We start from the raw sequence: 56,268 nt of genomic DNA, 5'->3' as shown, positions 1-56,268 counted from the left end.
GATGCGGGCAGCGAAGCTGTTCGCGGACGGGCTGAAGGGCAGCGGACTCCTGAGCTCCACCACCCGTGTCCAGGCTGAACTGTTCGGATCGCTCGGCGCCACCGGCCGCGGCCACGGCTCCGACAAGGCCGTGGTGCTCGGGCTCCAGGGCCTGGAACCGGAAACCGTGGACACGTCCACCGCCGACGACCAGGTGGCAGCCGCCGCACTGGACGCCGAACTCCGGATCAGCGGGGACCACCGGGTGGACTTCAACTGGGACGAGGACGTGGTGCTGCACCGCCGCAAGTCCCTGCCGGCCCACCCGAACGGCATGACCTTCCGGGCCCTGGACCACTCCGGGGCTGTCCTCAGCGAACGGAGCTTCTATTCGATCGGCGGCGGCTTCGTCGTAGACGGCGACGCCGGCCCCGACGCCCAGGTGGTGGCCGACGACACCCCGCTGCCGTACCCCTTCACCACGGCCGACGAACTCCTGGAGATCTGCCGCCGCGAAGGCATGTCCATCTCCGACGTGATGCTCGCCAACGAGCTTGTGTGGCGCAGCGAAGCGGAAGTCCGCGAGGAACTGCTGAAGCTGTGGGCCGTCATGCGCGAATGCGTGGACAACGGCTGCGCCGCGGAAGGCATCCTGCCGGGCGGGCTGAAGGTGAAGCGGCGGGCGCCGTCGCTCTTCCGCACGCTGACCGCGGACACCGGCGTGACCGACCCCCTGCGGGCCATGGAGTGGGTGAACCTGTTCGCGCTGGCCGTCAACGAGGAAAATGCGGCCGGCGGCCGCATCGTCACCGCCCCCACTAACGGCGCGGCCGGCATCGTGCCGGCGGTCCTGCACTACTACGCGAAGTTTGTTCCGGGAGCCGACGACGACGGTGTGGTGCGCTTCCTGCTGGCGGCAGCCGCCGTCGGGATTCTCTTCAAAATCAACGCCTCCATCTCCGGCGCGGAAGTGGGCTGCCAGGGCGAGGTCGGCTCGGCCTGCTCCATGGCGGCCGCCGGGCTGTGCGAGGTGCTGGGCGGCACCCCCGAACAGGTGGAAAACGCGGCCGAAGTGGGGATCGAACACAACCTCGGGCTCACTTGCGATCCTGTGGGCGGCCTGGTGCAGATCCCGTGCATCGAGCGGAACGCCATCGCCAGCGTGAAGGCCATCAACGCCGCGCGGCTGGCGCTGCACGGCGACGGCAGCCACAAGGTGTCGCTGGACAAAGCCATCAAAACCATGCGCGAGACAGGAGCTGACATGAAAACCAAATACAAGGAGACGTCCCGCGGGGGCCTCGCCGTGAATGTGATCGAGTGCTGAGCCATGACTGCCACTAAGCCTGAAACTGTCCCTGCCGTGCCCGCGACCACCGTGGAGCACGTCCTCACGCTCGACTGCCGGGAGTCTCCGGGCATCGTCCACGCCGTCTCCGGCTTCCTGCTGGAGCACGGCTGCGACATCATCGACAACCAGCAGTTCGGCGAACGCTCCGAAGGGCACTTCTTCATGCGGGTGCACTTTGCGTCCGACGGCGATGCCTCCACCGCGGACACCCTGCGTGCCGCTTTTGCCCCGGTGGCCGAACGCTTCGGGATGCGCTGGCGGCTCGAGCCGCACGGCTCCAAGCGCCGCGTGCTGATCATGGTCTCCAAGTTCGGGCACTGCCTCAACGACCTGCTGTTCCGTGCCCGGATCGGCGAACTCCCCATCGACGTGGTGGCCGTGGTCTCCAACCACACCGACCACCAGACGCTCGTGGAATGGCACGGCATCCCGTTCTTCCACGTGCCCGTCACGGCGGACACCAAGCCTGGGGCGGAGGCGCGGCTGCTGGAACTCGTGGACGAGCTCGACGTGGAGCTCGTGGTCCTGGCGCGCTACATGCAGGTCCTCAGCGACGGCCTCACCCGGAAGCTGGAGGGGCGGGCCATCAACATCCACCACTCGTTCCTGCCGAGCTTCAAGGGTGCCAAGCCGTACCACCAGGCCTACGCCCGCGGCGTGAAGACCGTGGGCGCCACCGCGCACTACGTCAACGCCGAGCTCGACGAGGGGCCGATCATTTCGCAGCAGGTGGTGGACGTGGACCACACCTACGGTCCCGAGGACCTGGTGGCCGCCGGCCGCGACACCGAGTGCAAGGCTCTCAGTAACGCCGTCCGCTGGCACTGCGAGGGCCGGGTGATCCTTCACGGGAACAGGACAGTGGTGCTGCGGTAACCCCGTGGTTCCGCCGGTTCCGCCGGTTCCGCCGCTTCCGCCGCTTCAATCAGGACGCTCCCTCACTTCCTGCCGCTTGAACCGGAACCCTCCCTCACTTCCTGCCGCTTGAACCGGAACGCTTCCTCACTTGGTGAGGGAGCATTCCGGTTTTTCGTGCGAGAAGTGAGGAAGCGTTCCGGTTTTTTCTGCGGGAAGTGAGGGACCGTCCCAACTTTCCTGACACCGCTATAAGGCGGCAAGGCGTGTTGCCAGATGCAGGGCCGCGAGCCTGCCCGTTCCCCGTGGATCCCCGCCGCACAGTTCGAAGATCCGCTGCAACCGGTGATGCATCGACTGCCGCTCCACATGCAGTTCCCTGGCGGCCTGCGCAGTGTTGCAGCCGGAGTCGAGCCAGACTGCCAGGGTCACGAGCAGTTGGGAGTTCCGCCGCTCGTCGTGCTCCAGCACGGGGCCCAGTTGCTGGCGCACATAATCCTGCCGCGCCGCCTGGTCCAGGTGCTGCGCCGCGAGCCGCTCCACGGCGAGTTCCTCGACGTCGACCACCAGCCCTGCCATGTCCGACGTCGGCCGTTCCGCCGCACGCAGTGAACCCCCGGCTGCGAGGTCCAAAGCGCATTTGGCCTCCGTCAGTGACCAGGGTGCCTTCCCGATCCCTGCCGCGAGCGGGCCCACCGCCGTCATGGTTCCGGGCTCGACGGGCAGTTCGCGCAACGCAGCCAGGAGGTCGGCGCGGGCGGAGACTTCCCGGTCTGCGGGAAGGGCGGCCAGGGCGAGGAGCTCAGAGTTGTCCACGTAGCTGGCGCTCTGCTGGGCCGACTTCTTCAGGATCTTGTCCATGGCGGCCCGCAACTGCTGCGAGGTCGATGTCCGGACCACTACCGCCACGACCGTTGCCGCGGTCGGGATCCCGGCCGCAGGCGCGAGCTGCTGAAGACGCCAGGGCTGGCTGCCGGAGCTGACTGCCCGCAGCAGGGCCGTGCCTGCCACCTCCTTCAGCCCGGGCGGCATCCGCTGCAGCAGCGCCAGCGACAGGATGTCAACACACCGGCCCCCCGCAACGCGCGCCAGGTTCACGTCGCTATGCGCAGGGACGGTGATGGCCAGTCGCGCCGAGGGTACGCCCCGGACGGGCACGTCAATATTGATCAGCGTGCCGTCGGTTTCCGGACTGAGTTCTGGCGTTTCCCCGTGCGGTCCGTCGGCGCCGGCCCCGTCTGCAGGCATAAAGGTTTCAGCGGCGGGCACCGCGCTGCCCAGCGTCACGCCGGAGACGGTGGAGAGCTCAAGGGCCGCTTCAATGATGCCGGCCAGGACGGCAAGAATCCGGTCCAGGCTGCTTCCATGGGCCAGTTCCACCGCCATGGCGTGGCTGGCCTCGTCCGCGCGGCGCAGGTGTGCCACCGATTCGCTGACCAGCATCGAGTTGATGGCCTGCATGATGCCCACGAACGGCACCACTTTGCGGAATTCGATGAGGGGCAGGCCCGCTTCTTCCGCGGCCCGGATCATGGACGACGGAAGCGAGGGCAGCGTCTGCCCGCTTTCCACAGCGAGGGCGCCGACGCCACGGCCGGCCAGCTGGCGCACGTAGTCCACGCGGCGCGCGTCCGACGCCGCAACCAGGGCATCGCCGCCGGTAAGAAGGAGTTCGCCGCCGCTGAGCAAGGGCGCAATGTCCAGAACCTCGCTCGAATGGACCCACCGCAGCTGCGTCCCTGCGGCTGCGGCCTCGCCTGCGCGGATCACGGGATCGGCGGCGGTGAGGGTGGGGTGTTTCAGCACCTCGCTAAGCAAAATTGGCATGACGCTCCGTAATGCAGAGAAGAGTTTTGATGTACACATCGTATCTTGTTGGGTGTGGTCTGGCGCACATAACCTGAAAGTGTTCCATTCCACCACGGAGGCCCACATGCACAACAATCCCACTGCAGTCCCGGCCGGACCGGGGCCAGTAGCCGACAAAGACGTCGAAGCCTGGTTGCAGCCCATCCCCGAATCACAGCGGACCCGAAAGGTCTCAGGCCAGTTCTGGATCTGGGCCGGAGCGAACCTGGCGCCCATCAACTGGGTTCTCGGAGCCCTCGGCATCCACCTCGGACTCGGCTTCGCGGACACCGTCACCGTGCTGGTTTTGGGGAACCTCATCGGAATGCTGCTGTTTGGATGCTTCGTCCTGCTCGGCCAGAAAACCGGGGCTACGGGCATGGTCCTGGCCCGCGCGGCATTCGGACGGCGCGGCAACTATCTGCCGGCCGCCATCCAGGCATTGCTCGTCATCGGCTGGTGCGCCGTCAACACCTGGATCATCCTGGATCTGGTGATGGCGCTCTTCGGAACCCTCGGATGGGTGGATCCGACCGCCCACAACTACGGCGCGAAGATCGGCGTCGCCACCGCCATCATGGCCGCACAGGTGGCCATCGCCTGGTTCGGCTACAAGGCCATTGCAGCCTTTGAGAAGTGGACCGTGCCGCCCACCATCATCATCCTCGCGGTGATGTCCGCCGTCGCTTGGTTCGGCATGAAGATCAACTGGTCCTACGCCGGACCTGCGGGCAACATCCTGGAAGGCTCGGAGCGGATCGCCGCGATGAGCGCCGTCATGACGGCCATCGGCATCGGCTGGGGCATCACCTGGTTCACCTACGCCGCCGACTACTCCCGCTTCGTCAGCACCGAGGTCCCGAAGCGGAAAGTCTACCTGGCGTCGGTCCTGGGCCAGTTCATTCCCGTCGTCTGGCTGGGAATCCTGGGCGCCAGCCTCGCCACCAACAGCGGCGAAATCGACCCCGGAAAACTCATCGTCCAGAACTTCGGCGTGCTGGCACTGCCGGTGCTGCTGATGGTCCTGCACGGCCCCATTGCCACCAACATCCTGAACATCTACACCTTCTCGGTCGCCACGCAGGCCCTCGACATTTCCATCAGCCGGCACAAGCTGAACCTGTTCGTCGGCGTATTCTCGCTCGCCGCCGTCGTCTTCTTCATCTTCCAGGAGGACTTCGCCGCAGTCCTCGACGCCTGGCTGATCGGCCTCGTGGCCTGGGTGGCAGCCTGGGGCGGCGTCATGCTGGTGCACTACTTCTGGATCGAGAAGCGCTGGCCCGGTGACGCCTCGCGGCTGTTCGACGCCGTGGGCACCAAACGGCTCCCCAGCGTCAACTGGGCCGGCATCGTGTCCCTCCTGATCGGCATTTTCGCCACCTGGCTGTTCATGTACGGGCTCGTGCCCGCCATGCAGGGCCCCATCGCCGTGGCCCTGGGCGGCTGGGACCTGTCCTGGCTCGCCGGCGGCCTCAGCAGCGCCGCGAGCTACGCCGTTCTTGGCCCCCGGATGCACCGCAAATTTCTGGCCGGCGCCGGATTGGAGCCGGCAGCTGCCCCGGTGACAGCGGACCGTCCGACAACACCCGCAGTCTCCCTCTAGAAAGGAACCCGGCCCATGGAATTCCCCGCATTCCCGGACTCCGCCCACCCCATCACCTGGCCCGAAGGCTACCGGGCAGCCGCATCCTTCACCTTCGATGTCGACGCCGAATCCTGCACCATCGCCCACGACCCCACCAGCACGCGCCGCATGTCCCTCATGACCCACCAGTCCTACGGGCCCAAGGTCGCGGTGCCGCGGTTGCTGCAGATCCTGCAGCGCCAGGACATCCAGGCCACCTTCTTCATCCCCGGATTCACCGCGGAAAGCTACCCCGACGTCGTGCGCCGGATCGTGGACGCCGGCCATGAAATCGCCCACCACGGCTACCTCCACGAACCGATGCAGGGGATCGATGCCGCCACCGAGGCGCGATACATCGACCGGGGGCTGGAAGCGCTGGCCAAGGTCGCGGGCGTGCGGCCGGTCGGCTACCGCGCCCCCTGGTGGGAGCTGAACTGGCACTCGCCCGCTTTGCTGGCTGACCGCGGCTTCCTCTACGACTCGAGCCTGCTCGACGGCGATGCGCCCTATCGCTTCAGCGTCGCCGAAGGTGACTCGAGGGATCTCGTCGAGATCCCGGTCGACTGGGCACTGGACGACTGGGAGCAGTACGCCTTCTATCCCGGGGTCACCGGCAGCGGCGTCATCGAAAGCCCCGCCAAGGTGCTGGAGATGTGGACGCTCGAAGCCGAAGCGCACCATGCGGCCGGGAGCTGCTTCGTGCTGACCAACCACCCGTTCATCTCCGGCCGGCCCTCGAAGGCCGTGGCCCTGGAACAGCTGATCAGCCGGGTCAAGAATATGGACGGCATGTGGGTCACAACCCTTGCGAAGATCGCCGAGCACACGCGGGACACCGTCACGGAGGTCCACAGCCACGCCCGCATTGAGGTTCCCGGTTTCCCCGACGCCGGCGCCCGTTTCACCCCGGCGCAAGTCCGTCAGCCGCAGCTGCCCGCCGACCCGCTGCAGTCGACGACGACGGTCCCCTAACGCCCGACGCTCCCTCACTTTCCACCGCTTAACGCCCGACGCTCCCTCACTTTATACCGCTTAAGGCGGGACGCTCCCTCACTTGATGAAGTGAGGGAGCGTCCCGCCTTGAGTTGCGGAAGGTGAGGGAGCGTCGGGTTTAAACCTGCGGAAGGTGAGGGAGGGTCCCGGCTTAGACGCCGAGGGCATCCTTCAGCGCCTGGACGTGGCCCTGGGCCTTGACCTGGTACTGGGCGAGCTTGACCTTGCCTTCGGGGTCCAGGACAACGGTGGAGCGGACGATGCCCTCGCGGACCTCGCCGTCGACGAGCTTTTCGCCCCAGGCGCCGTAGGACAGGGCCACGGAGTGGTCCTCGTCGGCGAGCAGGGGGAAGGTCAGCGCGAAGTCGCCGGTGAAGTTCGCCAGCTTCTCCGGGGCGTCGGGGGAGACGCCGAGGACTTCATAGCCGGAGCCCTGCAGGGTGGCCAGGTTGTCACGGAAGTCGCAGGCTTCGGTGGTGCAGCCGGGGGTGGCCGCCTCGGGGTAGAAGTAGACGATGACGTTCTTGCCGCGGTAGTCGGCCAGCTTGGTCTGCTTGCCTTCGGCGTCCGGCAAGGTGAAGTCAGGCGCCTGGGTTCCGGGCTGGAGCTTCGTGGTCAGGTAGGTGCTCATGGCTTTTCCTTCGGATGGATCGTGCAGTACAAAGCTGCGTAGTACAAAGCTGTGCAATACATAGCTGTGCGGTACAAAGCTGGTCGGACAACAATGCTGAAGTGGATAACAGCTCCGCTAGATGCTGTATTCCGCCGGTCCGCGCACGGTTGCGGCCGGGCCGGGAACGAACCGGTAGCCGCCTCCGCGGACGGTGGCGATCGCGTGGCGGCCGCCCCGCAGCTTCCGCCGCACCCGCCCGACATATACGTCGATCGAGCGGGGCGCAGCGCCGGGATTATCGAACCGCTCCAGGAAATGCTGCAGTTCCTCACGGCTGATCGTTCGGGAACAATTCTCCACGAGGTAGCGCAGGAGCGTGAATTCGACGCCGGTTAGTGACACAGCTTTACCGTCCAGCAGCACCTCGCCCTTGGCGAGGTCCACGGCGACCCGGCTGACGGCGCCGCGTGACGGCGGAAGATGGGAGGCGCCGTCGTCGTCCATGTGCGGGGAGTCCTCCGGAGAGGACGACGACGGCGCGGGAGTGCCGCCGTCGGGCCCGGCCGGTGCCCCCTCCCCAGGGGGCATCCCGGCGGGGGAGCCCCCGACGTCGGACGTTGCAGCCCCGGCGGCGGGCCAGTGGACTTCCGCCTGCGGAGCAATTTTCAAGGCGCGCGCCAGCACGAGTTCGGCGGCGCGCGCCAGCACGGCCTGATCTATTTCCTGCCCTGCCCCGACGGTCACCCAAACGGCCAGGCCCCGCGCCTTAAGGGCCGCGGCTGGAGCGGCCGGCCTACGAGCGGCCGGCGCACACCGTCCCCGCGGAGCGGGCGTGTGGGCATGAACAGCCATGGCAGGATGCCTCAGACGCCGCCGCGGCGGATCAGTTTGCCGCCGGGAGTCCGTCCGTCCACCACGCTGCCGCGCAGGAAGGTCTTCCGGACCACGCCGGAGAGTGCCTTGCCGTCGTACGGGGTGATCGGGTTCTTGTGCTTGAGCTTGGAGACGTCCACCACGAAGGCCTCGTCCGGCGCGAAGACGGAGAAGTCGGCGTCGTACCCAAGGGCGAGCTGGCCCTTGTTGGAAAGACGTGCCAGGGCGGCCGGCTTCTCGGCCATCCAGGACACCACCTGCTCCAGCGGGATGCCGCGGTGCCGGGCCTCGGTCCAGATCAGCGACAGCCCCAGCTGCAGCGAGGAAACGCCGCCCCAGGCCACGGCGAAGTCGCCGTTTTCCAGGTCCTTCAGGTCAAGCGTCGACGGGGAGTGGTCGGAGACGATGCAGTCGATGGTGCCGTCCTGCAGGCCCTTCCAGAGCAGCTCGCGGTTGGACGCCTCGCGGATGGGCGGGCAGCACTTGTACGCGGTGGCGCCGTTGGGGATTTCCTCGGCCATCAGCGTGAGGTAGTGCGGGCACGTCTCCACGGTGAGGTGGACGCCGTCGCGCTTGGCCGAGGCGATCATCGGCAGCGCGTCGGAGGAGGACAGGTGCAGGATGTGGGCGCGGGCGCCGGTCCAGCGGGCCCGCTCGATGACCTCGGCGATGGCCTTGTTTTCGGCGCCGCGGGGGCGGGAGGCCAGGAACGTGGAGTACTGGTCGCCGCCCGGGTGCGGGGCGTGGTCGATCGCGTGGGAGTCCTCGGCGTGGACGATCATGAGCGAGTCGAAGGACTTGAGCTCGGCCATGTCCTCCTCCATCTCGTCCGCGTCCAGGTGCGGGAACTCGTCCACGCCGGAGTGGAGCAGGAAGCACTTGAAGCCGAACACGCCCTCGTCGTGCAGCGGGCGCAGGTCGGCCTTGTTGCCGGGGATGGCGCCGCCCCAGAATCCGACGTCAACGAACGCCTGGTCCTCGGCCACTTCACGCTTGAGCTTGAGGCCGTCCACGTTGGTGGTGGGCGGGATGGAGTTCAGCGGCATGTCGATGATGGTGGTGACGCCGCCGGCCGCCGCGGCGCGGGTGGCGGACGCGAAGCCCTCCCACTCGGTGCGGCCGGGCTCGTTGACGTGGACGTGGGTGTCCACCAGGCCGGGAATGAGGGTCTCGTCGTCGCCGAGTTCGATCACTTCGGCGCCGGAGAGTCCGTTGCCGAGCGGCTCGATCGCGACGATCTTGCCGCCGCGCACACCCACTTCACGCGCGGCGATGCCGGCAGTGGTGAGGATGCGCTGGCCCCGGATGACCAGGTCAAATTGTTCTTCAGACATTCAGGGGCTCCTTTGTGCTGGCGTGGGCGGCGGGCGTCGGGTCCGCCAGCTCACGGCAAATCTGCTTTCCCAATTCTTCAAGCAGAGGTCCTGCCTCGGCTATACATACTTCTACCTTGGACTCCAGCGAGGTCAGGGGGTAGACCTGCCGGAAGCCGGATTCCCGCTGCTGCAGCGGGGTGAGGGTGGTGCGGCCGCAGACGGCCACCACCGGGACGCCGGCCGCGGCGGCGGCGCGGGCCACGCCCACGGGCGTCTTTCCCAGCAGGCTCTGCTCGTCCAGGCTGCCTTCGCCCGTGATGACGAGGTCGGCACCTTCCAGACGGTCGGCCAGTTGGGTGAATTCAAGAACGACGTCGATGCCCGGCCTGCGCGTCGCGGCCAGGACCGCGATGGCCGCGTAGCCGACGCCGCCGGCCGCCCCGGCGCCAGGTGCGCCGGAGGCTTTCAGTGCGCGGGGGCCGATCTCGCCCGCCAGCACCTGCACGAAGTTGGCCAAGGCGCCGTCGAGGGCTTCCACGTCCGCGGGCGAGGCGCCCTTCTGAGGGCCGAAGATCGCGGGTGCTCCGTCCGGGCCGAGCAGCGGGTTGTCCACGTCGCTGGCGAGGATGAAGCGGGCATCGTCCAGTCGGGAATCGAAGCCGGAGAAGTCGATGCCCGCCAAGTCCGCCAGCGCGGCGCCGCCGGGAGCCAGGTCCCGGCCGTCGGCGTCGAGGAGCCTGGCGCCCAGTCCCTGCAGGATCCCGGCGCCGCCGTCGGTGTTGGCGCTACCGCCGACGCCCAGAATGATCTGCCGGCAGCCCGCGTCCAGTGCTGCGCGGATGAGTTCGCCGGTGCCCAGGCTCGTGGCTGCTTTGGCAGTGGCCGAGTCGGGGCCGCCGGGCAGGACGGCCAGGCCGGAGGCAGCCGCCATCTCGATGACTGCCTCCCGCCCGCGGACCGCGAACTCCGCCGTGAGCGGCTGCCCGGTGGGGCCGCTGACCACGGCGCTCCGGCGGGTGAAGCCGGAGCCGACGGCGGCATCCAGGGTGCCTTCGCCGCCGTCGGCCACGGGAATCCGGAGGACCTCCAGGTTGTGGCCGGCGGCCGACTGCAGCCCCGTCTCCAGGTGCCGGGCGACGTCCGGGGCGGAGAGCGAGCCCTTGAATTTGTCCGGCGCGATCACAATGCGCATGGCGGTGCCTGTTCTTTCTGGCGCTGCGGCTTAGGGCTGCAGGGCGAGGATTGCGGTCGGGGCGTCGGCCGCGGTCTCGGCCAGCTCCTCGAATTCGTTGACGGCGTTGATCTCGGTGCCCATGGAGATGTTGGTGATCTTCTCCAGGATCACTTCAACCACCACGGGAACCTGGAACTCGCCGGCCAGGGCCTTGGCCTTGTCGAAGGCAGCGCCCATGTCGTTGGGGTCCTCGACGCGGATGGCCTTGCAGCCCAGGCCTTCGGCCACCTTGATGTGGTCCACGCCGTAGCCATTTGTCTCCGGGCTGTTGATGTTCTCGAAGGCCAGGGACACGTTCTGTTCCATCTTGAACCCGCGCTGTGACTGGCGGATCAGGCCCAGGTAGGAGTTGTTCACCACCACGTGGATGTACGGCAGGTTGAACTGCGCGCCGACGGCCAGCTCCTCGATCATGAACTGGAAGTCGTAGTCGCCGGACAGGGCCACCACGGTCTCGTCCGGCTTGCCGCGAACCACGCCCAGCGCTGCCGGCGCGGTCCAGCCCAGGGGACCGGCCTGGCCGGCGTTGATCCACTTCCGCGGGCCGAAGACGTGCAGCATCTGGGCGCCGGCGATCTGGGACAGGCCGATGGTGGACACGTAGGTGGTGTCCCTGCCGAAGGACTTGTTCATCTCCTCGTACACGCGCTGCGGCTTGATGGGGATGTTGTCGAAGTGCGTCTTGCGGTGCAGCGTGGCCTTGCGCCCGGCGCATTCGGCAACCCACGCGGAGTAGTCCGGCAGGGTCCCGGCGTCGCGGCGTTCGCGGGCCAGTTCCAGCAGGCCGTCCAAGGCGGCGCCGGCGTCGGACGCGATGCCGAAGTCCGGGGAGAACACTCGGCCGATCTGGGTGGGCTCGATGTCGATGTGCACGAACTTGCGGCCCGCGGTGTAGGTCTCCAGGCCGCCGGTGTGGCGGTTGGCCCAGCGGTTGCCGATGCCGATCACGAAATCGCTCTGCAGGTAGTTCTCGTTGCCGTAGCGGTGCGAGGTCTGCAGGCCCACCATGCCGGCCATCAGCGGGTGGTCGTCCGCGATGGCGCCCCAGCCCATCAGGGTGGGGATGACCGGAACGTTCAGCAGTTCGGCCAGTTCCACCAGCTGTGCGGATGCTCCGGCGTTGATGATGCCGCCGCCGGCCACGATCAGCGGGCGTTCGCCTGCGGTCAGCATGTCCAGGGCCTTTTCCAGCTGCTTGCGGCTGGCCTTGGGCTTCTCGACGGGCAGGGGCTCGTAGGTTTCGATGTCGAATTCGATCTCGGCCATCTGCACGTCGATGGGCAGGTCCAGCAGCACGGGGCCCGGGCGGCCGGAGCGCATCAGCTGGAACGCCTTCTGGAAGGCACCGGGAACCTGGCCGGGCTCCAGGATGGTCATGGCCATCTTGGTGACGGGCTTGGCGATGGACTCGATGTCCACTGCCTGGAAATCTTCCTTGTGCAGCTTGGCCACGGGGGCCTGGCCGGTGATGCAGAGCATCGGGATGGAATCGGCCCACGCGGCGTACAGGCCGGTGATCATGTCGGTGCCGGCGGGGCCGGAGGTGCCGATGCAGATGCCGATGTTGCCGTCGGCGGCGCGGGAGTAGCCGTCCGCCATGTGGCTGGCGCCTTCAACGTGGCGGGCCAGCGTGTGGCGGATGCCGCCGTGGGCCCGCATAGCGGAATAGAAGGGATTGATTGCCGCGCCTGGCAGGCCGAACGCCTCGGTGGCGCCCTCCTTTTCCAGGATGGCGACGGCTGCGTCAACAGTGCGCATCTTCGTCATGGTGTGCTCCTTGAAAGTCTGTGGTTGTGCTCGGTGGTTGAGCTTGTCGAAACCCGAAACAGGGTGTGCTGAAGGAAGGCCCCGTGGTCGGGGTCCTGAAAGTGTGGTGGTTGAGCTTGTCGAAACCGAGCCGGTGGTTGAGCTTGTCGAAACCTGGATCTCGACAAGCTCAATCACCGGTTAGCTGCGGCCGCTGAGCTGGAGGACCTGCTTGAAAAGTCCCGAGTGGTCCAGTCCGCCGTCGCCCTGGTTGACGGTGGCGGCGACTAGCTGTGCGACGACGGCCCCGAGGGGGACGGCGACATTGGCTTCGCGGGCTGCGGAGGTGACGATGCCGAGGTCCTTGTGGTGGAGGGCCAGGCGGAAGCCGGGGTCGAAGTTGCGGTCGAGCATCTTCTGGCCCTTCTGGTCGAGGACCTTGGAGCCGGCGAGGCCGCCGCCGAGGACCTTGAGGGCGGCGTCGGTGTCCACGCCGTAGGCCTCGAGGAAGGCGATCGCCTCGCCGAGGACCTCGATGTTGACGGCCACGATCAGCTGGTTTGCGGCCTTGACGGTCTGGCCGGAGCCGGAGGGGCCGACGTGGACGATGGTCTTGCCGACGGCGTTCAGGACGTCCTGGGCTGCCTCGAAGTCTGCCTTGTCGCCGCCGACCATGATGGAGAGGACGGCGTCGATGGCGCCCTGCTCGCCGCCGGAGACCGGTGCGTCGAGCGGGCGGATGCCGGCTGCGCGGGCGTCGTCTGATAGGCGCTTGGCGACGTCAGGGCGGATGCTGCTGGCGTCGATCCAGAGGGTGCCCTGCTTGGCGTTGGCGAAGACGCCCTCGGGCCCGCTGACGACGCCTTCGACGTCGGGGGAGTCCGGCACCATGGTGATGATGACGTCGGCGTCCTTGACGGCGTCCGCGATGCTCGTGGCGCCCTTGCCGCCTTCGGAGACGAGCTTGTCGATCTTGTCCTGGCTGCGGTTGAAGCCGGTGACGGTGTGGCCGGCTTTGACCAGGTTGATGGCCATGGGCAGGCCCATGATTCCGAGTCCGATGACTGCAACGTTGCTCATGATGGTTCCTTTACTGAAGTCTGTGGTGGGTCTGGTGGTTGAGCCTGTCGAAACCCGGTTACCGGGAGGCGTGTTCCCGGATGGCCCAGCTGAAGGCCGTTTTCTGCGGTTCCTTGTACTCGAGGCCGATGTAGCCCTGGTAGCCGAGTTCGCGGCTGCGGGCGATCCATTCGCCGAGGGGGAGTGTGCCGGTTCCGGGAGCCCCGCGGCCGGGGTTGTCGGCGATCTGGATGTGGCCGAAGTCCTTGGCATGGTTCTCGATGACGGATTCGACGTCGTCGCCGTTGACGGCCAGGTGGTAGAAGTCGGCGAGGAGCTTGATGTTGTCGACGCCGGACTCCGCCTTGACGCGGGCGATCACCTTGAGCGCGTCTTCAGCCGTGAGGAGCGGGTACTTGGGTGCGCCGCTGACGGGTTCGAGGAGAACCGTGCCGCCGATGCGGGCGACGCCCTTGGCTGCGGCGGCCAGGTTCTCGGCGCCGATGGCGTCCTGCTTCTCGGCCGATTCGCCGTCGATGCGGTTGCCGTAGAGGGCGTTGAAGGCCTTGCAGCCGAGACGCTCGCCGATGCCGGCCACAACGTCGATGTTGTCCTGGAATTCGGTGGAGCGTGCCGGCCAGGAGGTGAGGCCGCGGTCGCCGCCGGGCATGTTGCCGGCATTGAAGTTCAGGCCCGTGAGCTGGACGCCGGCGTCGGTGATGGCGTTCTCGAACTCGGTGATCTGGGCGTCGGCGGGGACGGAGGTTTCGAACGGCCACCAGAATTCGACGGCGTCAAAGCCGGCAGCCTTCGCTGCGGCGGGCCGCTCGAGGAGCGGCAGTTCCGTCAGCAGGATGGAGCAGTTCACTGTGTACGTCATCGTAGGTCCTTCCGAGGAGGGCTTTGATCTATCTTCCCGTGCATCCCGGCTTCTTTACCGTTTCCGCTGTGTGGAATTTAGATTCTGCTTTATGAAAAGTGTAGAGAAAGTGTGGTCCGCGAGTCAAGGGGGCTGGGGCGAAGCTGAGGCCGTGAGGCGGTCCGGCGCGCATTTCTGCACCACTTTCGCGGAACCCGGGTTGCCGCGGCCGCGGTTATCAGAGGAAGGAACGGCAGGCAGCAGGCCAAAGAGGTGCAGATTTGCCAGGTGGCCGGGGGCCAACCCGGGCCGGCCCCGGGAATTGCAGGAAAACTGCCCTGTCCGCGGGGCCGCATCGTCCGTAGAATTGGTGTGGGGCCGACGGCAGAGCCCCGGGAGCCGGGGTGCCTTCCCAAGCGCCGCCGGCCCTTATTCTCTGCAGCCTCAACGCAGCATTCAGCGCAGACGCCACATTCCGATCCGGTCACACTACAGCTGCGGCCCTTCCCGCCGCGTCACGGGCGTGTGAGGATACCCGCATGAGCGAAGAGATGATGGCGGCGGCACCCTCCGGCGGTGGCACTCCCCGAAATCGAACGGCCGGAATATTTCATCCCGAAGGCTCCGAAGCCACGCGGCAGATGCGCGAACAGGCTCGGAGACGGCGGGAAGCAGAGGCGAAACTGCAGCTGCACCTGATGCAAACCCACAACAAGCACACCGAATCTCCGGACCCGGTGCTCTAAAGGTCAACACAGCAAGCCACCGAAACAGCGGTCATCCAGGCGCAACGAGGAGCCTGGGTGGCCGCTGTTCCGGTCTGAAAGCGACCTTCATAAACCGGTCTTCCGAAAGCTTCAGGAAACGATCAGATCCTGCGCCCTCCGCAGATGCCAGGCCATGTCCGCGGCCCAGTCCGGGGCGCGGTCGTTGAAGGGTTCCATGCAGCCCGTAAACAGCCGAAAAGCCGCCCAGGCATTCACGCCGTCCTGGCTGAACCGGCCGCCGGCCTGGGCATAGCCTTCAGTCAGGCTGGCGGTGGTGGGGCCGACGGCGGACCGACCGGCGGCGAGCGGCTGGCCCGCTTCCTCCGCTGCTGCGAATGATCCGAGATCGGCTTCGGGCGCGCCGGCGTGCGCCTGGCCGAAGTCGAGGATGCGGACCTCGGCCCCGTTGACGAGCACCTGCTCCGGCGAGAAATCGCCGTGGATCAGGACGCGCTCCCTCGATCCAGGCAACGCAGGCACCGTTCGCAGCGCGGCCTCCAGGCGCCGTGCCGGCTCCTCCAGCGCCGGGACCAGTGAGGCCACCACTGAGCGCGTTTCGGCCAGCTGGTCGGCAAGACGCGATGGCCGGAATGGCCTGCCGGCGCCGGAATCCACCGGGGGCATGCCGTGGACCCGGGCCAGGGCTTCACCCGCGCGCCGTGCTCCTTCGCTCTCGTTGAGTCCGGCCAGATCGCCCCCGCCCCAGGCTGCGCAGGCGCTGATTCCGTGCTCCGCGCATTCGGCGTCGCCCAGCTGGGGCAGGACCGGCACGCCGTTCAGGTGTAGGGTTTCGTGGAACTGCCGGTGCCTGGCGTCGAGTGGCTTGGCGGCAGCCTTGACCACCAGGGGCGCCCCGGCGTTCTGAAACAGCAGGACCAGACAGCGCCCGGGCTTGTAGCGCAGGGTAGTGGTGGACCCGCCCAGCAGGCTGCTTCCCGGCGCGCGGCGGAGGCCCAGCCGTTCCGGGCCGTGCTCGCGGAGCCAGGCGAGGTTTTCCCGCAGCGCCCAGTCGTCCTCGACGCCGCCCACGGCCACCAGGGTGTCCGGAAGCCGCAGGTCCGGATGCAGGATGCGGATGTCCCCGCCGCGCGCCCTGGATTTCTCTTCGCGCCTGAGGAGCTTGCCGTTCGCCTTGGCGGCCCGGGTCAGCGCCCAGCCGTAGTCGAAGCTTCCGTTCCTCGTCCGGCGGTAAGCCACCTGCAGCGACGTGCGCGGCCTGTAGCGGACCCGCGTGATGTGCACGGATTCGCCGAGCAGTTCGGAGAGCCGCTGGTTGTCCAGCAGGTACGGCAGGCCCGGGAGGGCGGCGTCACGGATGGCAAGGGACCGGTCGGGGTGCTTGATCCGGGACTCCGCTGTCATGGGCTTCAAGCCTTCCGGGACGTACTGATGGGGGCCAGCGTCCAACGGAGACCGTTGGGTGACAACCATTAAGGAGCCCGGCGGGGCGGAAAGCAAGAGGACGACGGCGGAGGTTCCGCCGTCGTCCTCTCAGGGTCGGGTGGGGCTGCTAGTGCTGTCCCAGCGTCCCGCCTGCGGGCGGGAGGGTGCCGGGGCCGCGGTCTTCGGTCTCGTCACGGTCAGCCGCGCTCAGCGTGTCGCTGGCCGCGGTTTCGTCCGAGTCGCCTTCGTCATCAATGAGGCCATTGGTCTGGTCAAAGGGATGGGCGATGGTCTCGTCCGCCAGGGCCGAGCCACCGGCTGCGCCTGTTGCCCCAAGAGTGCCGGCTGCCCCGGCAGTGCCCGTTGCTCCGGTGGTATCAGCCGGGTATGCCGGGTCCGCATAGGCCGGCGTCACAGCAGGTGTGGCGGTGTCTCCGGCGACCGGCACCGTGGTGTCCGTAGGGGACTCCCCGCTGCGGGTGGCGGCAACCGCTCCGGCCGCTGCAGCGGCGGCTACCCCGACGCCGGCGGCGACCTTGCCGGATACGCCGGCCTTGCCGCTGTCTCCACGCGACGCGGCCGCCTGATCGACGCCTGGTGTACCCACCGCGGCGCCCTCGTTGACGGAACCGCGCCAGGCGCCGCTGGCATACCGTTCGTCCTCGATGAATTCCTTGAACTTCTGCAGGTCGGACTCGGCCTGGCGGTCCACCACGTTGAGCTTGTCGCCGACCTTCTCCACCAGGCCCTCGGGCTCGTAGTCGATGACGAGCCGGACGGAGGTCTGCCCGCCGCCCACGTCTTCGAATTCCACCGCTCCGGCGTTTGTGGCGCCCTCCGTAGCGGCCCAGGCAACCTTGCGGTCGGGGATTTGCTCCAGGATTCTGGCTTCCCACTTCCTCTTGACGCCGGCGATCTCGGCGACCCATTCAATGCGGTCATCACTGAGCTGCGTCACGCTCTTCACTCCGCCCATGAAGTGCGGAAATTCCTCGAACTGCGTCCACTGGTTGTAGGCCGTGCTTACCGGTACGTTGACCAGAATTCGTTTTTCTACCCTCGTGCTCACAGTGTCTCCTTTGTCGACTTGGAACAGGCCATGACGAACAAAACCTAATTCGTCAGCATGCTTACCATATCGGGTTGTGCCACGGGATGGCCAGTGTCGGGGCAGCGCCCGGACGCCGGCTGCCCGGGTGCAGAGGAAGGTGCAGGGGAGGGAGGGGAGGATGGGCGGGAACCCCAGCGCGAGTCTGTTGGCTCCAGCGCGGGGGCTCCCTAGGCTCTCCGTTCTGGGGGGAAATCGGAGAGCTTGGAATCAATGTACAGGCGCGAATCGCCGAATCGGCGCTCTTTGGAAGTTCTTGATTAAACCTTGAGTCTTGCGGCGCGGGCGAGGGCATTTTCCGCTTCGGCGAGCGTGCGCCTCAGGTCGGCGAGGACCTGGTGCTCCGCCGCGCCGGCGTCGAGAACCGTGAGGCCGGCGAATTCCGGAAGGGCCCGGTAAGCGTCGCGGAGTGCGGTGAGGTCCGCCAGGGATTCCTCGTCGGTGCCGCGCGCCACGATTCTGTCGTGGGCCCGCTGGGGGTCGACGTCGAGGTGGATGGCAAGGTCGGGAGCGGGAAGTTTTCGCAGGAGCCAGGGGAGGACCCGTCCCCGCGGCAGCCCCTTGGCCTCGCGGAGTGCCAGCTGGCAGTGAAGGTGCCGGTCCATCACCACCAGTCCCCGGAACCGGCGGGCACGGGCGTGCGAGATCAGCACGTTGGCCACGCGGATGGTGGATTCCACGGCGTTGGCCAGCCGCGGAGGAAGCTGCACGCCGAGCCGGGCGGAGAGCAGCGACATCCTGCGCCGGCCAGCGTAGTTGCTCAGAAGCAGGACCTCCCTGCCTTCGGCCAGCGCGGCAGATACCAGGGCGCGGGCGGCCGTCGTCTTTCCGGAGCCGTCGATGCCCGTCAGCACAATCAGCAAGTAGTCCTCCTTCCGTTTTTCGTTACCCGTACCAACGACAGGCGCCCCTGGATCATCCCGGGTTTGAGGCGGACGTCACTCGAGCCTATGCTCTGGTGGCCGAAAAAGAAGAGGACGACGGCGGCGCTCCAGGCGCCGCTGCCGCCCTCCGTGCGTCCTGCGGGCAGGACCGCAGGACTAGCCGCGGCGGGTGTAGCTGCCTTCGGTTTCGTCCGGGTGTGCCGTGTGCAGCGTGACGTAGCGGCCCTGGACCTTCTCGCCGTTGCCGGGACGGCCGCCCGGCGTCGTGATGTAGGTTCCCTCCGTGCGGGGAAGTTCGTGGCGGCCGGCGGGCAGGGTCACGTAACTGCCGCCTCGGGGTGCCTTGCGGCTGGGCGCAGCGGTGGTGGCGGCGTCGTGGGCTGGGAATCGTTCGGTCTGCAAAGTCATGGAGTTCTCCTGGTGGGTCGCGGGATGGGTGCGGCCGTGCCGGTTCGGTGCCGGAGGCGCGGGGCTGCCAAGGCCCTGGGTGGGTGGCCCCTGGGTGGGTGGCGCCCTTGGCTGTGGTGGACATGAACGGCGTCTCGGAACGGTGCGTTCACGCCGTCGGTGGGTTCAGGCGGGGCTGGGTTCTGCGGCAATGCGGCCACGCGGCGTCCGTCGGCCACCGCCTTGCCTGCACTGTGGGATTCTGCGCACGTGCGGCACTCAAAAGGGCTTCGGTGGCCTGCCATTAACGCTAGCGGCTATTTTGATTGGATCAAAATAAGGTGTGCGATCTCACGGGAAAGGGCAGGTCCGGGGAGGCAAGGCCAGCCTTCCGCGATGCCATTCCGTTCCATTTAGCGGTTAAACAATTCCGCAGTGTGGATTTAGCCTTCCGGAAACATCCGCTCCCTAGCGTTGCCTGTGACCCCAGCGGCATAACGCGTGCCGCCCCTGACCGACAGGCTTCCACGATGAATCTCTCCAGCGCAGCGGCTCCTCCGCCGGACCAGACGCCCTCCGGCGCGAACGCCACAGCCAAGAACACAGCCAAGAACCCACCCAGGAACCAAGCCGAGAAACCCGCCCGTAAGCCCTTCTACCGCCAGCTGTTCTTCCAGATCCTCGTGGCGGTGTGCCTGGGCATCCTGGTCGGGCACTTCTGGCCGGGCCTCGGTTCCGGCCTGCGGCCGCTGGGGGACGGCTTCATCCAGCTGATCAAGATGATCATCGCGCCGCTGATTTTCCTGGTGATCGTCACGGGCATTTCGGCGGTGGGCGACGTCAAGGCGGTGGGCCGGGTGGGCGTGAAGGCCCTGCTGTACTTCACGGGCGCCACCCTGTTCGCCCTGGTCTTCGGGCTCATCGTGGGCAACGTGGTCCAGCCCGGGGCGGGCCTGAACATCGACCCGGCGACGCTCTCGCAGGACGCGCTGGACGCCAAGACCGGCACGGCGCCGCCCAAGGACGCAGGCCAGTTCCTGCTCGGCGTCATCCCCACCAGCGTGGTGGGCGCCTTTGCCTCCAACAGCCTGCTTCAGGTGCTGTGCTTCTCGGTCTTCTTCGGGGCCGCGATCGTGGTGGTGGGCCGTGAACGGTGCCTGCCGGTGGTGAACCTGCTGGAGACCGTGCTGGAGCTCTTCTTCAAAATCATGGGGTGGGTGATGCGCGTGGCACCCATCGGCGCGTTCGGTGCGATGGCTTTCATCATCGGGCAGTACGGCCTGGGTTCGCTGGGAACCTACGCGGTGCTGATCGCCGCCTGCTACGGCGCGGCGGTCGTGTTCCTCGCCCTGCTGTTCGCCGTGGCCTGGGTGTATCCGCGCGTCCCGCTGTGGCAGTTCGTCCGGTACTCGCGGGAGGAATTCCTGCTGGCGCTGGGCACCGCCTCCACCGAGTCCGTGCTGCCGCGCATCATGACCAAGCTGACCAACGCCGGCTGTTCCCGCGCCACCACGGGGCTGGTGGTGCCCACCGGGTATTCGTTCAACCTGGACGGCGCTGCCCTCTACCTCTCGATCTCCCTGCTGTTCCTTGCCCAGGCCTTCGGCCACAACCTGGACCTCGGGCAGCAGCTGGCCGCACTGGGCATCCTGATGCTGACGTCCAAGGGGATGGCCGGCGTCCCTGGGTCCGCGTTCCTGGCGCTCTCGGCCACCGCCGGGGCGCTGGGCATCTTCCCGGTGGCCGGCGTCGCCCTGCTGCTCGGAGCCGACCGTGTCATGGATTCCATGCGGGTCGTGGTGAACCTGCTGGGCAACTGCGTCGCCACTTTCGTGGTGGCGAAGTGGGAGGGCCAGTTCGACCGGGAGGCCATGCTGGCCGCTTTCCGCAGCGACAGCCCGACGGCGGGCGGCTCGCCGGAGTCTCCTGCCGCCGTCGGACGTTCCGGTGCAGCGGACGACGGGGCAGCGGACAGCGCCCGCCCGGGTGCGGCTGACGCACCCGTCCCGAACGGCGTGCAGCCGGCAGGCGTCCGCTAGCTGCTGCAGGCCGCTCCATTAGGCTGGGACTCATGACCCGGAAGATTAGTGTGAGCCTGCCGGACGCGGCACTGCGCGAGTACCTGAACCCGCACGCGGACGTCACCGTGCTGGAATGGGACTTCGCCGGCGAGCCGCCGCAGCCGCGCATCGACATCGTGGTGCCGCCGTACATGGGCGGGGCACAGGTGCTGCGCAGGCTCGAAGGCGTGGAAACGGCCCTGGTGCAGAGCCAGTCGATCGGGTACGACGGCGTGGCGGAGGCGCTGCCCGCCGGCCGCGTTTTCGCCAATGCCGCCGGCGTGCACGAGACCTCCACCGCGGAACTTGTGCTGGCCATGGTGCTGGCGAGCCAGCGGGAGTTCCCGCGCCTCCTGCGCAACCAGCAGGAGGGCTTCTGGGAGACCAAGCCGACCGCGAGCCTGGCCGACCGCCGGGTCCTGATCGTGGGCTACGGCGGCGTGGGCAAGGCGATCGAGCAGCGGCTCATCCCCTTCGAAACCAGTGTCACCAGGGTGGCCAGCCGGGCCCGGACCGATGAAAACGGCGAAATCCACGGCATCGGCGAACTGCCCGCGCTGCTGCCGGAGCACGACATCGTGGTGGTGGGCGTCCCGCTCAGCGACACCACGCGGCACCTCGTCGACGACGCCTTCCTCTCGGCCATGCCCGACGGCGCGCTGCTGGTCAACGTGGCGCGCGGGCCGGTGGCGGACACCGACGCCCTGGTCCGCCACACGTCCTCTGGCCGGATCCGCGCCGCCCTGGTCGTCACCGACCCGGAGCCGCTGCCCCGGGACCACCCGCTGTGGTCGGCGCCGGGCGTCATCATCACCCCGCACGTGGGCGGCGCCAGCTCCGCGATGCGCCCGCGGATGGGACGGCTGCTGCAGCGGCAGATCGACCTCATGCTGGCAGGGCAGCCGCCGGCCAACGTGGTGCTGGGCGGCTGAACGCGGCGTCAGTCCTGCAGCAGGTCAGCCGGCTCACGCGGTGTGGCCAGGCCGTCCACCACCTCGACGCCGGGCAGCTTGCGGAGTTCGGCCGGGGCCAGGACGATCTTGCTGGACCTGTTGCCGCCGCCCATGACCACCCGGTCCGCGTCCATCACGGCCCGGTCCACGTAGATCGGGAGCCCCTGAATGCCGGGCGCGGTGACGCCGCCCACCAGCATGCCGGTCAGCGCGGTGGTGGTCTCGGCGTCGGCAAAGGAGGCGCGTTTGACGCCGAGCAGCCCGCGGACGGCGCGGTTCACGTCGAGGCGGGTGGTGCCGAGCACCACGCACACCGCGTACCTGGGCGGGTCAACCTTCTTGGACGTCACGACGATCGTGTTGGCCGCCTCCTCGAGGGTGAAGCCATAGTGCTCGCAGAACGCTGCGGTGTCCGCGAGCTCCGGGGAGCACTCGAGTATGTCGTGGCGGACGCCGTGGAGTTCCAGGGCGTCGGCCACCTCGGCCATCAGGATCGTGTCGGTCACGGGCGTTCCTCTCGTCAGTTCAAAAATACCGCCACCGGCGGGGAGGCTACTCTGGGCTGTCCTGCCGGAAGAACGGGCTGGTCGCAGGCAGCCACATGAGGACTGCGCCGGCCAGCGTCAGTGACAGCCCGGCCAGGATGAGGCCGGAAAGGTGCAGCGGCGTCGCCAGGACAGACAGGGCGGCCACGACGGTCAGCAGGACGCGAGACCAGCGTGCGCCCCGCAGCAGTTCGAGTGCGGCCCAGACCTGCAGTGCAGCCACTGGCACGGCGGACACCACCAGGTAGGGCACCGCCCAGGCGGGCGTGGACTGGCCGTAGTTGATCCCGGCCGCCTCCAGAATGACCGGCAGGATGCCGGCCGCCGCACTGACAAGCCAGAATGCGGTTGCTGTTCGTATGGTTACCGGTATGTTTTCCGGCACGCCGGAATCCAAGCTCTGTTCCCCCAATGAAGTCCCCAATCTTCAACATGCTCTTACCGCGGTCATCCGGCGGTGGTTTCAGCCTACAGGCCCGCGTTCCGGGACCGGCCAGCGGGCGGGGCCAGGGGCAGGTCCGGGGTCAGGTCCGTTCCAAGGCTCCGGCCGTAAACTGGCCTTCGGATCTGATTGCGCGGGCTCCGGAGGAACCCTCGCGGCGTGAAGTGGAGTCCGGATGCTCTGGAAGCTGCTCGTTGAATACCTGCGGCCGCAGCGGCGGCTGCTGATCGCCGTCGTCGTTTTCCAGCTGGCGCAGTCCATCGCCTCGCTCTACCTGCCCACGCTGAACGCCGACATCATCGACGAGGGCGTGGCGAAGGGGGACGCCGGCTACATCCTGCGGGTGGGCAGCCTCATGCTGGTCATCACGCTGCTGCAGATCGCCTGCGCGGTGGTGGCCGTGTACTTCGGGGCGAAGGCGGCCATGGGCCTGGGCCGGGACCTGCGCGGGGCCATCTTCACCCGGGTGGGGGAGTTCTCCGAGCAGGAGGTCACCCGGTTCGGGGCGCCGAGCCTCATCACCCGCTCCACCAACGACGTCCAGCAGGTCCAGCAGCTGGTGCTGATGTCCGCCACGATGATGGTGGCCGCGCCCATGCTCAGCATCGGCGGCGTGGTGATGGCGGTGCGGCAGGATGCCCAGCTGTCCTGGCTGATTGCGGTCAGCGTGCCGGTGCTGCTGGCCGGGGTGGGGGTGATCATCAGCCGGATGGTGCCGCTGTTCCGCAAGATGCAGGTGCGGATCGACACGGTCAACCGGGTGCTCCGCGAGCAGCTCACCGGCGTCCGGGTGGTGCGGGCGTTCGTGCGCGAGGACATCGAAACCGCCCGGTTCGCGCGGGCCAACGAGGACGTCACGGACACGGCGTTGCGGGCCGGCCGGCTCATGGCGCTCGCGTTTCCCGTGGTGATGCTGGTGCTGAACGTCTCCAGCGTGGCGGTGATCTGGTTCGGCTCGTTCCGGATCGAGGACGGTTCCATGCAGGTGGGCACGCTCATCGCGTTCCTCAGCTACCTGCTGCAGATCCTGATGTCCGTCATGATGGCCACGTTCATGGCCGTGATGATCCCGCGCGCCGCGGTCTCGGCGGACCGGATCGGCGAGGTGCTGGGGACGGAGTCCAGCGTGCGGCCGCCGATCGCGCCGGTGGCGGTCGCCGCCGGCCAGCTGGGGCGCGGCGAGCTGGAGATGCACGACGTCGGGTTCGCCTACCCGGGTGCCGAGCAGCCGGTGCTGTCCGGCATCAGTTTCACGGCCCGGTCGGGGCAGACGACGGCGATCATCGGCAGCACCGGGTCCGGCAAGACCACGCTGGTGAACCTGCTGCCGCGGCTTTTCGATGCGACCAGCGGTTCGGTGAGGTTCGACGGCGTGGACGTCCGGGAGCTGCACCCGGACCAGCTGTGGGGCCACATCGGGCTGGTGCCGCAGCGGCCGTACCTGTTCTCCGGCACCGTGCGCAGCAACCTGCTCTACGGCAAGCCCGATGCCACCGAGGATGAGCTGTGGCGGGCGCTGGCCACCGCGCAGGCGCAGGAGTTCGTCCGGGAGATGGAGGGCGGGCTGGATGCGCCCATTTCGCAGGGCGGCACCAACGTCTCCGGCGGGCAGCGGCAGCGGATCGCGATCGCCCGGGCGCTGGTGAAGCGGCCCGAGCTCTACATCTTCGACGACTCGTTCTCCTCGCTGGACACCGCCACCGACGCGCGGCTCCGGCAGGCGCTCAAGCACGACACCGCCGGGGCCACCCTGGTGATCATCGCCCAGCGGGTGTCCAGCATCGCCGATGCGGACCAGATCCTGGTGCTCGACGACGGCCGGATCGTGGGGCGCGGAACGCACGATGAGCTGCTGGAGACCTCCGAGACGTACCGCGAGATCGTGTCCTCGCAGCTGGCGGCGGAGGAGGCGGCGTGAGCGGGCGCAGCACCCCGAGCCGGACGGGACCGGCCGCGGAAACCGGGACCACCGCCGTCGGACGCCCGCCGCGCCCGCCGATGGGGCCCGGCCGCGGGGGGCCGTTCGCGGGGATGAACATCCCCGCGGAGAAGGCGCTCAACTTCTGGCCGTCCGCCAGGCGGCTGCTGGGCACGCTGCGGCCGGAGCGGGCATGGCTGGTGCTGGTGGTCGTGCTGAGCGTGGCCGCGGTGGCGCTGTCGGTGATCGGGCCGCGGCTGCTGGGCGAGGGCACCAACATCATCTTCGCCGGCGTGGTGTCCAAGGAGCTGCCGGCCGGGGCGAGCAAGGACGAGGTGATCGCGGGGCTGCGGGCCGCCGGGCAGGATTCGCAGGCGGACATGCTCGGCGCCATGACGCTGACGCCGGGGACGGGCATCGACTTCACGGCGCTGGCCAGTGTGCTGCTGTGGGCGCTGGCGCTGTATGTGCTGGCCTCGGCGTTCATGTGGGTGCAGGCGTATGTGCTCAACGGCGTGGTGCAGCGGACGGTGTACCGGCTGCGCGAGCGGATCGAGGCGAAGATCAACCGGCTGCCGCTGCGGTATTTCGATTCGATCCAGCGCGGCGAGCTGCTCAGCCGGGTGACCAACGACGTCGACAACATCTCGCAGAGCCTGCAGCAGTCGATCTCCCAGGCGGTCACGTCGCTGCTCACCGTGCTGGGCGTGCTGCTGATGATGTTCCTGCTCTCGCCCACGCTGGCGGTGATTGCGCTGGTGACGGTGCCGCTGACGCTGGTGACGACGGCGGTGATCGCCAAGCGCTCGCAGAAGCTGTTCGTGGCGCAGTGGAAGCACACCGGGGAGCTGAACGGGCAGATCGAGGAGACGTACACCGGGCATGCGCTGGTGAAGGTGTTCGGCCGGCAGCAGGAGGTGGGGGAGCGGTTCCGGCAGAAGAACGCGGAGCTGTACCAGGCGAGCTTCGGTGCGCAGTTCATCTCCGGCCTGATCATGCCGGCCATGACGTTCATCGGGAACCTGGTGTACGTGGGGATTGCGGTGGTGGGCGGGCTGCAGGTGGCCTCCGGGGCGATGCAGCTGGGCGACGTGCAGGCGTTCATCCAGTACTCGCGGCAGTTCACCATGCCGCTGGCGCAGCTGGGGTCGATGGCGAACCTGCTGCAGTCCGGGGTGGCGTCGGCGGAGCGGGTGTTCTCGTTGCTGGATGAGGACGAGGAGTCGCCGGAAACTGCTGGTTCCGTTTCGGCCGGCGGGCGGGGGCGGCTGGTGTTCGAGAACGTGTCGTTCTCCTATTCGCCGGACAAGCCGCTGATCTCTTCGCTTTCTTTGGTGGCGGAGCCGGGGCAGACGGTGGCTATTGTGGGCCCGACGGGCGCGGGCAAGACGACGCTGGTGAACCTGATGATGCGGTTCTACGAGCTGGACGCGGGGCGGATAACGCTCGACGGCGTGGACGTCACCTCAGTCTCCCGGCGCGAGCTGCGCTCGCGGATGGGCATGGTGCTGCAGGATACGTGGCTGTTCGGCGGGACGATCCGGGACAACATTGCGTACGGGCGGCCCACTGCTACCGAGCCTGAAATTCTCGAAGCCGCCCGGGCGACGTATGTGGACCGGTTCGTCCATTCGCTGCCGGAGGGGTACGACACCGTGCTGGAGGACGAGGGTTCCAATGTTTCCGCCGGCGAGAAGCAGCTGCTGACGATTGCGCGGGCTTTTTTGGCGAGGCCGTCGGTGCTGATCCTGGACGAGGCGACTTCTTCGGTGGATACCCGGACGGAGGTGCTGGTGCAGCAGGCGATGAGTGCCTTGCGGAGCGACCGTACGAGCTTTGTGATCGCGCACCGCCTGTCCACGATCCGCGATGCCGACCTCATCCTGGTGATGGAGGCCGGACAGATCGTGGAACAGGGGACGCACGCCTCACTGCTGGCTGCGGGCGGGGCTTACGCGCGGCTGTACGAGGCGCAGTTCGCGGCTCCTGTGGCGGAGGTCTAGCGGGGCGAGTCTCGCAAGCCGAGGATTGCGAGACGTCGCAATGCCTTCGGCCACCGGCTGTGATTCCACGGCTCGCTGCGTCTCGCATCTACGTCTCGCGACGCGCACGTCTGACGGAGCTGCATGTCCGGCATTGCGAGATGTTCAGTGCTTTGGCGGGGCGGTGCTGTTGCGTACGACCAGTTGGGTGGGGACGAGAGTGATGCCGGGTTCGGTGGTGTTGGTGCGGATCTGTTGGAGGACGTTGTCGACGCACTGGTTGCCGACGTCGGCGAAGTTCTGGTGGACCGTGGTCAGCGGGGGAGCGTAGGAGGAGGCTTCGGGGACGTCGTCGAAGCCGACCAGGCTGACGTCTTCGGGGACTGCTTTCCCCTTTTCGCGGAAGGCCCGGAGCAGGCCGAGGGCCATGTGGTCGTTCGCGGCGAACACGGCCGTGCAGCCGGGTTCGTCAGCGAGCCGGAGTCCTGCCTCGTAGCCGGAGTCCGCCGACCAGTCGCCGCGCAGCAGCGGCGGGACGGCCTTTCCGGCGTCGGTAAGGGTGGTGCGCCAGGCGGCGGCACGGCGTTCGCTGGCGAAGGATTCTTCCGGGCCGGCGACGTGCCAGACGGTCTCGTGGCCGAGGTCCAGGAGGTGTCTGACGGCCTTGCGGGCGCCGTCGGCCTGGTCTGTGTCCACCACGCTGTACTGCTCGCCGGCGTCGGAATCGACGACGACCACCTTAACTCCAGGGGGCAGTGTCACGGTCGCCGCATCCAGGAGGTGGACCTCCATGATCGCTATCACCGCGTCAACGGCGAGTTCGCCCATCCTTGAGAACGCACCCTGGATCCCGGCCTGCGTTGGTGCCGTCACCGGGATTAGCGTGATGGCGAAGTCCTGCCGGGCTGCGTGCAGTGCAATGGCCTCAAGCGTGCGCATGTTTCCCAGCGAGGACAGCGAGAACGTGATCACCCCAATGGTCCGGAAACTGCCCCGCTTGAGCGCCCTGGCGGCACTGTTCGGCCGGTATCCGAGTTCGTTCATGGCCGCAATGACCTGGCGCCGCGTGCTTTCGATGACGTCAGGGCTCCCGTTGGCCACGCGGGAAACGGTCTGCGATGAGACTCCGGCGAGCTTGGCGACGTCGGCCATGGACACCTGCTGCTTGCGCCGCGGCGCGACGCCGACCGCCTCCTTCGCAGGGGGCAAATTGCGGACCAGGGGTTGACCGGCTTCGTGCTCCATGTCACCATCGTACCAATCATGTTTGCGCAAACATACACAAAAACTCACATTGATGTTTACGCAAACAGGCCACGTTCGGTCACCAGCCAGGTGACACAGCCCTAAAGAGGACCTTTCATGACAATGACGTCCCCGCAAGTCGCAGCGCCAGCAGGAGCGGCTGCCCCGGCGGCCCGCACGAGCCGCCGCGCCAGCCGCCGTTCGTGGGCCGGCTGGTGGTTCATCGGCCCCTTCATGGCCGTTTTCGCCCTGGTCTTCCTGGCGCCGATCGCGTATTCCATCTACCTGAGCGTCTTCCGCAACCAGCTCATTGGCGGCACCGCGTTCGTTGGCCTGGACAACTACGCACGGGCGTTGGGGGACCAGCAGTTCTGGTCGGCGCTGGGACGGGTTTCGCTGTTCCTGGCAGTCCAGGTGCCGGTCATGCTGACGATCGCACTCGTTGTGGCCCTCGCCTTGGACAGCGGCAGGCTCTACGGGAAGTCGTTCTTCCGGATCTCGATCTTCCTGCCCTATGCCGTGCCTGCCGTCGTCGCCACACTCATGTGGGGCTTCATGTACGGCACGCGATTCGGACTGGTGGGAAACATCAACCAGGCCTTCGGCCTGAACCTGCCCAGCCCGCTCTCCTCTGAACTGGTGCTCGCCTCGATCGGAAACATCGTCACGTGGGAGTTCATCGGCTACAACATGCTGATCTTCTACTCCGCGCTGACCGTCATCCCCAAGTCCCTCTATGAGGCCGCCGAGATCGACGGCGCCGGCCAGCTGAGGGTCATCGCCGCGATCAAGCTGCCGGCCATCCGCGGCGCCATCGTGGTCGCCTCCATCTTCTCCGTGATCGGCAGCTTCCAGCTCTTCAATGAGCCCAGCATCCTCAAGAGCCTCTCGCCCAACACCATCTCGACCTATTTCACGCCCAACCTGTACGCCTTCTCCCTGTCCTTCTCCGGGCAGCAGTACAACTACTCCGCCACGGTGGCGATCATCATGGGCCTGATCACCATGGCCATTGCCTATGCCGTCCAGGTCCGCGGCATGCGAAAGGAGCGCTGACCATGAGCCTTCAGACAGCCGCCCGCCCCGGCAGCGCCGGCGCAGGAACGTCGTCTCCGCTGAAATTCCGCACCCCGCGCCTGCGGTCCCCGCGCACAACCGGGACCCGGCGCTCCCGCCGCAGCCTGGCACTGACTCTCCTGATGGGCCTTGTCCTGCTCTACAGCCTGGCCCCGCTGTTCTGGCTGCTGGTCAACGCGACCAAAACGCAGGACGGCCTGCTCAACTCCTTCGGCCTGTGGTTCGACGGCGATTTTGCCCTCTGGGACAACATCGCCCGGACAGCAACGTACGACGGCGGGATCTTCCTTCGCTGGTTCGCCAACACAGTCCTCTACGTCGTGCTCGGCGCCGGCGGTGCCACTTTACTCGCCGTCCTCGGTGGCTACGCGCTGGCCAAGTTCGATTTCCCCGGACGGAAGGCCGTGTTCGCTGTCGTCATCGGAGCGGTGGCCATTCCGGGCACGGCACTCGCGGTCCCCACGTTCCTTATGTTCAGCCAGATGGGCCTCACCAACACCCCCTGGGCCGTCATCATCCCCTCGCTCATCTCGCCCTTCGGCCTATACCTCATGTGGACCTTCGCCACCGAGGCCATCCCCACCGAGATCATGGAGTCCGCCCGGATCGACGGCGCCAGCGAGGCACGCACCTTCTTCCAGGTCTGCCTTCCGCTGCTGACCCCGGGCATTGTCACCGTGCTGCTCTTCACCATGGTGGCCACCTGGAACAACTACTTCCTGCCGCTGATCATGCTGAAGAACCCGGACTGGTACCCGCTCACCCTGGGCCTGAACGCCTGGAATGCGCAGGCCGGCACCGCAGGCGGGGAAGCCATCTTCAACCTGGTCATCACAGGTTCCCTGCTCACAATCCTTCCGCTGATCGCCGCGTTCCTGCTGCTCCAGCGCTACTGGCAGTCCGGCCTTTCCGCCGGAAGCGTCAAAGAATAACGCCCGTCCCACCCTCACCAACAACGCAGTTAGAAGGAAGACATGATCAAGACCCTGACCCGCCGCGGCCTGCTGCAGACGTCCGCCGTCGCCGCCGCACTCGCCCTGGGGCTCACCGCTTGCGGAGGCGGGGGCAACGCAGCGCCGCAGCAAACGGTCAACAGCGACGCCGTCGAAGCCGCCCTCCAAAAAGGCGGCAAGCTGACGGTGTGGGCCTGGGACCAGTCGCTGAAGAAAGTCGCCGAGGGCTTCGAGGCCAAGTACCCCAATGTGGACGTCAACCTGGTCAACGCGGGCACCGGCAACGACCAATACACCGCCCTGCAGAACGCAATATCCGCCGGCTCCGGCGTGCCCGATGTGGCGCAGATCGAGTATTACGCACTTCCGCAGTTTGCGCTCGGCAAGTCACTGGCGGACTTGGGCCAGTTCGGAGCTGCAGACCTCGACGGTACCTTCACGGCCGGTCCCTGGTCCTCGGTGCAGGCTCAGGGCGGCGTCTACGGCCTTCCCATGGACTCCGGCCCCATGGCCCTGTTCTATAACAAGCAACTCTTCGACAAGCACGGCATCGCAGTGCCCACCACCTGGGATGAGTTCCTCGAGGCCGGACGTGCGCTGAAGAAGGCTGACCCCAAGGCATACATCGCCAATGACACCGGCGACGCCGGGTTCACCACCAGCCTGATCTGGCAGGCGGGGGGCAAGCCCTACCAGGTGGACGGCACCAACGTCGGCGTGAACTTCTCCGACGAAGGGTCCACCAAGTTCGCCGAGACCTGGCAAAAGCTCATTGACGAGGACCTCCTGGCCCCCATCAGCTCCTGGAGCGACGAGTGGTACAAGGGCCTGGGCAACGGCACCATCGCCACCCTTTCCACCGGCGCCTGGATGCCCGGGAACCTGGTCTCCGGCGTTGCCGACGGGGCCGGCAAATGGCGGGTCGCACCCTTGCCGCAGTGGGAGAAGGGCGCCAACAGCAGCGCCGAAAACGGCGGCAGCTCGCTGGCCATTCCGGCGGCCAGCAGCCAGGCAGCGCTGGCCTACGGCTTCCTGAAGTACTCCAACGTTGATGAGGAAGGCGTCCAGGCGAGGATCGACGGCGGCGCGTTCCCCGCCACCTCAAAGGACCTCGCGTCCGAGAAGTTCCAGAACACCGAGTTCAAGTACTTCGGCGGCCAAAAGGCCAACCAGATCTTCGCCGAATCAGCGAAGAATGTTCCCGCCGGCTGGTCCTACCTGCCGTTCCAGGTCTACGCCAACAGCATCTTCAACGACACCGCCGGCCAGGCCTATGTCTCCGGCACCAAGCTCACGGACGGCCTGACCGCATGGCAGAAAGCCTCGGTCAAGTACGGCACCGAGCAGGGGTTCACGGTCAAGGAATAACAGCTCTAGCCCAGCTCCATCTCCGCGGACGCGCCCGCCAGCCCGGCGCGTCCGCGGCCACCCAAACGCGCCCAAAAAGAGGAACTCCATGACCCATACCACCGAACATCGCTGGCTGCGCTGGCCGTCTCCGGACACCAAGAGGCTGGCCTACGGTGCCGACTACAACCCCGAGCAGTGGCCCCGCGAGGTCTGGGCAGAGGACGTGCTGCTTATGCGGGAGGCCGGGGTCAATATCGTCTCCCTGGCCATCTTCTCGTGGGCACGCATCCAGCCCACGCGGGATGGCTGGGACTTTGCCTGGCTCGACGACATCATCGGCCTGCTCCACGCCAACGGCATTGCCGTGGACCTCGCCTCCGCCACCGCGTCGCCGCCGCCGTGGCTCGCGGCCGAACACCCGGAGATCCTGCCGGTCACCCAGAACGGCGAGACCCTTTGGCCGGGTGGCCGGCAGCACTGGCGGCCCACGTCGCCGGTGTTCCGCGAGCATGCGCTGGCCCTCGTGCGCGCCATGGCCGAACGCTACAAGGACCATCCCGCCGTTTGCGCCTGGCACGTTTCCAACGAGCTCGGCTGCCACAACATCTATGACTATTCCGACGACGCCGCGGCCGCCTTCCGCCGCTGGCTCCAGGACCGCTACGGCACACTTGAGGAGCTGAACACCGCCTGGGGGACCGACTTCTGGTCCCAGCGCTACGCGGACTGGAACCACATCCTCCCGCCGCGCAAGGCCGCGTCCTACCCGAACCCCACGCAGCAGCTGGACTTCAAGCGCTTCTCCTCGGACTCGCTGCGGGACTACCTCCGCGCCGAACGCGACATCCTCAACGGCATCACTCCGGATATCCCCGTCACCACCAATTTCATGGTGATGGGGGAGACGAAGGGGATGGACTACGCCGCCTGGGCCGCCGACGTCGACTTCGTCTCCAACGACCACTACGTGGTCCCCGGGCCGCAGGACCATGACGAACTGTCCTTCTCCGCGAACCTGACCGGCAACATCGCCGGCGGCAACCCATGGTTCCTGATGGAGCACTCCACCAGCGCCGTCAACTGGCAGCCGGTGAACACGCCCAAGAAGCCCGGCGCCCTCGCCCGGGACTCGCTCACCCACGTGGCCCACGGCGCAGACGCGGTCTGCTTCTTCCAGTGGCGGCAGTCGCGTGCGGGGGCAGAGAAATACCACTCCGCGATGGTTTCGCACGCCGGCAGCAACAGCAGGCTCTTCCACGACGTCACCGCGTTGGGGCGCACGCTGGGCGAACTTGCACCGATCACCGGCAGCCGGCGCGAGCCGGCACGGGCTGCGATCCTCTTCGACTGGGATTCCTGGTGGGCCAGCGAGCTGGACTCCCATCCCACCGACCGGCTCCGCTACCGGCAGGAGGCACTCGACTGGTACTCGGCGTTCCTGGCCACCGGCATCCGCGCCGATGTCCTCCCGGCGGCAGCCTCCTTTGAGGGCTACCAGTTAGTCATCGCACCGGTCCTGCACGTGGTGCCGGCGGAGCTGCGCTCGCGCCTGACCGCGTTCGTCGAAGCGGGCGGGCACCTGGTGACCACCTACTTCTCGGGCGTCGTGGACCAGAACGACCACGTGTGGCTCGGCGGATATCCAGGCGCCCTCAGCGATCTGCTGGGGATCCGGGTGGAAGAGTTCGGGCCGCTGGCCCCCGGGGAGGAAGCCACGCTCGACGACGGGTCAGCCGGCACGCTGTGGGCGGACCCGGTGGCCACCACCTCCGGCGACACGAAGGTCCTGCGCCGGTTCACCTCCGGTGACCACGCCGGCGAACCGGCTGTAACCCGGCGCAGCGTGGGCAGCGGATCCGCCGGCTACGTGGCGACGCGGCTCGGACCCGCCGGCCTGGTCCCGGTCCTCCGGGAATTCGCCGGCCTGGCCGGCGTCGGGTCTGAACTGCCCGCGGAACTGTGCGGCGCCGTCGAACTCGCCGTCCGCACAGGGGAAGACGGACGCTTCCTTTTCCTGATCAACCGAACGGACCAGGCTGTCGACATCTCGGCGGTCCCCGGCGCCGTCCTCGCGGGCACCGGGCAAGCCAAGCTCGCCGCCCGCGGCGTGGCCGTTCTCAAAAGCCCCACATAAAGCAGCAGTCCCCAGAGATAAGCAGCATCACCGCACCGAAGGGAATTCAATGACGAACAGATCCAGACGGCCCTGGGCCGTGACCGCCGCCGGCGCGGCCGCGGCGGTCTTGTCGGCAGGGCTCGTGGCCGGACCCGCGCCCGCCGCCCCCGCCGCCGACGAACCTGTGCCGGCCGGCGCCGTGACCGTGCGACCCGACCCCTCCTACCAGGGTGAGGCCTTCGAAGGATGGGGCACCAGCCTGGTCTGGTTCGCCAACGCCACCGGCGATTATCCGGATGAGGTCCGCGAGAAGCTGGCTGAGATGGTTTTCGGTGACGAGGGGCTGAACCTCAACATCGCGCGGTACAACATCGGCGGTGGCAACGCGCCGGACGTGAAGGACTACCTGCGGGCCGGCGGCGCCGTTGAAGGTTGGTGGAAGGCCCCCGAGGGCACCACCCGGCAGGACAAGGACTGGTGGGATCCGGACAATCCGGACCACTGGAACCTCGACGCCGACCAGACGCAGCGCTGGTGGGTGGACCGGATCAAGAACGACATCACACACTGGGAGGCCTTCAGCAACTCCCCGCCGTGGTTCCAGACGGTCAGCGGATACGTGTCGGGCGGCTTCAACTCCTCCCAGGACCAACTGCGGACCGAGAGCGTTGACGACTTCTCCTCGTACCTGGTGGGGGCCGTCAAGCAGCTTGAAAAAGCCCACGGCATCAAGATCGACACCATCGACCCCATGAACGAACCGAACACCCCGTACTGGGGAACCAGCCTGAATTCGGCTGGCCAGCCCGTCGGCGGCCGGCAGGAAGGCGCCCACATGGGCCCCGAACTGCAGCAGAAGGTGATCCAGTCCCTGGCCAAGGCGCTGGCCAGTGCGGACACCGGCGCCGTCATCAGCGCCATGGACGAGACCAACCCCTCGACCTTCGCCAACAACTGGAATAGCTATTCCGCCGACGCCAAGGCCAGCGTTAAGCAGCTCAACGTCCACACCTACGGGACCGGCCAGCGGACAGCCGTCCGGGACATCGCCAAGGGCGAGGACAAACCCCTGTGGATGAGCGAAACCGGCGGTTCGTGGATGGACGGACAGAACTTCACCAGCATGCAGCCCGGCCTCGGTCTGGCCCAGCACATGGTCAACGACCTCCGCGAGCTCGAGCCAGAAGCCTGGGTGTTCTGGCAGCCCGTTGAGGACTACAACAACATGAAGCCCGGCGGTGAAAGCGCCATTGGCTCCAACTGGGGCGAGATCCAGCTGCCTTTCGACTGCGATGCCGGGGACAACCTCGAAAGCTGCCCGATCTACACGAACACCAAATACAACACCGCGCGGAACTTCACGCACTACATCAAGCCCGGGGACCGCCTGGTCAAGGTGGACGACATGAACAGCGCGGCCGCCGTCTCCGACTCCGGAGCCACTGTGGTGCACGTGAACGACAGCAAGGAGCAGCGCCAGGTTGCCCTGGATCTTTCCGGCTTCGAAGCCGTCCAGGGAAACGCCACCGTAACGCCGGTGACCAGCGACGCCTCCGGAGCGCTGGTGCAGGGCGAGCCGGTCGCCGTCGGAAAGGACCGCAGCGCGGTCCTCACGGTAGCCGCTGAATCCGTCACAACCTTCCTCGTCAATGGTGTGCACGGCGTGGCCAAGGACGCCGCACTGATTCAGGCGGATCACGTCTACCGCCTGCAGGGCGTCGAAAGCGGCAAGTCCCTTACCCAGGGAACCGGCAGCACCGCCGTCATCCGTTCCGGCGCCGGCGCCCACCAGCAGTGGACCATCCGCCGCCTCAGCGGCGAGAACAGCAACCGTGCCCGCTACGCGATTGAAACGCCCGACGGCGGGCGGCAGCTCGCCGTCGTCGACGGAACACCCCAGCTGGCCCCGGCGGAGCCAGCGCCGGCTGACACCTTCCAGTGGACCATGTCCACCACCGGCGACGGCACCTACACGTTCGTCAACGCGGCAACCGGCAGGCTCTTCGAGGTGGGCGGGCACGCCACCGCGGACGGATCTCCAGTGACCCTGTGGACCGCCAACTCCGGCGAGAACCAGCGCTGGCGGGTCATCGGTGAAACTGTCCAGGGATTCCAGAACGTCACGGCTTTCACCGTGCCCGGGACCGCTCCGCAGCTGCCCGCCACAGTGGTCCCCGTCTACCGCGACGGCGCCCGGGGCGAACTCCCGGTGACCTGGACCATACCGCCGGAGAACCGGTGGAGCAAACCCGGAACCGTTGACGTGCGCGGAACGGCGACCGACGTCCTGGGTGCTGCGCACCCGGTGACGGCTAAAGTCACGGTGGACAAGCTCGTCTCGACGCTTCCCGCCCGGGCCAAAACCTATGCCGGCGGAGCGCCCGCGCTGCCCGCCACCGTGACAGCGGTGACTGCCGGCGGCAGCGAAGTGGAGCGGCCGGTTGTCTGGGATGCAGCCGGACCGTTCACCGCGACTGGCGTTTTCACGGTGGCGGGCACCGCCGACGCCGCCGACGGGCGGACGCTGCCCGCCACGGTGCGCGTCCAGGTCACAGCAGGAACAGCCGACAACGTGGCAGATGACCCCGGCACCACGTTCGGCGCCACTTTCACCGAGCCGGGCTACGGCACGGCGGGGCTGGGCAACGGCAACCTGACGGACAAGGCCTGGTCCAACTGGAAGTCGGGCACCAAGAACACCACCGATACCTTGGCCGTGACGCTTCCGAGCCAGAAAACAGTGACCGGAGTGAAGGTCCACTTCTACCGCGACGGATCCACCGACAGCTACGCCCAAAGCCTCCAGGCCCAAACCAGGACAGCCGACGGCACGTGGCAGAACGCTGGCGCCCCGATCCAGGTCCCCGGCGGCAGCCCCGCCCCGGTGGTCACGGTCCCGGTTGCCAATGTGGACACCAGTGGCGTCCGGGTGGTGCTCACCGCCCGGCCGAACACCCACATGACGGTCAGTGAAGTGCAGGTGCTGGCGCTGGCTGCGGGCAAGTCCTCTGACGCCGCCGCGGCGGGACTCTCCGTCAATGGCGAGCCGCTGGCCGGCTTCGACCCGAACGTAACCTCGTACGGGGCCGGCGCCCAGGGGCCACACCAGGAGGTCACGGCCACCGCGGCGGACCCCTATGCCACGGTCAGCGTGCAGCAGGCGGATACTCAGTCCGGAACTGCCGTGGTGACGATCCGGAGCGAGGACGGACGCCAGACCCGGACCTATGAGGTGGTGTTCGGCCGCTAGTCGTTAGCCACCAGGAGCGCAGCGGCACTGGCGGAAGCACGGCAAAAGGGCACCGGGTGCGTCCCTGAGGGACGTACCCGGTGCCCTTTTGGCCATCTCATAGCCGCGTCTTCGCCGGCATCATGGACAATTTCGCCCCGTTCCACGAGGTTGACGACGACGTCTGGGACCGCGTCTTCCGGATCAACGTCACTGCCCTCTTGCGCCTGACACGCGCCGTGGTCCCGCTGATGCTCTACGGCGGCATGCTGATACCGACAGCTGCACCAAGAAGCGCGGGTACCAGCTCTAGCTGGTACCCGCGCTTCTTGGAGGAACATTTCTAGCGAGTGACTCCGTGCATCTCGGAGGTCGGTGGGTAGAAGGGAATCTCCGGCTTCTTCGCACCGATAATTACGCAGATCAGCGCGTCGTCCTCGCTGACAGTGCGAAGGCTCCGCGGTACGCCTGCAGGAACACGAATGAGGTCGCGGTAGCCCAAAACACGGCTGGCCTTCTTGGTGCCGTCCTCGACATCGTGGAGGCTGAACTCCACCTGTCCCTCGAGGACAAAGAATACTTCTTCGACGTCAGGGTGAGTGTGCTCAGGTCCTACGCAGCCAGCAGGCAGGACCATGTTGGAGAACGTGAAGTGTTCGGCCTGGAGGATGTTGTTGTCATCCGAGTGGTCCCCGGTCGCTCCGGAACCGATGTAGCGGACCTGACCACGCCGGAATTTGTCTCCCATTTTCGTCTGGAACTTCAGAGTGTCGAAGTCAACGACGCGGCTCTCACGGGACGCGATAGACGAATCGATGAGCTCTTCAAGATCAGTAGTTGGTGCACTTACGGTTTCGCTCATTGTTAAACCTCTCGGACTGGGGCGATGTAAACCAAGGAAACGTAGCCAAGCTAAGGAGCAACTCCCTCAACTCTAACTATCTCAACACTAAGGTAGATTCGATCAAGTAACAAGACCCTGAGTGGAACCAGCCTGAGTTAATTGATTGCCGGAAAGGTCAGTGTTAAGATGCACTATCTATATCTAAGGACAGGGCCATGCCTGACGAAAAAACTGAAGCTGACGCTATCGACCGTATTCTTGCGGATTGGTTGCGCGAACGGCCGGACTTGGATGCAAGCTCGATTGGCGTCCTCGGGCGGCTCTTGCGGCTGGCTAATCAGGTCCGTGCTGTCGAAAGTTCCTACTTTGAGCAGTACGGGCTGACACTTGCATCCTTCGATGTTTTGGCCAACCTCCGCCGCTCTGGCCCACCTCACCGGAAGACTGCCGGGGAACTCGCGACCTCCTCCATGCTCACGACCGGTGGTATCACTTTCCGGCTGGACAGGATGGAGGAGCAAAACCTCATCGAGCGAGTTCGGACGCGCGAAGACCGCCGGGTTGTCTACGCCCAGCTGACCGCTCATGGGAAAGCTGTTATCGATGAGGCATTCGGTAAGCATTTAGACAAGCAACGTCAGATGTTGAGCGGTCTGACATCATCGGAACTGGATCAACTCGCAGCGCTGCTCAAGAAGGCAGAGGCATCGGTGGTCTCATCTGATGTCAATGCGCTGGAAGCGGCCGGCCAGAACTCCTGAAACTCCTGCGTCTTCGCGCCCGTGCTTGGCTGATGCATCCTGGCATTCGCGGTCGCCGGGTCTGTCTACAGGAGGATCGGGGCATAAGGTGTAACAGAGTCTGATCTGCTGGCACTCCTGGCACGCTTCTAACCGGCAGGATCCGCGGATGCGCGGGGAGGCTTAGTGCCCGATGCGACGCCGGGGTCAGCAGTTCGGGCCTTTGCTGCGCTCATATCAGTCCGCCCCGGCCACCGATAATGGATTCCAGGGATCGTAGTACGGCGAACGGCACTACTCCACTCGTCCTCGGATTGTCCTCAGAGGGCTTGTTGCGGATTTCGAATCGGTATTCCCCGATGTTTCCAGAAGCTTCAATGACGTGGCTGGTCAGTTCCGCTGCGGGGTCTGCCCTTACTCTTACCGTCACAGCGTCCCAGTTGTTAACGGCGATAGCAACGGCGGCGCCGGCATTTAGGGACTTAGGGAACAACAGCGCGGCTTCAGCGGCCGATCCTTCATAAACGTCCAGTGGACCTCGAGCATTGCGTATCTCCTCAACCAAAGCCTCGTTCATCCAGGGCTGGACAAGGGAGCCCGGCAACTTCGTCGTCGTAATGGTGACTTTGTCATAGCCTTCCGCACGGGCGCCTGAGGACAAAAGGTCAAGGCCGCCAACTGCGCCGGATGTCAGGAAGAGCCGGCCTGGCCCGGCGGCGTGAAGCTGTTTAGAGAATTCTCTATCTGCCAGGGCGCCAATAGAGGTCACGAGCAGGTCAACACCTGCCTGGAGCACATCCTCAGCGTGCTCGACGAGTACTTCCTGACCGGCACATTCGACCAGTAGGTCGCAGCATTCCAGAGCCTCCGCCAGGTCCAGCTGTTTCACCGGAACATTACTGAGCGGGCTCCGGGAGATAACTCCTTCCAGGACAGCCCCGGCGACCCGTCCCGCAGTGATTCCAGCGACGACGGGCACTCCAATGGTGCCGTAACCGATAACTCCGACACGGCAGGTGCGTGCTGACTTCATGATGTCCTTCGAGTCTTGATTGGGTAGTTGGGTCCGCTCGCGCAGGTCGTTTACGAAGCGTTGAGGAGAATATTCTCGTCACGCTCGAAGGCACTTGTGCTCACTCGAATACCACGCTGAACTACCGGGTGATTCCACGCGCTACTCAGCGCTTGGTGGGAGGGAAAGTTGGCTTCCTTCCGAAAGCCGGATTGCTGACGACAATCCGACTTTCGGAGGGTCAGAACTGGGAGGACGTATCCACCCAGCCCATGTCACCAGGGCATCTGGCCCTAATCCTGGTGGGCAGCCCCGATAATGCCTTGTGCTTCGATTTCCACCGTTAGCCCATCTTCGACGAGACGGCTAACCTCCACCAGGGTGGAGCACGGAAAATCGCCCGAGAAGATTTCGGATCTGGCCTTGCCGACCAGCGCTTTATCGGAGATGTCGGTGAGGTAGATGCGCAGTGTGATGATGTCATCGACTGTGCCCCCGCATGCTTCGGTAAGCTCTTTGATCCGGCGGAAGGTCTCTCGCGACTGAAGATAGGTATCGCTTCCACCCACCATGCCGCCACTTCCGCCGGCATGCATGCCGGACAGGAAAAAGTGCTGCCCGTGCAACCGTGCGTTACTGAACATCTTTATGCGCGGAGGCTCGGGAACTGTCGCAGCTTTCACCCTGATCAACGACTTACCCTTTCGTTGGACTCCCGGCTCAGGCGTTCTCGCACTGGCATGAAGTCATACGTCGGATAGAACTCGGTGGAAAAGACACCCCAGGCCCGCCGTTCCAGTTCGACGTTGACGGTATTCAGCAGACGAGTCGGAAGCCGCAGAGTAACTATTTGGCCTACACCCATGGCGACTACCCAAGAGACGATCTCGCAACCTTCAGGCGGGAAGCCGTTCCACCAGTCCGGTTCATCCAGCCCGGCTTGAATCTGTTCCAGGTGCTGGGACTGATCATGCCGCAGAAAGACTGTCAGCAGCATGGAGTCATCCATTACAACCCTTCGCCTCTGAGGATAGCGGCCTGCTTTTCTGCGTCGGCTTCGTATACGCGCCTGATCCGTGCGACGCCGAGGTCGTGCTGGTAGAGGTGTTCATCTTTGTCAGCGTCGGCGGCGAGTGCTTCGAGCACTTCCCGGTCCTGTTCCAGGACTGCCCAGTGTTTTTCTTCAAGGGTCGTCTTGTACATGAACCGCCAGACGTCGCGCTCCCAGTCGGAGACGGTGCGGGTGCGCCAGTGGAATATCGCCGAGTTGTTTGCATCAATGGGAGTGGCTATGCCGACGATGCCAAAAGTCCCGCCGGGTCCTGCGGACTCGGCATAGGGGATTTCCAGATCGACGTAGTCCATGGCCTCGCGGCAGTATTCGACCCAGTCGAAGTTCACGCCGCGCTGGTCCGTCTTCTCAAAGAAGAAGCCTCGGTCAGTTTCGCGGATTCGGAAGCGGGCGCTGGTGTCTCCACCGAACATGGAGTGTGAGTCGCGGTGGAGGAAAGCACCGTGCATCGGATCCAGGACGTTGTCCATGTAGAAGCGCCAGGGCCCCTTCCATTCCGCGAAGTTCGAGAACCAGGAAACCTCCGGATTGGCCAAGCGGTCCGGCAGCTTGAACTCCGTTACCTCGGAGTCAACTGTCAGTGGCATGAACGCGAAGATGGTGTCGGCTGCTTCTGCAACTGCCAGCGAAGTGGTAACGGTTCGGCCCTCGAGGGCACATCCGGGCATGCCGGGAACGGAGACGACCGTGCCGTCTCCATCGACCTGTACGCCGTGATACTTGCAGGCAACACGGTCTCCGAGGTGCTGACCGACTGAGAGGGGGGCACTGCGGTGGGGGCAGCGGTCCTCGAGCATGCGAATACGTCCGGTGGCGTCGCGGAACAGCAGCCAGTCCACACCCAGGCGCTTAACCTTGACCATGTCCCCTGTGCCGACGAAGCGGGAGGGGTAGATGGGGTACCAGCGGTCTCGCAGCCCCATGGCTGCCAGTTCTTTGGCATCGACTTCGTGGCGGACGCCGACGACGTTTTTTGTCTTGCTCTTCCCGCTTGTCGGACGTGCGGTTTGTGTTGTAGTTGTCATTTCTTATTCTCCAAGTCGTCGCATTTCGGCGCGGAAACGGGCTTCGTCCCACGCGTTGCCATCCGGAGCATTGAGACCAAGGTCGTTCAGACCTGCAACCACCCCCGGCAAATCTTTTGTGCCGCCGGCGAAGACCTCGCTCAGTGCCCCGGCGAGCTTCTTCTCGTAGGGAGTTGCAGGCCTGGTCAAGGCCTGATTCGGTTCTAGGTACTGTTCAGGCATGGAAGTCCTCCTCTGGTTCGGCGAAGGTGTGCAGGCCTTCGGCGATGTTCATGAATGATGTGGCCCACTCGTTGAAAGAGTCGGCCTTGGTTCGGTGTGCGGGGACGGCAGTGTTTTCGATGATGACGAAGACGCCGTTGTCGATTCCTCCGGCGATGCTTTGCGGTTCGGCAATGTCGGTGTCTGCCTGCGGCACGGCGGCGATAACCAGCGATGGCGCCTGAACGAGCTGGAGCGAATGTGCATAGCCCTCGATGGAGGTGTCAACCTCCGGGTCTCCAAGAATCAGGCTCTTGACCAGCTCGGGATAACGGCCGGCGAGCACGATTGTGCCAAAGGCGGCACGGCCGGAGGCCACCAGGTGCACCGGGGTGACCCCGCCGTCCCGGAGCGCTGCCGCAGCACCTGAGACCCACACTTCAAGCTGGTCTTCCGTGAGGATGGCGCCCAGAAAGGCTCCATCGAAGTTTTCCCAGGTTTGTGCATCGTAGGCAGCGACCTGCCGGCTGTACCAGTCCCCGGCTCCGGTGCCGTTGTGAAGGCAGACGACCCGATGCCGGATTTGCCCTATGTCCGGTTGTGGACTGTCCAAAATCAGTGGTTCTGTCAGTGCCATTTTTTTCCTCGTCCCTCTAGTGGTTCCGGCTGGGGACATGCACCGGCGGCACAAACGGTCCCGGCGCCGGGTCGAGCGCTGTGACGTCGATTTCGATGACGGCTGGTCCCCGGACCGCCAACGCTTCTGCTAGTGCCTGATCGAATTGTCCGGAGCCGCGAACCCGCCAGAACGGCAGGTGCAGTGATTGGGCCAGCAGGTCAAAGTCCGGTGTGTAAAGATTCACGCCGGCTTCGGCGAAGCCGTTGGCTTTTTGCATGTTCCGGAGGACTCCGTATCCGCTGTCGTTGAAGACCAGCACTACGCACCAGGCGCCCGAGCCTCCAAGTGAGGCGAGCTCGCCGAGATGGACCGCCAGTCCGCCGTCACCGACGATCACCGCCGTGGGGATCCCGGGCCGGGCGCAGGCGGCGCCGATGCCCATCGCCAGTCCCTGGCCGATGCCGCCGCCGAGCGGGAAAATGTTCGTTTCCCGCGAGTAGATTTCAAGCAGGCGGTTGCCCCATTGGCTGGAGGGGATGGTTACGTCCCGGGCGATCACTGATTCGCGGTCCAGCCGCCGACGAAGGCTTTCGCAGATCTCGGCGTACCCGCCGATGTATTCGGTCAGGGCGGCCCGGACGTTGCGTCGGGTCGCGCGCACCCGCTCGGTCCAGCCGGCCTCGACGCCGGGGGCGGGGAGTTTCGCGACGATCTGCTCGAGCAGGGTCCGGGAATCACCCTCCAGCCCGACATCGGCCGGGTAGACCCGGCCGATGGCTGCAGGGTCGATGTCAAGCTGGATGTGTTTGCTGGGCAGTGCCATGGAGTAGTGCTTCGTTTCGTTGGAACGGAAGTGTGTTCCAACACTCAGCAGCACGTCCGCGTCTGCGAGGAGTGCCGCAGCGTCAGGGGTGGTAGCGAAGTTTCCGAGCACCTGATCATCATCTTCGGGTACGACGCCTCTGCCTGAATTGCTGGTCAGCAGACCGGCGCCGAGGCGGTGCAGCAGCTCAGCCAGGGCCGTACCGGCACCCGCTGCTCCACCGCCTGCCCAGATGAGGGGCCGTTTGGCCTGCGAGAGCAGTCCAACGGCTTTGGCCACGGATTCCTCGTCGATGGAGGTTTCAGGCTGGCGGGGGGAGTCCGCCGGGCGCTGCTCCTCGGGCAGGGCCAGGTACTGCAGGTCGATGGGCCATTCCAGGCTGGCCGGTGTATGCGGGACGGTCAGCAGGTGCGCGATAGCTTCTTCCAGATCTGCTTCGGCATCTTTGGCGTTGAAGATGGTCCGCGCGTAGCCCGATACTGCCTGAAGCATCTGCAGCTGTCGTGGTACCTCATGGATCACTCCGCGGTTGCTTCCGAGGAATTCACTGTCAATCTGACCGGTGATATGCAGCACGCGGCTGCCTGCGGTCAGCGCCTCCACCATGGACCCGGCAGCATTGCCGGCACCTGTTCCGGTGCTGGTGAGGGCGACTCCGAACTTGCCCGAAGCGCGCGCGTAGGCGTCCGCCGCGTTTACTGCCGCGGCTTCGTGGCGGACGGCAACGAAGTTCAGTTCCCGGTCCACGGCCTCGATGAGGGGAAGGTTGTGGATGCTGATCACGCCGAAGGCGGTGTCAATGCCGTGCCTGCGCATTACCCGGACGAGGATGTCACCGCCGGTTGGGTTTTGGGGCATTTTCGTTCCTTGTTCCATGGACATGTCTTATCTCTTTCGTAGATCAGGGCCGGGCATGCCGTTGAGCGTGAGCCGGATGGCAGGTGCCTTACACATAGCGGCCTACACCGCCGCCGACGTCGATCGTGGCTCCTGTGGTGTAGCCGCTGAGCGGGGATAGAAGGGTAAGAATGTGGAAGGCGACTTCATCGGCAGTTCCGAAGCGCCCCAGCTTTACCCCCCGGTCCCTGGTGATCTCGGCGCTCCACGCCGTGAAGTCCATGCCGCTGCCTGATTGCTCGAATCGCCGGCGCCACTGGCCGGTGTCAACCAGTCCGAGCAGCACCGAGTTGACGCGTGTACCGTCCGCGGCGAGATCTTCGGACAATGAGTGGCTCAGGTTCAACAACCCGGCACGCGCGGCTGAAGTAGCGGCCAGGCGCAGCTCAGGTTGGCGGGACAGGATCGCATTGACGTTGACCACCGAGCCGTGCGGTGACGCGGCCAGCGCAGCCCGCGCCGAGCGTACGATATTCAACGCCCCGAAAATCTTGAGGTCGAATTCTTCGCGGAACTGCTCGTCAGATGTTTCATCCAGGTTAGCCATGAGGGAGCGGCCGGCATTGCACACCAGCCCGTCAACAGCCCCGAAGCTTTCCAAAGTCCCGGCAACGAACGCGTCGGTGGCTTTGCGGTCGGTCACGTCGCAGGTGGCCAGGTAGATGGAGTTTTTATCAGCCCAGGCAAACTGATCGAAAGCCGCCGCGAGGCGCCCGGCATCACGGGCGCAGGCAGCTACCTTGGCACCTTCTGCGAGCAGGTAACGGGCGGTAGCCAGCCCGACGCCGGAACTCGCTCCCGTCACAACGACGGTACGGTCCTTTAGTTGCAGATCCATCTGGTGGTCTCCTTGATCATCAGCCGGAGCCCGGCGTCCTGAGGGTAATTTTCGAGAATGGGCGATGTTGCGGACGGTGTTAGGTGACTCAGTGCCCCATGACAAAGCCGCCGTCCACGATGATGTTCTGGCCGGTTATGTACGCGGCCGCGTCCGAGAGCAGGAACTGGACGACCCCGGAGATATCCTCGGGCACCTGGTCCCTTTCCAACACCCTCGTCTCTTCGTAGAGTCGGTAGCGGGAGGCCGGCACGGACTCGGTTGCCTCGACCCTGGTCAGGCCCGGGGAGACAGCATTCACCCGGACCCCGGCTGCTCCCGCATCCCGGGCCATGGTCCGGGTCATTGCCAGGACTGCGCCTTTGGAGCTGACATAGTGGACCAGGCGCGGCGAGCCGTACAGCGCGGCGTCGGAAGCGACGTTGACGATGGCGGCAGTCTGCTTTTGTGCCAGCTGCGGATAGAGGTACTTGCTCACCAGCCAGGTGCCGAAGGCGTTCACCGTCATGACCCGCTGGAAGAAGTCCTCTTCAAGGTCCCAGAAGGTGTCCCCGCCAACGCCGTCGGCAAGAGCTGCATTGTTGACCAGGCCATCTGCCCCGCCTAGTTCCCGGACGGCATCGGCCAGAGCCGCAACGGAGTCCTTGTCCGCAATATCGGTGATGATTGCCGTGGCATCGAAGCCGCGTTCCCGCAGCGTGGCTGCTGCGCGTTCTGCGATGTCCGCGTTTTTCTCAGCGATGACGATGCGGTCGCCTCCGGCGGCCAGCCGTTCAGCGATACTGAATCCCAGTCCACGTCCAGAGCCGGTGACTACTATCAACCGTGTCACGTAAGCCTCCTCCAAAACTCTAGAATCGATGACGCCATCTCTGCCGGCTTCTCCTGCACTGCGGCATGGCCTGCACGGGGAATGATCTTGAATGACGCGTCTGTTATGGATTCGGCGAGGATCCTGGATTCATCAACGCCGGTGATTACATCGTCTTCGCCGACCAGGACCAGTGATGGTACCTGCAGAGACGGCAGCACATTCGATGTGTCGGTAGCTGCCATCATGGTCGCTGCGGCCGTGTAACCGGGCAGCCGGACCCCGGCCATTTCGGACCTGACCGCCGCGGCTGTCGCAGCATCCGCTGCTGGCGAGAGCAGCCTGGTAGCCCGCCGGTCGGCAAAGGCTTCTGGCCCCAGTTCGGCCAGTTCGGGGACGCGTGCAAGCATCCGGTCCGCCGACTCCCCGGTAACGGCCGAACCTCGGGTGCTGTCCGCTAGCACCAGGGAGCGGACAGCACCCGGTGCCTGCGCTGCCGCTCGGGTGGCGATAACTCCTCCCCACGAGGTTCCGATCAGATGTGCGGGTCCTAGGGCCAGGGAAGCCAGAATTTGCAGGACGAGCCCGGGGTGATCCACGGGGCCTTGCGGATCTGCTGATTGGCCATAGCCTGGCGCATCCCAGCAGAACGTGCGGTAGCCGGCCTCACTGAGCAGCTGTGCCAGCGCCCCGCAGGATGAGGCATTACCCCCGATGCCGTGCATCAGGAACACAGGCGCTCCTTCACCACGGACTACCAGCGATACGCCGTGGAGGGAAATACGGCTGCCCAGGCTTCGGGTGGCGGGAGCTGCCTCAGTGGGCAGCTGCATGACTTGCCGCATTTGCCGATGGAACGGTGAAATAGTCGGCGCTGCCGGGAACGACCAGGGAGCGGTAGCCGTCGTCGGGGATTCCGGCCATAGCGGTGCGAACGTTGACGGTGGGCGGCCCGGCGGTTCCCCACTGGTCCGACAGCTCAGGGGTCCGCTTCCACGTACGGCACAGCCAGCTGTCTTCATCAACCTGCGCCACCTCCGAGGTGTACTCGCAGACCAGGCCTGCAGGGTCTGTGAAGTAGGAGAAGGTGTTGTCCCCGGGACCGTGACGGCCCGGGCCCCACTGCGGGGCAATACCGTGGGTTTTGAGGGAGCCGATACCGCGCATGAAGTGGTCGATGCTCTGCATTTCGTAGGCCACGTGGTTGACCGCTGTCCACGGGGCCTGGTTGAAGGCGATGACATGGTGCTCTGAATTGCAGCGCAGGAAGGACATCTGGTGCTCGGACCAGTCCGAGACACGCATACCCAAGACCTGCGTGTAGAAGGCTGTAGCCCGATCAATGTCAATAGTGTTCAGCACGACGTGGGCGATCTTGCGCGGGATTGCCCGGCGTCCGGAAGGCTCCTGGCTGACGACGGCATGAACGTCCGCGGACAGCTCTACGAGCCTGCCCTCGGGGTCAACCAGCTGCAGGCCGTAACCGCCGGCAGCGTCGTCCAGTGGGCCGGGTTCACGGAAGAGGGGAATACCCAAAGCGGCGAGCTTAATGGCGGCCTGGTCCACTTCCTGGGGCGTAGCGAGGGCGAATGCCACGCCGCCAAGGGCGTTCTGTTGGCCCTTTTCCAGCTTCAGAATGTGGTGCTCCGATCCGGTTCCCCGCAGCCAGAAGCGGTCATTGTCTTCCTCGACGGTGGAGAGTCCCCAGACCTCGTGGTAAAAATCCTTGGCACGCGCCGTTTCCGGCACCTTCAAGGACACCGACCGAAGAGATCGCAACTTACAGACAGGCTCTGCTGCGAAGAAATTCATGGGGCTACCTTCTTACTTTCGGGTGTTTAGAGATCAAGAATGAGTTCGGCCGAACGGCAACGCGAGACGCAGACGAACATGGATTTGTTCGCGGTCTGCTCGGCCTGGCTGAGGAGAAAATCACGGTGCTCCACGTCCCCGCTGATAACACGTGTTTCACAGGTGCCGCAGATCCCCTCCGCACAGGAGCTGGGAACGTCGATGCCGGCGTCGTTGAGGGCATCAAGGACAGATACATCAGGCCCCACGGGGATGCGTTGGCCTGTGCTGTTACACACCACGTCAAACGCTGATTCGTTTTGCTCCGCGACGACAACTTTTTCTGGTGCCTTGAACCGCTCGATTCGGAGCTGCGCTTCGTCCTGCATGACTCCGGCAACAGCCTTCAGCAGCGGTTCCGGACCACAGGTGTAAACCAGCGCATCCGGGCTCAGGTCTCCGACAGCGGCCGCCAGGTCAGGGTAGCTGCCGTTGGCTTCGTCATCGGCGTGGATGGTGATCCGGTCCTGGGGCAGGGTGCCGATCTCGGGAAGAAAGGCCATAGTGGCGCGGGACCGGCCGGTGTAGAGCAGCGACCAATCCGCGCCTGCTGCATGCAGTTGCCGCGCCATGGAGATGATCGGGGTGATGCCGATCCCGCCGGCGACCAGCACGTAGCGTCCGGCGTCTTCGAGCGCGAAGTTATTACGCGGGCCTTCTACCTTAAGGAGTGCTCCCACCGGTAGACCCTCATGGACGAGTTGGCTGCCGCCGCGTGAGTCGGGAGTCCGGAGCACAGCTACCGTCCAGCTGGTCGAATCCAGTGGATCGGAGCATAGCGAGTACTCGCGTACGAGCCCGTTGGGCAGATGAAGGCTCAGGTGGGACCCTGGCTGCCACGGGGCCAGCTGTGCCCCCGACGGGTCAGCGAAGGTAACGCTGGTCACCCCATCCGATTCCCAAGTTTTTTGCTGTACCCTCAGGGTCCGTGCGGTGGGCTCCCCGGTCGTTACCCGGTCAGTGGCGGGAGCCGGCTGGGATGATTCTTCCGGTCCCCGTGTGTTCAAAGTGGCGGTAGTCATGGTTCACTCCTGGCCCCGGTGCGCTACGGCTTCAATTTCCACCGTGGCGCCGTATGGCAGCGCAGAAACTTCAACGAACGTCCTGGCCGGCCGGGGAGCGGTGAAGAGCTGTTCGTAGTGGCTGTTGGCTTCTTCGCGCAGGGTCAGGTCCGTGACGAAGTAGGTGGTTTTGACGATGTCCTGCATGGACATGCCGATGGTCGCCAACCGCTCCGAGAGCCTGGTTGTAGCGGCCTCAATGGCCTCGGTTCGGCCGCTGACCGGCGTGTAGTTTTCATCAACGGACAACGCCCCGGACACGAAGCCGAAACCTCCGGCCTGGTATGCCGGGCTGTAGGGGTGAGCACTCACTGACTTGCCTTTCATTGGGGATGGATTGGAATATGCTGCGGATCTCATGCGCCGGCCCAAGGCAATGGGGCGCCGGAAAGATCGACGTATATGCTCTTCTGGCGCATGTAGGAGCGGATACCGTCCCTGCCTTTTTCGGTACCCAGTCCGCTCTCTTTGATCCCGCTGAACGGGGTAGCGATGCTGAACTGTTTGTACGTGTTGATCCAGACGGTGCCCGCAGCAACCGCCCGCGCAATGCGCCAGGCCCGCCGGTAGTCCCTCGTCCAGATGCCGCAGGCAAGACCAAACACACTGTCGTTGGCCTGGGCCAGCAGGTCAGCTTCATCATTAAAGGGAAGGACCACAGCCACGGGACCGAAGATCTCCTCTTGGCAGATCAGGTCGGAGTTGGCTACACCGGCAATGATGGTGGGCAGGTAGTACGCGCCCTGCTGCAGTTCCGGCTCCGCCGGCCGTGCGCCGCCGCACAGGATCTGCGCTCCGGCTGCGCGTGCATCCTCGACCATCTTTTCGACGGAATCCCTGTGGGCGTGGGCAACAAGAGGTGCCACCTGCGTTCCTGGGTCGGTTCCTGGACCCACCCGCAGGGCTTTGGCTCCTTCGACTAAGCGTGCCAGCGCGGTGTCATAGATTTCCCGCTGGATGAATACCCGCGAACCAGCGATGCAGCTCTGGCCGCTGGAGGAAAAAATTCCGTAAAGCACCCCGGCGACGGCTTGATCCAGATCCGCGTCCGAAAAAATGATGGTTGGCGATTTTCCGCCCAGTTCCAACGTGATCGGCATGATTTTATCGGCCGCGATGCGACCCAGCTGCCGGCCGGTCGAGGTGCCGCCGGTGAAGGAAACCTTGCCGACCTCCCTGTGCCGTGCCAGAGCGTCCCCGACGGTCCTTCCCGGGCCGGGAAGCACCGAAAGCAGGCCCGAAGGCAGTCCAGCCTCGTCGCAGATCCTTGCCAGCAGCAGCGACACCCAGGGCGCCCAGACCGGCGGTTTGATCACGACGGCGTTGCCCGCGGCAAGGGCCGGAGCGACCTTTTGCGCGTCGCTGGCAATGGGGGAGTTCCACGGTGTAATGGCAGCCACCACACCGATGTGCTCGTAGGTGGAGATACTCAGGTAGTCACCCCGCGGCGGGGTTAACGCATCCTCCATGGTTTCAAGGGCCGATGCGGTGAAACGGAACGTGGCCGCAGCGCTCATGGCCAACGCCCGCGTTTCCTTGAGCGTTTTACCCGTGTCCTGGGTTTGAAGAACAGCGATCCGGTCAGCATTGGCTTCAAGAGCCGAACCGATCCTGTGCAAGACAACTGCGCGTTCGTGCGGTAGCTTACGGGCCCAGCCGGACTCCTCAATGGCCGCCAGGCCTGCCGCGACCGCCACATCGACATCGTCAACGGTGGCACCATGGAGCGTTGCGAAGACCTCAGAAGTTGCGGGATTGACGGACTCGATCAGTGCCCCTGCGCCCCGGGCCCAGACCCCGCCAACGTAAATCTCGTCCAGCGTATCGATGCCCGGTTCAAAGCCGCGGAAGGGGATATATCCTTCGGAGTCTGTACCGGCCAGCCGTTCCACGATGCCCGCGCTGCTCTGCGTTGTCATCCTCAGGGTCCACCAATCTTTATAGTCACTCAGGCTGTCGCCGACGTTGTTCGCTGCTATCCCGCAGTCGCGGAAGCGACCGGAATGTGAACTAGGTCATGTCAAACAATAACAGCACTAAGATACTTTGTGTCAAGGCAGTGGGGTCTTGACCTTTAAGCGCTAAGGAGATAGAACTAACACAGTGCCATGATCTTCACCACACTTGAGCACCTCGCTAGCCCCCGCCTACGTGGGCGGGCTGACGGTGAGAGAGCACGTGTCGTGCGTGAACGGAGAAACCGTCATGATGTAGCAGCCGGCGACGACGCCTGGGGCCTCGTCCACGGCCTTGACTCCCGAGCCGCCTACGGGCGGGTGGCATGCCCCCGCTTCGAGACTGTATTCGAAGCCCTCACAACCTTAAGGATGTCCAATGGACACGATGAGCGAACCCAAGAAGCAGGAAGAGACCAAACCGAATTGGTGGGTACTTTGTCTCGCATGTGCGGCCATAGTGCTCGATGGATACGACACGGTCGCGTTGGGCGTGTCCATACCGGCGATAGCCAAGGACTGGGGTGTTGCACCCTCGCACTTCACTCCTGCGCTTGCGCTGACCAGCGCTGGAGTGGCTCTGGGGTATCTGGCGGTAGGGCGCCTCGTGGCCAGAATGGGCACCAGAAACGTCATTTTTTCGGCGGTCGTGGTGTTCACCCTGGGTTCGTTGCTGACAGCGTGGTCGGATTCGATTCTGCAGCTGACGATTTTACGATTCGTGACCGGCCTGGGACTGGGTGCCGTGCTGCCAGCCGCTGTCGCCCATGCGACCGCAGTCAATCCCGCTCGGTTGCGTCAATCGATTGCGGTGGTCGTGATGACGGGCATCTCGGTCGGGGCACTCATCGCGGGGTTGGCCGGGAGCGGTATCGTGGGCGCATTGGGGTGGGAATGGGTGTTCATTATCGGAGCTATCGCTTCTGCTGTGCTTCTGCCGTTCCTGTGGTTTGGACTCTCCGCCAGCCACGTATCGAGCACGCCCATTGACGCGGCCGAGGCCAAGCACCATGCGTCTGTGGCGCGCCTGTTCGATGCTTCCGTACGAAGCAGGACGCTAATCCTGTGGGCTTTTGCGTTCCTCATCTTCGCCTCGTTCTACGTGTTCTCCTCGTGGTTGCCGACTCTGCTCACGAGCTACGGCTTCAGTACCGGTCTAGCACCGCTGGGGTCGGCGGCCCTGGGCGTAGGAAGCATCATTGGTGCCTGCGTACTAATCATCGCATCGCGTCGATTCCGGATGACGTCCGTCCTGGCTGGAACCTCGGCAGTAGCGATCGTGTTCCTTGTCATCTCTGCATTCCTCGGCCCGGACAAAGCGCTGCTGCTGCTGGTCTTCGGCGGCGTCGGCCTCGGACTTCAGGCCGGCATGATCGGCCAGGCCGCGGTGGCAGTGTCGCTGTACCCCCAAGCAACGGTGACCGCCGGTGTCGGCTGGGCAGCTTCAATGGGCCGGCTCGGATCGGTTGTCGGCCCGATCTTCGGCGGCGTCCTCATCGGACTCGGCGTGGATACCAGCATCATCGTTCTCTCAGTATGCGTGCCCGTGATCATCGCTCTGATATTGGTGCTGATTCTAGGACGGATCACAGCAGCCAAAGCGTCGGTTCCGACGTCGTTACATCCGGCGAAATCGCCCCTCACCGCGCCTCGGACCTAGCGTAGACCCTGCCCTGCACTGCCCCTTCGACACGGAACTGCAGGGGCAGTGCAGGACTACGTACAGGTGAACCCTAATACTCCTGCCGTCGGTTGAATGCTCCCCAGACGCTCGAAGGCAAAGAAGAAGAAAGTCCTGGCGCGCGGCCCACAGAATCACGGCCATGGTCAACACCGTCGCGCGGGAGATCGAGAAGTAACACCTATCCGCACCACTCGGCGATTGGATTGGCGGCCCCCCGCTAGCGCGCGCATCGAGGATCTGGCGTAAGTAGAGCTGGCGTGCCATGGGCCAGCAACGAGTTCGGCTTGCTGCCGCTCTGAGAAGCCCGCATAGTTCTGAGCAAGTGCTGCTAGGCACTGTGGCCAGCGAAAGCGGGGGAGGGCCGAGAGATTCCGGGATGGAAGTTACTCTTCTTGAGGGATCTTCATTCTGCATTTCTGCGGCGGAACGGCGAAATGACGGCGGGCCGGCCGCAGGGAGCCTTCTTCAACGACACCCGCTTCATCGCGGAATGGAACCTGACCATCAACGGCCGGCCTATCGAAGCACTTTCCGTTGCGACACCAGAGCCTTACCGGGCCAAGTTTGTCGGGAGGGCCGCCAGCAACGGAGGGACGGACAGTCCGTTGCTGATCGAACGCGAACGAATCCTCGGGGCCGGTCTGACCGAAACTATAACCGTCCGCAACTACTCCCGGGTCATCGTTTTCGTTGCGCCTCGCTGCGTGTGATAGTTAGCCATGCTAATTAGCTCCGCTAACCATTATGGCGCGGATAATCGACTCTCATCCTCGGAGCAGTCCGAGGGGGCTGCGAGTCGGCTCCTCGGAGTCGGTGCAGCAACGCCGACCAAGCCCCAGTCCAGGCAGTGCCGGTTTCGTTTTCCTCGCCCATACGACCCTTGCGACCTTCTTCATACTATCTTAGACTTAAGATAGTTTAATCCAAGGGACATCTGGTTGATGCGAAACATCGCTTTCCGGGTCTTGGGCACGAAGGAGACAACATGACTCTCGTTACCGAACACCCCCGCACCATCGATCCCCAGCAGGTCCGGGAGGTCATGTCCAAAGTGCCGACGGGCGTGACCGTCATTGCGGGTGGGCCCGGACTTACCGGTGAACGAGCCGCCATGATCGTTGGATCATTCGTTTTCATTTCCGTCGAACCCTGTTTGGTTGGTTTCTTCGTTGGCCACGGCTCCTCAAGTTGGCCAAAGCTCAAGGAGGCCACAGTGCTTGGCATCAGCACCCTGTCCGCAAGCCAGACGCAGTTCTGCCGCAAGCTCGGAAAAAAGGAAGTGGACCGCTTCGCCGAGCATTTCTGGAACGAGGGCCCATGCGGTGCACCACTAGTCGCCGGTTCAGTCACGGCCATGGAATGCCAGATCGAAAACGTCACCTCCGTTGGTGACCATGACTTCGTTCTGGCCCGTGTCCTCGATCTCAGCGCCGGAAGCGCCGCCGACCCTCTTGTCTTCCAAAATCATAAGTTCTCCGGGCTCCTTCGCCACTGACTCGACAGGGCTTCGAGCGCCGCTTCCAGGATCCGCACAGCCTTGGGGCCCAAGCCGCGCATTGCGAGCAGTTGGCTGTGGCTGCATGCAGCTACTTGCGCCAAAGAGCCAATGCCGGCAGCGATCCAGGCGGAGTTCGCCGGGCGTCCGATCGGCGGAAGGTCACCGATCTGCGCAGGCGTATCGCGAGTGCTCATGCTGGCATCGTATCGAGATCACCCCGTGGCGCTGAGGCGCGGGGAACCGCAGCAGCACGCTCCCAGGCGCCCACCCGCCGTCGTAGTACACAGAAACACAGCCCAATGTTCGGACCCCGCGCGTACTCTGTTTAGATGCCTCGTTTTGCGCGTGATATTGAGTCCGTGCCCCGCCCCGTCCGCTCCCAGGAGCTGCTGGACGCAGTGAACCACCGGGTCGTCATTGCCGATGGGGCAATGGGCACCATGCTGCAGGGCAGGGAACTGTCGCTCGAGGACGACTTCCTGGGGCTGGAAGGCTGCAACGAGATCCTCAATGCCACGCGACCGGATGTCCTCGCGGACATCCATGACGCGTACTTCGCAACCGGCATCGACGCCGTCGAAACCAACACCTTCGGCGCGAACTGGTCCAACCTCTCCGACTACGGCATCGACGACCGTATTGAAGAGCTCGCGCGCAAAGGCGCGGAGATCGCCCGCGAGCGAGCGGAAGCGGCAGAAAAAACAGACGGACGGATGCGGTGGGTCCTCGGCTCGATGGGGCCGGGCACCAAACTCCCCAGCCTCGGGCACACCAGCTACGACTACCTCAAGCAGACCTTCGCCCTGCAGGCCGAGGGCCTCATCGACGGCGGAGCGGACGCCTTCCTCATCGAGACCAGCCAGGACCTCCTGCAGACCAAGGCCGCGGTCAACGGCTGCAAGCAGGCCATCGTGGCCCGCGGCGTCCGGCTCCCGATCTTCGTCGAGGTGACCGTCGAAACCACCGGAACCATGCTGATGGGCTCCGAGATCGGCGCCGCGCTCACCGCACTCGAGCCGCTCGGCGTCGACGCCATCGGCCTGAACTGTGCCACCGGCCCGGACGAGATGAGCGAGCACCTGCGCCACCTGTCCAAGCAGTCCACCGTGGCGATCGCCTGTATGCCCAACGCCGGTCTGCCGATCCTCACCGCCGACGGCGCGCACTATCCGCTGTCGCCCTCCGAACTCGCCACCGCGCACGAGCAGTTCATCCGGGAATTCGGCCTGGGCTTGGTGGGCGGATGCTGCGGTACGACGCCGGAGCACATGGCCGCCGTCGTCGAGCGTCTTGCGCCCTTCCGCGAGAGTGCCGCCGTCACCAGCGGCGGGAGGGGCGCCGACGGCGAACGCCTCCCCACCGAGCGTGAAGCGGGCATCGCTTCCCTCTACCACCACGTGAATTTCGACCAGGAGTCCGCGTACCTCGCAATTGGCGAACGCACCAACGCGAACGGTTCGAAGGCGTTCCGCCAGGCGATGCTCGAGGAGCGCTGGGACGACTGCGTCGACATCGCCCGCGAGCAGGTCCGTGATGGCGCGCACCTGCTCGACGTCTGCATCGACTACGTGGGGCGCGACGGCGTGGCCGACATCAAGGAGGTCGTCTCACGTTTCGCGTCGGCCTCCACGCTCCCGCTCGTCATCGACTCCACCGAACCGCAGGTGCTGCAGGCCGGGCTCGAACACATCGGCGGCCGCCCTGTGATCAACTCCGTCAACTATGAGGACGGCGACGGCCCCGACAGCCGCTTCGCGCGCATCATGCCGCTCGTGAAGGAACACGGCACCGCCGTCATCGCCCTGACCATCGACGAACACGGCCAGGCACGCACCACCGAGGGCAAGGTGGCCATCGCCTCGCGCCTCGTCGACGCCCTGGTGGGCGAATGGGGGATGCGCGTCGAAGACATCATCGTCGACTGCCTGACCTTCCCCATCGCCACCGGCCAGGAAGAGACCCGCCGGGATGCCATCGAAACGATCGAGGCCATCCGGCAGATCGCCGCGAAGTACCCCGGCATCCAAACCACGCTTGGCGTCTCGAACGTGTCCTTCGGCCTGAACCCGGCAGCACGCATCGCCCTGAACTCGGTGTTCCTGCGCGAGGCCGTGCAGGCCGGCCTGACCAGCGGCATCATCGACGCGGCCAAAATCGTGCCGCTCGCGTCCCTGCCGGAGGAGCAGCGCAAGGTGGCCTTGGATCTCGTCTGGGACCGCCGCGAATACGACGCCGACGGCAACCTGACGTACGACCCGCTCGCCAGCATGCTGGACCTGTTCGCCGGCGTCGACACCGCAGCGCTGAAGGACCAGCGCGCCGCGGAACTTGCGGCGCTGCCCACCGGCGCGCGCCTGGAGCGGCGCATCATCGACGGTGAAGGCAAGGGCCTTGAAGAGGACCTCGACCTGGCGCGCGCCGAGGGCATGACCCCGCTCGGCATCATCAACGACTACCTGCTCGAGGGCATGAAGGTGGTGGGCGAGCGCTTCGGCGCCGGCGAGATGCAGCTGCCGTTCGTGCTGCAGTCCGCCGAGGTGATGAAGTCCGCGGTCGCCCTGCTCGAGCCGCACATGGAGAAGTCG

Annotated in this window: 49 protein-coding genes and 1 pseudogene (2 of these 50 only partly in view); 20 read left to right on the top strand and 30 right to left on the bottom strand. The window is 65.6% G+C overall.

What is annotated here, in order from left to right; genetic code table 11:
• Together AC3A3W_RS20520 and purU are read left to right on the top strand one after the other, a co-directional pair.
• Positions 1 to 1,306, top strand: partial view of an L-serine ammonia-lyase gene (locus AC3A3W_RS20520; RefSeq protein WP_487444964.1) — the 3' portion only. The gene continues 68 nt to the left of window position 1, outside the view; only the last 1,306 of its 1,374 coding nucleotides appear in the window; the start codon falls outside the window, past its left edge; it ends in the stop codon at positions 1,304 to 1,306.
• A gap of 3 nt (positions 1,307 to 1,309) precedes the next feature.
• The gene (purU, locus tag AC3A3W_RS20515; RefSeq protein ID WP_487444963.1) at positions 1,310 to 2,206 is read left to right on the top strand and encodes a formyltetrahydrofolate deformylase; all 897 of its coding nucleotides are present in this window, start codon (positions 1,310 to 1,312) and stop codon (positions 2,204 to 2,206) included.
• Between the two features lie 228 nt (positions 2,207 to 2,434).
• Here the strand turns inward: purU and AC3A3W_RS20510 are convergent, their stop codons facing one another.
• Complete coding sequence (locus AC3A3W_RS20510; protein ID WP_487444962.1) at positions 2,435 to 4,012, bottom strand: PucR family transcriptional regulator; 1,578 nt, start codon at positions 4,010 to 4,012, stop codon at positions 2,435 to 2,437.
• Positions 4,013 to 4,118: 106 nt separating this feature from the next.
• On the opposite strand from AC3A3W_RS20510, the gene AC3A3W_RS20505 reads away from it, so the two are divergent.
• Together AC3A3W_RS20505 and AC3A3W_RS20500 are read left to right on the top strand one after the other, a co-directional pair.
• Entirely contained in the window at positions 4,119 to 5,636 is a 1,518-nt protein-coding gene (locus AC3A3W_RS20505) for a purine-cytosine permease family protein (RefSeq protein WP_487444961.1), read from the top strand.
• Between the two features lie 15 nt (positions 5,637 to 5,651).
• Positions 5,652 to 6,632 (top strand): polysaccharide deacetylase family protein, encoded by a 981-nt coding sequence (locus AC3A3W_RS20500; RefSeq protein ID WP_487444960.1) that lies wholly within the window; start codon positions 5,652 to 5,654, stop codon positions 6,630 to 6,632.
• A 172-nt stretch (positions 6,633 to 6,804) separates the two neighbouring features.
• On the opposite strand, the gene bcp is transcribed toward AC3A3W_RS20500, so the two are convergent.
• From bcp to AC3A3W_RS20465, 7 genes are all read right to left on the bottom strand, one after another.
• Entirely contained in the window at positions 6,805 to 7,284 is a 480-nt protein-coding gene (gene bcp / locus AC3A3W_RS20495) for a thioredoxin-dependent thiol peroxidase (protein WP_487444959.1), read from the bottom strand.
• A gap of 117 nt (positions 7,285 to 7,401) precedes the next feature.
• Entirely contained in the window at positions 7,402 to 8,118 is a 717-nt protein-coding gene (locus tag AC3A3W_RS20490) for a winged helix-turn-helix domain-containing protein (RefSeq protein WP_487444958.1), read from the bottom strand.
• An 11-nt stretch (positions 8,119 to 8,129) separates the two neighbouring features.
• Complete coding sequence (gene allB / locus AC3A3W_RS20485; RefSeq protein ID WP_487444957.1) at positions 8,130 to 9,473, bottom strand: allantoinase AllB; 1,344 nt, start codon at positions 9,471 to 9,473, stop codon at positions 8,130 to 8,132.
• A complete protein-coding gene (locus tag AC3A3W_RS20480) occupies positions 9,466 to 10,647 on the bottom strand; it encodes a glycerate kinase (protein ID WP_487444956.1) in 1,182 nt (393 codons plus the stop codon). Before AC3A3W_RS20480 ends, allB begins: the two co-directional genes overlap by 8 nt.
• Positions 10,648 to 10,677: 30 nt before the next feature.
• Positions 10,678 to 12,456, bottom strand: coding sequence for a glyoxylate carboligase (gene gcl / locus AC3A3W_RS20475; RefSeq protein WP_487444955.1), 1,779 nt, complete (start codon positions 12,454 to 12,456; stop codon positions 10,678 to 10,680).
• A 180-nt stretch (positions 12,457 to 12,636) separates the two neighbouring features.
• Positions 12,637 to 13,515, bottom strand: a complete 879-nt coding sequence (locus AC3A3W_RS20470; RefSeq protein ID WP_487444954.1) for a 2-hydroxy-3-oxopropionate reductase — start codon at positions 13,513 to 13,515, stop codon at positions 12,637 to 12,639.
• A gap of 58 nt (positions 13,516 to 13,573) precedes the next feature.
• Entirely contained in the window at positions 13,574 to 14,374 is an 801-nt protein-coding gene (locus AC3A3W_RS20465; protein ID WP_487444953.1) for a hydroxypyruvate isomerase family protein, read from the bottom strand.
• Between the two features lie 518 nt (positions 14,375 to 14,892).
• Between AC3A3W_RS20465 and AC3A3W_RS20460 the strand changes: the two genes are divergently transcribed.
• Complete coding sequence (locus tag AC3A3W_RS20460) at positions 14,893 to 15,099, top strand: hypothetical protein (protein ID WP_487444952.1); 207 nt, start codon at positions 14,893 to 14,895, stop codon at positions 15,097 to 15,099.
• A gap of 111 nt (positions 15,100 to 15,210) precedes the next feature.
• On the opposite strand, the gene AC3A3W_RS20455 is transcribed toward AC3A3W_RS20460, so the two are convergent.
• The 4 genes from AC3A3W_RS20455 to AC3A3W_RS20440 all read right to left on the bottom strand — a co-directional run bounded on the left by AC3A3W_RS20455 (position 15,211) and on the right by AC3A3W_RS20440 (position 18,903).
• A complete protein-coding gene (locus AC3A3W_RS20455) occupies positions 15,211 to 16,482 on the bottom strand; it encodes a phosphotransferase family protein (RefSeq protein ID WP_487444951.1) in 1,272 nt (423 codons plus the stop codon).
• A 148-nt stretch (positions 16,483 to 16,630) separates the two neighbouring features.
• Positions 16,631 to 17,572: an SRPBCC family protein gene (locus AC3A3W_RS20450; RefSeq protein ID WP_487444950.1), complete on the bottom strand. Its 942-nt coding sequence runs from the start codon at positions 17,570 to 17,572 to the stop codon at positions 16,631 to 16,633.
• 299 nt (positions 17,573 to 17,871) lie between these two features.
• Positions 17,872 to 18,474 carry an AAA family ATPase gene (locus AC3A3W_RS20445; RefSeq protein ID WP_487444949.1) on the bottom strand — a complete coding sequence of 201 codons (603 nt, stop codon included), beginning with the start codon at positions 18,472 to 18,474 and terminating at the stop codon, positions 17,872 to 17,874.
• 177 nt (positions 18,475 to 18,651) lie between these two features.
• Positions 18,652 to 18,903, bottom strand: a complete 252-nt coding sequence (locus AC3A3W_RS20440) for a hypothetical protein (protein ID WP_487444948.1) — start codon at positions 18,901 to 18,903, stop codon at positions 18,652 to 18,654.
• Positions 18,904 to 19,412: 509 nt separating this feature from the next.
• On the opposite strand from AC3A3W_RS20440, the gene AC3A3W_RS20435 reads away from it, so the two are divergent.
• Complete coding sequence (locus tag AC3A3W_RS20435; protein WP_487444947.1) at positions 19,413 to 20,921, top strand: cation:dicarboxylate symporter family transporter; 1,509 nt, start codon at positions 19,413 to 19,415, stop codon at positions 20,919 to 20,921.
• A 32-nt stretch (positions 20,922 to 20,953) separates the two neighbouring features.
• A complete protein-coding gene (locus AC3A3W_RS20430) occupies positions 20,954 to 21,874 on the top strand; it encodes a 2-hydroxyacid dehydrogenase (protein ID WP_487444946.1) in 921 nt (306 codons plus the stop codon).
• Between the two features lie 8 nt (positions 21,875 to 21,882).
• Here AC3A3W_RS20430 and AC3A3W_RS20425 read toward each other — a convergent pair whose 3' ends face one another.
• Together AC3A3W_RS20425 and AC3A3W_RS20420 are read right to left on the bottom strand one after the other, a co-directional pair.
• Complete coding sequence (locus AC3A3W_RS20425) at positions 21,883 to 22,401, bottom strand: YbaK/EbsC family protein (protein WP_487444945.1); 519 nt, start codon at positions 22,399 to 22,401, stop codon at positions 21,883 to 21,885.
• A 46-nt stretch (positions 22,402 to 22,447) separates the two neighbouring features.
• Positions 22,448 to 22,825 carry a hypothetical protein gene (locus AC3A3W_RS20420; RefSeq protein WP_487444944.1) on the bottom strand — a complete coding sequence of 126 codons (378 nt, stop codon included), beginning with the start codon at positions 22,823 to 22,825 and terminating at the stop codon, positions 22,448 to 22,450.
• A 232-nt stretch (positions 22,826 to 23,057) separates the two neighbouring features.
• Between AC3A3W_RS20420 and AC3A3W_RS20415 the strand changes: the two genes are divergently transcribed.
• Both AC3A3W_RS20415 and AC3A3W_RS20410 read left to right on the top strand, forming a co-directional pair.
• The gene (locus AC3A3W_RS20415) at positions 23,058 to 24,800 is read left to right on the top strand and encodes an ABC transporter ATP-binding protein (protein ID WP_487444943.1); all 1,743 of its coding nucleotides are present in this window, start codon (positions 23,058 to 23,060) and stop codon (positions 24,798 to 24,800) included.
• 80 nt (positions 24,801 to 24,880) lie between these two features.
• Entirely contained in the window at positions 24,881 to 26,803 is a 1,923-nt protein-coding gene (locus AC3A3W_RS20410) for an ABC transporter ATP-binding protein (protein WP_487444979.1), read from the top strand.
• A gap of 144 nt (positions 26,804 to 26,947) precedes the next feature.
• On the opposite strand, the gene AC3A3W_RS20405 is transcribed toward AC3A3W_RS20410, so the two are convergent.
• Entirely contained in the window at positions 26,948 to 28,027 is a 1,080-nt protein-coding gene (locus AC3A3W_RS20405) for a LacI family DNA-binding transcriptional regulator (protein WP_487444942.1), read from the bottom strand.
• 123 nt (positions 28,028 to 28,150) lie between these two features.
• Between AC3A3W_RS20405 and AC3A3W_RS20400 the strand changes: the two genes are divergently transcribed.
• From AC3A3W_RS20400 to AC3A3W_RS20375, 6 genes and pseudogenes are all read left to right on the top strand, one after another.
• Positions 28,151 to 29,083 carry a carbohydrate ABC transporter permease gene (locus AC3A3W_RS20400; protein WP_487444978.1) on the top strand — a complete coding sequence of 311 codons (933 nt, stop codon included), beginning with the start codon at positions 28,151 to 28,153 and terminating at the stop codon, positions 29,081 to 29,083.
• 2 nt (positions 29,084 to 29,085) lie between these two features.
• Positions 29,086 to 30,036 carry a carbohydrate ABC transporter permease gene (locus AC3A3W_RS20395; RefSeq protein WP_487444941.1) on the top strand — a complete coding sequence of 317 codons (951 nt, stop codon included), beginning with the start codon at positions 29,086 to 29,088 and terminating at the stop codon, positions 30,034 to 30,036.
• A gap of 42 nt (positions 30,037 to 30,078) precedes the next feature.
• Positions 30,079 to 31,425 carry an ABC transporter substrate-binding protein gene (locus tag AC3A3W_RS20390; RefSeq protein ID WP_487444940.1) on the top strand — a complete coding sequence of 449 codons (1,347 nt, stop codon included), beginning with the start codon at positions 30,079 to 30,081 and terminating at the stop codon, positions 31,423 to 31,425.
• An 88-nt stretch (positions 31,426 to 31,513) separates the two neighbouring features.
• Entirely contained in the window at positions 31,514 to 33,541 is a 2,028-nt protein-coding gene (locus AC3A3W_RS20385; RefSeq protein ID WP_487444939.1) for a beta-galactosidase, read from the top strand.
• 49 nt (positions 33,542 to 33,590) lie between these two features.
• Entirely contained in the window at positions 33,591 to 36,773 is a 3,183-nt protein-coding gene (locus AC3A3W_RS20380) for an Ig-like domain-containing protein (protein ID WP_487444938.1), read from the top strand.
• Between the two features lie 113 nt (positions 36,774 to 36,886).
• Positions 36,887 to 37,099 (top strand): annotated as a pseudogene (locus AC3A3W_RS20375) (SDR family NAD(P)-dependent oxidoreductase); the annotation flags it as partial.
• Here AC3A3W_RS20375 and AC3A3W_RS20370 read toward each other — a convergent pair.
• A complete protein-coding gene (locus AC3A3W_RS20370; protein ID WP_487444937.1) occupies positions 37,096 to 37,614 on the bottom strand; it encodes a cupin domain-containing protein in 519 nt (172 codons plus the stop codon). The pseudogene AC3A3W_RS20375 and the gene AC3A3W_RS20370 sit on opposite strands and share 4 nt — an antisense overlap.
• Positions 37,615 to 37,811: 197 nt before the next feature.
• Between AC3A3W_RS20370 and AC3A3W_RS20365 the strand changes: the two genes are divergently transcribed.
• Positions 37,812 to 38,357, top strand: coding sequence for a MarR family winged helix-turn-helix transcriptional regulator (locus AC3A3W_RS20365; protein WP_309992402.1), 546 nt, complete (start codon positions 37,812 to 37,814; stop codon positions 38,355 to 38,357).
• A 211-nt stretch (positions 38,358 to 38,568) separates the two neighbouring features.
• Here AC3A3W_RS20365 and AC3A3W_RS20360 read toward each other — a convergent pair whose 3' ends face one another.
• The 14 genes from AC3A3W_RS20360 to AC3A3W_RS20295 form a co-directional block, all read right to left on the bottom strand.
• Entirely contained in the window at positions 38,569 to 39,369 is an 801-nt protein-coding gene (locus AC3A3W_RS20360) for an aspartate dehydrogenase domain-containing protein (protein WP_487444936.1), read from the bottom strand.
• Between the two features lie 272 nt (positions 39,370 to 39,641).
• Positions 39,642 to 40,031: a RidA family protein gene (locus AC3A3W_RS20355; protein WP_487444977.1), complete on the bottom strand. Its 390-nt coding sequence runs from the start codon at positions 40,029 to 40,031 to the stop codon at positions 39,642 to 39,644.
• A 5-nt stretch (positions 40,032 to 40,036) separates the two neighbouring features.
• On the bottom strand, positions 40,037 to 40,357 hold the full coding sequence (locus AC3A3W_RS20350; RefSeq protein ID WP_487444935.1) for a hypothetical protein: 321 nt from the start codon (positions 40,355 to 40,357) through the stop codon (positions 40,037 to 40,039).
• Positions 40,357 to 41,445 carry a Rieske 2Fe-2S domain-containing protein gene (locus tag AC3A3W_RS20345; protein WP_487444934.1) on the bottom strand — a complete coding sequence of 363 codons (1,089 nt, stop codon included), beginning with the start codon at positions 41,443 to 41,445 and terminating at the stop codon, positions 40,357 to 40,359. The genes AC3A3W_RS20350 and AC3A3W_RS20345 overlap by 1 nt, the downstream gene beginning before the upstream one ends.
• A 3-nt stretch (positions 41,446 to 41,448) precedes the next feature.
• Positions 41,449 to 41,667: a recombinase-like helix-turn-helix domain-containing protein gene (locus AC3A3W_RS20340; protein ID WP_487444933.1), complete on the bottom strand. Its 219-nt coding sequence runs from the start codon at positions 41,665 to 41,667 to the stop codon at positions 41,449 to 41,451.
• Positions 41,660 to 42,283, bottom strand: a complete 624-nt coding sequence (locus tag AC3A3W_RS20335; RefSeq protein ID WP_487444932.1) for an alpha/beta fold hydrolase — start codon at positions 42,281 to 42,283, stop codon at positions 41,660 to 41,662. Before AC3A3W_RS20335 ends, AC3A3W_RS20340 begins: the two co-directional genes overlap by 8 nt.
• 16 nt (positions 42,284 to 42,299) lie before the next feature.
• Positions 42,300 to 43,946: a thiamine pyrophosphate-binding protein gene (locus AC3A3W_RS20330; protein ID WP_487444931.1), complete on the bottom strand. Its 1,647-nt coding sequence runs from the start codon at positions 43,944 to 43,946 to the stop codon at positions 42,300 to 42,302.
• A gap of 88 nt (positions 43,947 to 44,034) precedes the next feature.
• A complete protein-coding gene (locus AC3A3W_RS20325) occupies positions 44,035 to 44,823 on the bottom strand; it encodes an SDR family oxidoreductase (protein ID WP_487444930.1) in 789 nt (262 codons plus the stop codon).
• 88 nt (positions 44,824 to 44,911) lie between these two features.
• Complete coding sequence (locus AC3A3W_RS20320; RefSeq protein ID WP_487444929.1) at positions 44,912 to 45,655, bottom strand: SDR family oxidoreductase; 744 nt, start codon at positions 45,653 to 45,655, stop codon at positions 44,912 to 44,914.
• Complete coding sequence (locus tag AC3A3W_RS20315; RefSeq protein ID WP_487444928.1) at positions 45,652 to 46,467, bottom strand: alpha/beta fold hydrolase; 816 nt, start codon at positions 46,465 to 46,467, stop codon at positions 45,652 to 45,654. The genes AC3A3W_RS20320 and AC3A3W_RS20315 overlap by 4 nt, the downstream gene beginning before the upstream one ends.
• Positions 46,451 to 47,446 (bottom strand): VOC family protein, encoded by a 996-nt coding sequence (locus AC3A3W_RS20310; protein ID WP_487444927.1) that lies wholly within the window; start codon positions 47,444 to 47,446, stop codon positions 46,451 to 46,453. The genes AC3A3W_RS20315 and AC3A3W_RS20310 overlap by 17 nt, the downstream gene beginning before the upstream one ends.
• 26 nt (positions 47,447 to 47,472) lie before the next feature.
• The gene (locus AC3A3W_RS20305) at positions 47,473 to 48,165 is read right to left on the bottom strand and encodes a PDR/VanB family oxidoreductase (RefSeq protein ID WP_487444926.1); all 693 of its coding nucleotides are present in this window, start codon (positions 48,163 to 48,165) and stop codon (positions 47,473 to 47,475) included.
• A 345-nt stretch (positions 48,166 to 48,510) separates the two neighbouring features.
• Positions 48,511 to 48,858 carry a RidA family protein gene (locus AC3A3W_RS20300; protein WP_487444925.1) on the bottom strand — a complete coding sequence of 116 codons (348 nt, stop codon included), beginning with the start codon at positions 48,856 to 48,858 and terminating at the stop codon, positions 48,511 to 48,513.
• A 44-nt stretch (positions 48,859 to 48,902) separates the two neighbouring features.
• The gene (locus AC3A3W_RS20295; protein ID WP_487444924.1) at positions 48,903 to 50,465 is read right to left on the bottom strand and encodes an aldehyde dehydrogenase; all 1,563 of its coding nucleotides are present in this window, start codon (positions 50,463 to 50,465) and stop codon (positions 48,903 to 48,905) included.
• Between the two features lie 415 nt (positions 50,466 to 50,880).
• On the opposite strand from AC3A3W_RS20295, the gene AC3A3W_RS20290 reads away from it, so the two are divergent.
• The 4 genes from AC3A3W_RS20290 to metH form a co-directional block, all read left to right on the top strand.
• Positions 50,881 to 52,161, top strand: coding sequence for an MFS transporter (locus AC3A3W_RS20290; protein ID WP_487444923.1), 1,281 nt, complete (start codon positions 50,881 to 50,883; stop codon positions 52,159 to 52,161).
• A 416-nt stretch (positions 52,162 to 52,577) separates the two neighbouring features.
• Positions 52,578 to 52,895, top strand: coding sequence for a glycogen debranching N-terminal domain-containing protein (locus tag AC3A3W_RS20285; RefSeq protein WP_487444922.1), 318 nt, complete (start codon positions 52,578 to 52,580; stop codon positions 52,893 to 52,895).
• Between the two features lie 275 nt (positions 52,896 to 53,170).
• On the top strand, positions 53,171 to 53,680 hold the full coding sequence (locus AC3A3W_RS20280) for a flavin reductase family protein (protein WP_487444921.1): 510 nt from the start codon (positions 53,171 to 53,173) through the stop codon (positions 53,678 to 53,680).
• 332 nt (positions 53,681 to 54,012) lie between these two features.
• Positions 54,013 to 56,268: the 5' portion of a methionine synthase gene (metH, locus tag AC3A3W_RS20275; protein ID WP_487444920.1), read on the top strand. It continues 1,395 nt past the right edge of the window; only the first 2,256 of its 3,651 coding nucleotides appear in the window; the start codon lies at positions 54,013 to 54,015; its stop codon lies beyond the right edge, outside the window.

The organism is Arthrobacter sp. Soil_N43 (assembly GCF_057655195.1).
Note: the sequence above shows the minus strand (reverse complement) of the source record. Positions and strands in the feature narration are given on the sequence as shown.

What these genes read in the sequence shown, in the direction of transcription:
- purU (WP_487444963.1), top strand. Translation starts at nt 1,310, where the DNA reads ATGACTGCCACTAAGCCTGAAACTGTCCCTGCCGTGCCCGCGACCACC.
- AC3A3W_RS20510 (WP_487444962.1), bottom strand. Translation starts at nt 4,012, where the DNA reads ATGCCAATTTTGCTTAGCGAGGTGCTGAAACACCCCACCCTCACCGCC.
- AC3A3W_RS20505 (WP_487444961.1), top strand. Translation starts at nt 4,119, where the DNA reads ATGCACAACAATCCCACTGCAGTCCCGGCCGGACCGGGGCCAGTAGCC.
- AC3A3W_RS20500 (WP_487444960.1), top strand. Translation starts at nt 5,652, where the DNA reads ATGGAATTCCCCGCATTCCCGGACTCCGCCCACCCCATCACCTGGCCC.
- bcp (WP_487444959.1), bottom strand. Translation starts at nt 7,284, where the DNA reads ATGAGCACCTACCTGACCACGAAGCTCCAGCCCGGAACCCAGGCGCCT.
- AC3A3W_RS20490 (WP_487444958.1), bottom strand. Translation starts at nt 8,118, where the DNA reads ATGGCTGTTCATGCCCACACGCCCGCTCCGCGGGGACGGTGTGCGCCG.
- allB (WP_487444957.1), bottom strand. Translation starts at nt 9,473, where the DNA reads ATGTCTGAAGAACAATTTGACCTGGTCATCCGGGGCCAGCGCATCCTC.
- AC3A3W_RS20480 (WP_487444956.1), bottom strand. Translation starts at nt 10,647, where the DNA reads ATGCGCATTGTGATCGCGCCGGACAAATTCAAGGGCTCGCTCTCCGCC.
- gcl (WP_487444955.1), bottom strand. Translation starts at nt 12,456, where the DNA reads ATGACGAAGATGCGCACTGTTGACGCAGCCGTCGCCATCCTGGAAAAG.
- AC3A3W_RS20470 (WP_487444954.1), bottom strand. Translation starts at nt 13,515, where the DNA reads ATGAGCAACGTTGCAGTCATCGGACTCGGAATCATGGGCCTGCCCATG.
- AC3A3W_RS20465 (WP_487444953.1), bottom strand. Translation starts at nt 14,374, where the DNA reads ATGACGTACACAGTGAACTGCTCCATCCTGCTGACGGAACTGCCGCTC.
- AC3A3W_RS20460 (WP_487444952.1), top strand. Translation starts at nt 14,893, where the DNA reads ATGAGCGAAGAGATGATGGCGGCGGCACCCTCCGGCGGTGGCACTCCC.
- AC3A3W_RS20455 (WP_487444951.1), bottom strand. Translation starts at nt 16,482, where the DNA reads ATGACAGCGGAGTCCCGGATCAAGCACCCCGACCGGTCCCTTGCCATC.
- AC3A3W_RS20440 (WP_487444948.1), bottom strand. Translation starts at nt 18,903, where the DNA reads ATGACTTTGCAGACCGAACGATTCCCAGCCCACGACGCCGCCACCACC.
- AC3A3W_RS20435 (WP_487444947.1), top strand. Translation starts at nt 19,413, where the DNA reads ATGAATCTCTCCAGCGCAGCGGCTCCTCCGCCGGACCAGACGCCCTCC.
- AC3A3W_RS20430 (WP_487444946.1), top strand. Translation starts at nt 20,954, where the DNA reads ATGACCCGGAAGATTAGTGTGAGCCTGCCGGACGCGGCACTGCGCGAG.
- AC3A3W_RS20415 (WP_487444943.1), top strand. Translation starts at nt 23,058, where the DNA reads ATGCTCTGGAAGCTGCTCGTTGAATACCTGCGGCCGCAGCGGCGGCTG.
- AC3A3W_RS20410 (WP_487444979.1), top strand. Translation starts at nt 24,881, where the DNA reads ATGGGGCCCGGCCGCGGGGGGCCGTTCGCGGGGATGAACATCCCCGCG.
- AC3A3W_RS20405 (WP_487444942.1), bottom strand. Translation starts at nt 28,027, where the DNA reads ATGGAGCACGAAGCCGGTCAACCCCTGGTCCGCAATTTGCCCCCTGCG.
- AC3A3W_RS20400 (WP_487444978.1), top strand. Translation starts at nt 28,151, where the DNA reads ATGACGTCCCCGCAAGTCGCAGCGCCAGCAGGAGCGGCTGCCCCGGCG.
- AC3A3W_RS20395 (WP_487444941.1), top strand. Translation starts at nt 29,086, where the DNA reads ATGAGCCTTCAGACAGCCGCCCGCCCCGGCAGCGCCGGCGCAGGAACG.
- AC3A3W_RS20390 (WP_487444940.1), top strand. Translation starts at nt 30,079, where the DNA reads ATGATCAAGACCCTGACCCGCCGCGGCCTGCTGCAGACGTCCGCCGTC.
- AC3A3W_RS20385 (WP_487444939.1), top strand. Translation starts at nt 31,514, where the DNA reads ATGACCCATACCACCGAACATCGCTGGCTGCGCTGGCCGTCTCCGGAC.
- AC3A3W_RS20380 (WP_487444938.1), top strand. Translation starts at nt 33,591, where the DNA reads ATGACGAACAGATCCAGACGGCCCTGGGCCGTGACCGCCGCCGGCGCG.
- AC3A3W_RS20370 (WP_487444937.1), bottom strand. Translation starts at nt 37,614, where the DNA reads ATGAGCGAAACCGTAAGTGCACCAACTACTGATCTTGAAGAGCTCATC.
- AC3A3W_RS20365 (WP_309992402.1), top strand. Translation starts at nt 37,812, where the DNA reads ATGCCTGACGAAAAAACTGAAGCTGACGCTATCGACCGTATTCTTGCG.
- AC3A3W_RS20360 (WP_487444936.1), bottom strand. Translation starts at nt 39,369, where the DNA reads ATGAAGTCAGCACGCACCTGCCGTGTCGGAGTTATCGGTTACGGCACC.
- AC3A3W_RS20350 (WP_487444935.1), bottom strand. Translation starts at nt 40,357, where the DNA reads ATGGATGACTCCATGCTGCTGACAGTCTTTCTGCGGCATGATCAGTCC.
- AC3A3W_RS20345 (WP_487444934.1), bottom strand. Translation starts at nt 41,445, where the DNA reads ATGACAACTACAACACAAACCGCACGTCCGACAAGCGGGAAGAGCAAG.
- AC3A3W_RS20340 (WP_487444933.1), bottom strand. Translation starts at nt 41,667, where the DNA reads ATGCCTGAACAGTACCTAGAACCGAATCAGGCCTTGACCAGGCCTGCA.
- AC3A3W_RS20335 (WP_487444932.1), bottom strand. Translation starts at nt 42,283, where the DNA reads ATGGCACTGACAGAACCACTGATTTTGGACAGTCCACAACCGGACATA.
- AC3A3W_RS20330 (WP_487444931.1), bottom strand. Translation starts at nt 43,946, where the DNA reads ATGCCCCAAAACCCAACCGGCGGTGACATCCTCGTCCGGGTAATGCGC.
- AC3A3W_RS20325 (WP_487444930.1), bottom strand. Translation starts at nt 44,823, where the DNA reads ATGGATCTGCAACTAAAGGACCGTACCGTCGTTGTGACGGGAGCGAGT.
- AC3A3W_RS20315 (WP_487444928.1), bottom strand. Translation starts at nt 46,467, where the DNA reads ATGCAGCTGCCCACTGAGGCAGCTCCCGCCACCCGAAGCCTGGGCAGC.
- AC3A3W_RS20310 (WP_487444927.1), bottom strand. Translation starts at nt 47,446, where the DNA reads ATGAATTTCTTCGCAGCAGAGCCTGTCTGTAAGTTGCGATCTCTTCGG.
- AC3A3W_RS20295 (WP_487444924.1), bottom strand. Translation starts at nt 50,465, where the DNA reads ATGACAACGCAGAGCAGCGCGGGCATCGTGGAACGGCTGGCCGGTACA.
- AC3A3W_RS20290 (WP_487444923.1), top strand. Translation starts at nt 50,881, where the DNA reads ATGGACACGATGAGCGAACCCAAGAAGCAGGAAGAGACCAAACCGAAT.
- AC3A3W_RS20280 (WP_487444921.1), top strand. Translation starts at nt 53,171, where the DNA reads ATGACTCTCGTTACCGAACACCCCCGCACCATCGATCCCCAGCAGGTC.